The sequence below is a fragment of the Apilactobacillus nanyangensis genome, assembly GCF_016861915.1.
GTDB lineage: Bacteria > Bacillota > Bacilli > Lactobacillales > Lactobacillaceae > Apilactobacillus > Apilactobacillus nanyangensis.
Window position 1 is genome coordinate 1 of record NZ_BOLX01000001.1, and the last position, 57,671, is coordinate 57,671.

A 57,671-nucleotide genomic window follows, 5' to 3' on the forward strand; every position below is an offset into this window, starting at 1 on the left:
ATGTCACCGGTTGAATACCGGATCAATTCCTCCCAGAAAATAGCATAACCATCTTCCAATTTTAGGGGTTCAGGTCAGACTACTTTTTTTATGACATCTGATATTGGTGTTTTAAGATTTAGTAATGGTGGGACCTCAAATGACTTTATTTTGGTTTTTTATGGTACGATTAAATTATAAAATAGTGAGTGAGGAATCATCATGAAAAAGAAGTTATATACAACCACATGGATACTACTAATTGTAGTTGGAATTTTTCTAATTAGTCTACCATTTCTAGAAAATTCCGCCATTCAACATCTAATTAATAGTGAAATGAACGGTAAAATTGTTCAACAAGATAAAAGTAAGAAGGCCAACTTCGACTTTTCCAAGATTGACAGCGTCAGTGCGTCTTCAATTTCAAAGGCCATCTTTAGCCACAAACACACGATGATTGGAAAGATTTCCGTACCAAGTGTGTCAATTAACCTACCAGTCTACTACGGACTAGATAACGAAGAATTATTGTCTGGTGTAGGTACAATGAAACCCAACCAAGAACTGGGTAAGGGAAACTATGCGATTGCCGGACACCACATGAACAACGAAAAGATTTTGTTCGGGCCATTACACAAGGTCGTTGAAGGGGATGCCATCTACATCACCAACGGTAAGAAGGTATACAAGTACGAAGTCAGTTCAATTACAGTGATTGATCAATACGATACCCAGTACATTACCAAGAAGTACAAGCGACCAACATTGACGTTGATTACCTGTGCTAGTGGGACACCGAACGAACCGAACCGTACAATGGTAAGAGCTAAGCTAAGTTCAATTACAACATTGAATGACAAGACAGCTAAATACTTTAAGTAAAAAAAGACCAACTCGATGGGAGTTGGTCTTTTTACATATAATCTTATGATTCATCAATGCTGTCTAGTAGCACGTAGTTAACCTTACGTAGTGACATTAAGTCTTTTCCACCAGCGTATGAGATTGATGATTGTAAGTCTTCTTTCATTTCTAGAAGGGTGTCTTCAATGTTTCCCTTGAATGGGATTAACAATTGACGACCTTCAACGTTGTGGTGTTCACCTTTTTGTTTAGCAGAAGCTGAACCCCAGTATTGTTTGAATTTCTTACCATTCTTTTCGACAATTTCACCAGGTGATTCAACGTGGCCAGCAAAGACTGAACCAATCATCATCATGGTTGCACCGAAACGAATTGACTTAGCAAGATCACCGTTAGTACGGATACCACCATCGGCAATCATTGGCTTAGTAGCAGCCTTTGAGCACCACTTAAGTGCTGAAAGCTGCCAACCACCAGTACCGAAACCAGTCTTGTACTTAGTGATACATGCTTTACCAGGTCCAATCCCAATCTTAGTAGCGTCGGCACCGGAGTTTTCGATTTCACGAACAGCGTCAGGAGTACCTAGGTTACCTACGATTAGGAAAGTTTCTGGAATTTCTTTTTTGATGTATTTAATCATCTTGATAACGAAGTCTGAGTGACCATGAGCCACATCAATAGTAGTGTATTCAGGAACAGCGTCAGCGGCTTTTAATTCATCGATAAAGTCGTATTCAGCATCCTTGATACCAACACTAATTGAAGCAAATAAACCTTTTTTATGCATGTTTTGAACGAATTCTAAACGTTGTTCCGGTTGGAATCTGTGCATTACGTAGAAGTAGTCATGTTTAGCCATCCAAGTAGCTAGATTTTCATCCATAACTGTTTCCATGTTTGCGGGAACAACTGGTAGTTGGAATTTACGTGGGCCGAATTGAACTGAAGTATCAGCTTCACTACGGCTCTTAATGATACATTTTTCAGGTAATAATTGGACATTGTGGTAATCAAAAGTTCTCATTATAAAGACCTCACTTTATTTATGATCTTCCCATACGTTTTTCAAAATGTTAGTAGCTTCACGGTCTGGACCAACGGCGAAAGTACATAGTTCAACGCCGGTTAGTTCAGAAACACGTTTTAGATAATTTTGTGCGTTTGCGGGTAGTTCTTCGACAGTCTTGCACTTAGTAATGTCTTCTTCCCATCCCGGTAGGTCTTCAAAGACAGGTTCGCACTTGTCTAGGAAGTCTAGGTTAGCAGGGTAGTACTTGATTAATTCACCATTGTATTTGTAGCCAGTACAGATACGAACGGTGTCAAAACCAGATAGTACATCTAGACAGTTAAGTGATAAGTGGGTGATACCAGAAGTACGAACGGCATGTTGTAGGACAACGGCATCTAACCAACCAATACGACGAGGACGTTTAGTAACAACCCCATATTCATGAGCGACTTCACGAATGCGATCAGCACGTTCATCGAATAATTCGGTTGGGAAAGGTCCATCACCAACACGTGAAGTGTAGGCCTTACATACACCTACGACTGAGTTGATACGGTTAGGACCGATACCAGTACCAGTTGCGGCATTTCCGGCAGTAGGGTTAGATGAAGTAACGTATGGATAAGTTCCGTGGTCGATATCTAACATTGCGCCTTGGGCACCTTCAAATAGTACTTTTTTGTCGTTATCTAACGCTTCATTAATTAGTAGAGAAGTGTCAGTAACGAATGGTGCAATCTTCTTAGCGTATGCGTTGTACTTGGTAAAGATTTCATCGAAGTCAAAACCAGGTTGGTCGTATAGTTTTTCTAAGATGTTATTTTTAATGTTTAGTGCTTGGTGTAACTTGTCAGCAAAGGTATCTTCGTCAATTAAGTCGGCGATTCGAATACCGATACGTTCTAGTTTATCCATATATGCAGGTCCGATTCCCTTGTGGGTGGTACCTAATTTATGTTCTTTTTGTTCTTCCTGTAATTTATCAAACAAGATGTGGTATGGCATGATTACTTGGGCTCTGTTTGAGATACGTAGTCCAGAATAATCAAAACCATTTTCTTCTAAGTAGTCCATTTCAGAAATTAAAGTTTCTGGATTAACTACAACTCCGTTTCCGATGATACTTAGCTTATCGGAATAAAAGATTCCGGATGGAATTAAACGGCAGTGAAATTCCTTGTTGTCAATAACGATGGTATGGCCGGCGTTGTCTCCGCCAGAATATCTTACGATCATATCAGCATCTTGACTTAGAAAGTCGGTAATTTTACCCTTTCCTTCGTCGCCCCATTGGCTACCTATAATAACGATTGATGACATCAAGTTCACCTCATATATTTCATTAAGTATTGAGGAGTGTATTTCAACACTCCACGAAAGATTTTACCATGCTGGAAAAATTAATCAAGAACTATTTGTATAAATGAGAAAATAATGTTCGGAAAATAAATAAAAAACGAACAATAAGTATAATTAATTTTAAGATAATAGTGAAAAAACGAATTTTGTATGGTAATATTAAAGCAAGATATTCGAAAGGATGGATTGTGATGATTGATCGTTATACCAGACCAGAAATGGGAAATGTATGGTCTAAATATAATCAATACGCCTCATGGCTAGCTGTGGAGGTTGCTGTAGACGAAGCTTGGGCTAAGTTAGGAGAAATTCCTGCTGAAGATTTAGCTAAGATTCAAAAGAACGCTACCTTTGATGAAAAAGAAATTGAAGAAATTGAAAAGACTACCCATCATGATGTCGTAGCATTTACTCGTGATGTTTCAAGATACTTAGGTGATGAAAGTAAGTGGATTCACTTTGGTATGACCAGTACAGATATCGTCGATACTGCACAAGGTTACCGTTTGAAACAAGCTAACAACATTATTCGTAAAGATATCGAAGAAATTATCGAAACAATCGGTAACAAGGCTCTTAAGTACAAGGACACTGTTATCATGGGTCGTACTCACGGTGTGCAAGCCGAACCAACTACATTTGGTTTGAAGTTACTTCGTTGGTATGAAGAAATGAAACGTAACTTGGAACGTTTTAACATCGCCTCAAAGGATGTTGAAGCAGGTAAGATTTCAGGTGCCGTTGGTACTTTCGCCAACGTTGATCCATACGTTGAACAATACGTATGTCAAAAGTTAGGTATCCGTGCCCAATCAGTGGCCAGCCAAGTGCTACCACGTGATTTACACGCCAACTACATAGCATGTTTAGGTGTGATTGCTACTAGTCTAGAAGAATTTGCTACCGAAGTTCGTGGACTACAACGTTCAGAAATTCATGAAGTTGAAGAACACTTTGCTAAGGGTCAAAAGGGTTCATCAGCAATGCCACATAAGAGAAACCCAATCGGTTCAGAAAATATCTGTGGTCTAGCACGTGTAATGAGAGGACATGTTGTTACAGCAATGGAAAACGTTGCTTTATGGCATGAACGAGACATTTCCCACTCATCTGCAGAACGTGTTATCTTGCCAGATTCTACTATCTTAATCGACTATATGTTGCACCGTTTCAACAACATCGTTCGTGACTTAGATGTATTCGAAGAAAGAATGCTAAGTAATCTAAACATTACTAACGGTCTAATCTACTCACAACGTGTTATGTTGAAGCTAGTGGAAGCAGGGATGACTAGAGAAGCTGCTTATGATACTGTTCAACCACTTACTGCGATTGCTTGGGATGAAAACAAACAATTCAAGCCATTGGTTGAAGCAAGCGAAACTATTAACGAAAAACTTTCAAAAGAAGACATTGATGATGCCTTTGATTATCACTATCACATCCGCCACGTTGATGAAATTTTCAAACGCTGTGGTTTAATGTAAAACAAAAAGAGTTGGCAATCTGCCAGCTCTTTTTTTGTGTAATTTTTTAAAATCAGTTAGAATGAGATATAGGTGATATATAATGAATAAAAAATTTGAAATGACAAAAGAAGGTTGGACTTTCTCAGTTCTATTCTTCTTATTCGCAGTTTACTACAGTTTTAGTAAGGCTCACTTTGCTCATTGGGGCAGTGTTAAAGTGACATTCTTCTTAGTACACTGGTCAACACTATTAAGCTCATTGATTTACGCAGTGATCTTGGTATTGTTCTATCTTGTATGTACTTTGCTACCGTCACGTCGCATTGTGGCCTTGCCAACAGTTATTACGTTATTGCTAGCTGGACAAGAATTAGCGCTAGCTTACTACACACTTCCAGTTGGTGATATTTTAGGTGGATTAGTACTATTAATTGGTACTTTGACCATCTTATACATGGCTTACATCAACGCCAAGATTAGTTTTAACATCATCGATTCAATCGTTGATGCAGATGAAGGGCATTACTTCAGACGTTGGTTCAACCGCGTGAAGGTAAGTCTAGCTTACGATTGGAAACCACTAGTGATTTCAATTGTTATTTACATGATTATTAACGCGTCAATGCTAATGACGTTAACATTTAAGTAAGAGTCAGCCAGTTGGGCTGGCTTTTTTATTTGTAATTTATCCTTCTATAATTTAAAAATAATGGTAATATAAAAGTTATAAGGGGGAGTTACAAAATGTTAAAGAAAACGTTATACATAATTGGATTGGCTTCATTAGTGTCAATCATGCTAGTGGGCTGTGGTAAGAGTAAAGCGGCACATCATTCAAGTACTAGCCAAACTTCTACTAGTGTCAGCGCGCAATCAAGTTCATCTACTAGTTCAAGCAGCGCAAGTTCAGCAAGTACTAGTCAAGCTAAAAGTACTGCTAGCAATGTGAAGTTAAGTGATAAGACATTTGGTGTATTAGCATTGGAATATGACCGTGATGTCCAATCTAAGGGATTTGGTCAAAAAGAAAATCATAATCAATTTAGTGATTATAATACAGTTAAAAAGCCCGACATTCATAGCAAGGAACCTATGATGGGAATGTTCTTTATTGACAAGAATAGTAAGTATGGAATTAAAAACCATGTAAAGCTTGATCAATTTACCGCTAATGGGGATGGAACAGCGGACCTTATGTTCAATGTTGAATCTGACAGTGTTCATGTTGAATTCAGAGACATGTCAAAAGCAGGCAACAAAGATATGGCACATGTTCCAGCAGTAAATATGAATGTTAGTAAAGACTACTTAATTAACACATACTACAAGACTGCAGAACAAAGAAAGCACGTTGATAATTATTCAAAATCTATTTTGAGTGAAGAAGTATGGAATAAACAATATGATTCACTATCAAATTCTGATAATGATGATTAATAAAAAAGGCTCAGCTAAATGCTGAGTCTTTTTTATTTAGTCAAAGTATGTGTGCAAGAAGTCTTTGACGCGCTTCTTGTATGCGACTGGGTTGACCCAGAAACTTTCTTCATGACCTGCGCCGGGGACGATCCATAGTTGCTTTGGACCGTTTGATGCGGCGTAGTTTTCATAAGACATGTAGGTTGGCACGTAGATGTCGCTATCCCCGTGAATGAATAGGGTAGGTAGATCGTTTTTCTTCAATGCTTCGGTACATGAAGCGTTATGCAAACGATAGCCGACCTTGTACCAGTTAATCGCGCTAACTAGTGGTTCGATTGGGTAAGGAGGCAAGTGGAACATGTCCTTTAGCAAGTAGTTGAATTCGTCACCAACATTAGTGTATCCACAATCGGCAATGATTGCCTTAACTTGTTTAGGTAAGTCTTCTCCACTTAGCATTGTGACAATTCCAGCTCCCATGCTGATACCAAACATTAGGATTTCGGCATCGTCACCGACCTTTTCAAGGACTAACTTAATCCAACGAAGGTAGTCGATGCGATCCTTCCAGCCGTAGCTGACGTACTTACCATCACTATCACCGTGAGCACGATCATCTGGAGCCAAAATGTTAAAACCTAGTTCGTGGTACATCTTAATGAAGTTAGCCATTGTTTCACGATTACATCCAACCCCGTGGGCCATAATGATTGTTTTCTTTGTTTCTTCCTTGGCAGGAACATATGAAGCAATCATTTTTTCGCCGGTATCAACTTCGTTTAACACCCATTCTTCCTTTGGGATGGCGTGAAACCAATCAACATAACGGTAGTATGCGTATGCGAAACGCAATTGGCTAGTTTGTGGGACAGGTTCGTCGTCCTTTCTGTTCATACCTAACTTAAATAGGTAGTTGCTGAACATAAAAGCTCCTGCCCCAACTGCAGTAGACATTACACCTAAAGCAGCAGCAGCTTTTTTAAATCCCATAAAAATCACTCCAATGTTATTTAGTCTGTAAGATAAATATCCTTTAATTTAGCGATATCTGCGTCGGATAAACCAATAAATTCGTGTAAGAAGTTATTGATGTTGCCATATTTTTCTTTAATGGTTGCCATCGCAGCATCGAAGTATGATTCATCAACAGTGTATAAATCGTTTAGGTTTTGACGAAGTTCATCAGTCATACCGTATTTGCTGTATTGATCAATCTTTTTTTGAATGAATGGTTTCATTGCTTCTTTGGATAATAAGTAATCTTTTTTAATTGTGTCTGCATCAACGCCTAGGGCGAATAAGAAGAACGCAGCAGATAGACCAGTACGGTCCTTTCCTTGTGCGCAATGGAATAATACGGCACCGTCATCGGTATTAGCTAATAGTGTCTTGAAAAGGTTTTGAAAAGCATTTTGTGCGGATGGACTAGTGACCATGGATTGGTATGAATTAATCATGTTTTGTTTTCCACGAGTGGCGTCATCCATGTATTGCTCAGCGTATTGACGTTCAGTTTTATCGTGACCACTGTTGAAGACGGGGTTAGCAACAAACTTAGTCTTGCTTGGTAATTTATCAGCCGCTTTTTGTCTTTCAGTGTCAGATCTCAAGTCAACATCAAAATTAATGCCGTATTCTTCTAAGAAAGCTAAATCAGAATCGGATAATTCAGAAAGTTCACCTGAACGCAGGACTTTATTCCATTTTACAAAACGACCATCTTCTGTTTTGTAACCACCAAGTTCACGGAAGTTATAGCCGTTTTTAATGTCTAATAATCGTTGTTGTGACAAAATTCATACCTCCCATATTTGCGCAAATATTATTTATTATATTGTAAAAGAAAATGACTAATAATGAAAGCTAGAAGAAATAATAATTTCCTATTATGACAAATATTAAATAAATGTTTCTTATTTGTTATTAATTATAGAAATGGTAATTTTTGTATTATAATATTTAAAGTTTAAATGATAAAAATATTATAAAAACGGTCTAAAAAATCACGATTTAAAATTTGCTATAAGCATTGATTTTAAGGTATTTATTAAACAGTGTGTATCGTTTTACCCATAAACATTAAATAATCCTTCAAAACATTTTAAAATTCATTGAGAAGATGAGATAATATAGTAGTTATATAAAATTACCCTAGCTGTGCGCTTTTTAATAAAACCAAGCGCGGAATTATAAAACTCTAAACAATGTCGTAAATAAATGTTTTTTTAAAACCAAGATTGAATTTGAAAGGGACGTTACTTATGCAATACAACAAGAAAAAATTCAATAAAATAAAAGATAAGAAAGTGATGAAGAAGGTCAAAAAGCAATGGGTCGTAATGTCATTGTCGACTTTTGCTACTGTGGGTGGATTAGCCTACACAATGAGCTTCAGTCATGTTGCCCACGCCGATACATCTTCAGATGCTTTGAAGGCGGTTACCCAAACTAGCTCAGCTTCAAGTAGTGGATCTGGATACCAACAAGTAGCATCTAGCGCTACAAGTGTCAATTCTGATGTTAACGCATCATATGCTAACCAAAGTGCAGTAAGTTTGAGTGTCGATTCTAATGTTGCTGCTAACAAAGCGATTGATTCTGATGCACAAGCTGGATTTAACAATGGACTTGGGGTGAACAGTGCCTACAATTCACAAGCTGCATCAAGCATTGCATCAAGTATTGCAGCTAGCCAAGCATCTGCTCAATCATCAGGAAATTCAACGCAAGCATCAAGCTCAGCCCAATCGTCTGGTTCAACTCAATCTTCAGGAAGTAGTTCATCATCAAGTCAACCAATTTCTAGTTATAGCTCTGATTACACTAACGCATCAAGCCAAGCTGCAGCTTACAAGGCGGTAATTGATCGCGCTGGTTCAGATGCGTTTGCTGGAAACGGAAACCAAGTTTCTACTATCTCTGATGTAAACGAACAAAACTACTACAATGCTGCTTATAACGGTGCAATGAGAGCACTAGCGGCTTATAACTTGTTGACACATGATCAAGGAACTGGTACCCAGGATTATACTTCTTACCAACAAAATGTAAGTTCTAGTCAAAAACCTAACGATGCTTACAACTCAGCTATTGCCTATGAACAACAATTGTTAGCTAAGTTCAACGGTAAAAACAATACAACTGTTAAGCTAAATCAAAACGGTCAAATTACAATCCCTAGCCAAAATGATAGTTCAATAACTTCATTTAATACTTACACTCCTAATTCCGCTTTGTACCTTACTTATCAATATGGTGTTAACTACTTCTTAACTCAACAAGGAATTAAGGATGCTAAGGCCGGTAAGTGGACTGGAATTAGTAAGAATCAAGGGCTAGTCTACGATGCTAACCACCAATTAAGTTTCCCTGCCGATAATTACACCCCAAGTGCTGATTCAACCAATGCGTATGATCAGGCTTATTTGGGTGCGCAACAAGCGATGAATGACCAATGGGACCCAGTCTATGACACCATTAATGGTGGTGGAGATGGAACTAACTGGCACTATGTATTAGATCTTGAAAAAAATGCCAATAACCTTAACTATATTGGCGGAACTAGTTACTACCGTGCCGGATACGACAGTGTTGCCCAAGAAATCTATAGTGGTAAGACAGCGTTTGTTCACAACTCATGGCAATTCCAACGTGCATTGGCCGGAAACTACTATCCTAACTGGAAACTAAGTGACATTGTTAACGGTAAATGGTCCGGTTATTCTGCATATAACGATGCCTGGGGGAAGACCGTTAATGCAACCAACGTTAAGTTAGTTAATGATATTGACTTCCAAGGTGCGCCATACACTGAATACTGGCCAACAATGTATCATCTACAAACATTAGTCGTTGATGGACAAAATCACCAAGCTGACTTCCACGGATGTTTGGATCAATTCTATGCTGATGCTGGAGTTACCCCAAAATTGATCATTCAAAACTTCCAAGCAGCATATTCATACAACTACTACGGTTTCTTGAAGATTAACCAACCTGGTACCGTTATTTACAACAACGTTAACTACGTCGGAGCACAAATGCTTTCTGACTTTCCAGCCGGGGGTAACGATATTCGTTTCATCGGAAATATCAACGAAATTAATGTTTCAAGTTACCAAACTTCATTGAATACCGGGGTCCATCCAACAGAAGGTAACGGTAACCAAGAAAACATGGAAATCCAAAACCTTCTATTATATCCAGGTACTCACTACTTCGGAACAGTTGCTCCTGATTATGGTAATAACGTAATCAAACTATCTGGTAGTTTAACCATGAATGATGGCTCACAAATGACATTGGTTCCTCGTGGGAACGGTGGTTATTACGCTCGTAATGGATCTAACTACGGAATCGTGGTTACCAACGGTGCTAACTTAAACATTAATAAGGGAGCAACTCTACAAGTCATTCCTGATAAGTGGAATGGTAGTGGCACTTTTGCCAATGGTATCTATACATACGGAAACGTTAACGTTAACGGTGGGACTTTAGATATCGAAACTAATGCTCCTAGTTACTTTTACAATGCTGCTATGTATGTTGACCAAACAGGTCAAGTTAACATTTCTAATGGTGGTTTGGTAAAGGTTCAATCACAAAACCTTGGTAACACATCTACTGGAAGCTACGGTATTTTGTATAACAACAACGGTCAAATTAACGTTAACAACCTTGGTAACTTGAACGTTAGCGCTGATGGTTCAGGACAAGTTAACTTGATTGCCGGTCCGCTTAGCATCACTAACCCTGGTCAAAACAACATCACTTTGGACTTAACAGGTAACTCTAATGCCCAAAGTACATTGTCCAACAACAAAATTGATGCGTACACCTCATTAGTTACTTACGGTAACCGTTCTGGTGCAGGTAACCTAAGTACAACTCTATACCCAAGCCAAATTCTTTACAGTTTCCATTTAAACAACAACAAGAATAGTTATGTTGATGCATCCGCCAACCCTGGTAGTTTCACACAAGGTACACCTAATTACCTTCAAATTGCTACCGTTCCAGCGGTTTATTTCGTCGGACCTATGACTCCTGTGAAGAACCAAGATGGAACTTATTCACTTACTGGTTATGCCCAAGTCGGTGGTCATAAAGAAAACGACAACGAACCAATCTATATCCAAGCCGGATACGGAACTAATAATTCATACACTGGATTAACATATCTTCCTGGAAACATTAGAAATAAAACTACCAGCAAAGATACGAATGTATATAGTCAAACGATGGACGTTCCAAGTAATTACAACTACGAAATCATGAAGTACACCGTTCAAATGCCAAGGGACTATGATCCAACTAAGAATCCATATGTTGGAATCTTACTTCGTTATGGTGTTGACGGTATTGATACCACTGCTCAAGTGCAAACTGGTCAATATGTATCATCTCAACATCGTTACGATTTGGACAAGAATGGGAACTTGATTGATGTTGGTCAACAAGTAATTACTTCTGGTAACTACAATGACATTAACAATGGGGTTGGTGACGCCTTAACCGACGTTTCTAACGGTAATAATAATCAACAAAACATTAACCAATACAAGATTAATCCTAACTATACTAGTGGTTATAACAGTGTTGTAGCAGGTTACAATGCCTTTAACAACGGTGCGCCGGATCCAACAACTAACCCAGCGTCAATGCCTAAGGACACTGCGTCAAACACTACCAATCAAAGTAGCAATAACGTTGTTAATGATCCAGCTGCATACATTCAAGGTTACAACCAAGCCAGAGCTGATGCTGCCGGAACTCAAAAAGGGATTAATGACTTCATTAACGGGAATGCTCAAACAACTAACCCTAATGCAACCACTCAATATAACAACAACTACAACAATGCATACTACAATGCCCTTCAAGGATACAATGATAAGGGTAACGGAGTTGTGTCTCCACTATCACAAAGTGTGTCATATTTACAAGGATTTAACGCACGTCAAAACTTTACTGACGGTCAAAACGCTGCATACAGTAATACTGTAGATACAAATCGTGAACAAAATGACCCAGCTTACGCGGTAGGTGTAAGTGCTTTTAATGATGCAAAGAACCAAGTATTGACAGGTTCACATACAGCGTCAGGTCAAGGTCAAATCTACACAGATGCATATAACCAAGCGCTACAAAACTTAACTAACAATTATAATGATGGTTCTAATGCATTCTTGAACAATGGTACTAATAACACTAATGAAAACTCACCAGTAGCAACTCAAGTTGCTAGTCAAGGTTACCAAGATGCATTGGATGGATATAATGGCGTAACTAACCATAATAACCAAAATCTACCAGGATATATTTTGGGACAATCCATTAAGTCAGGGGTTACTGACTTATTAAATGGTAATGCAGATAATGCTAACCAAAGTAGTAACCAAGCCGGTTATGAAAAGGGTTATCAAGATGCTTTATCAGCATTTACCAGTGGAGTTACCAGCGGTAATACCACATCGTCAGATAATCAAACTAATGCATACAAAGATGGATTAGCAGCAGCTGCAAATGCAAATCAAGCAATTTCTAAAGCTGAGGCTGATTTAGAAAGTGGTAATTTTGGCCAACTAGGCAATGATGACGTTAACGATTCATCAGCTTACAAGACGGCTTACAATGCATACAAACAAGCATATGACGACATTAAGAATGGTCGCGCTAACAGTTCCGCTAACCAATCTGCGATTTATCAAGTTGTTTACAATAACGCCTTTAACAAGATTCAATCACAATACAATAAAGGTGTGTCTGACTTCTTGAAGAATAGTCAAGATACAAGTAACAAGACCTTTGGATATACACAGGCTTATTCAGATGCGCAAAAAGCCTATAACGATTTTAATGACAGATTTAGTAAAAATGGTAATAAAATAGATGGAATTAACAAAATCAATTCAAATAGTCCATCTAACGCATATCAACAAGCGTTTAACGCTCTATTGGATGCCAAACGTGGTGCCAGTGACGCTAAGAGCCAACTAAGTAATAACTACAATCGTCCAGCGAACTCAACCAATCCTGATTACATGGAAGGGTATAACGGTGTTCGTGCAGCTTATGCCGACGCATCATTGAATACACCTTCTACTGATTTAACCGGTAAGAGTCGTGAATATGTAGATGCATATAATGATGAAAAGAATGAAGCTAGTGCTATTTACAGCACAGCCAGTCAAGAATTTTTGACTGGCAAGACCTCACCAACCAGCCAAGAACCGATTGCTAATCAGGCGTTCCAAGATACTAGTTATGGTTACCAAACTGGTTTATCAACTATTGACGAAAGCCAATTAACTCCTGCTCAAAGAAATAATAAAGGATTTATGGCTGGATTTAATGCTGCCCAATCAATTGCAGCTGGATATAAGAAATCAGCAGACGCGGGTGCGGCAAACAACTACGCTGACAAGAGTTATGAAGATGCTTCAACAAATCTAGATCATCAATCTGAAGAATATCAAGTATATGAAGCGTATAAGGGTGCTAGAGACGGATTTAATAACAAGTCACAGGCAGGGGATTCAAACTTGGCTTACAAGCAATCCTACCAAAAGGCACTAGCGCAAGCACATGCACAATATGAACAAGGCGCGAAGGATTATTTGAAGGGACTTACAAAACAACAAGCTACTGATAGTCAATACAGCGCTGGATATGATAATGCCAAGACCGGATTTGCAAGATTTATTGATGATTATAATAGTATAGGTAATGATCCAAAGAAATTAAACAATCCAACTCCTTTACCCCTTTGGAGTGCTAATCATCCTGGTTACAAAGATGGTTTCGAAGCAGCTAGAAGTGCATATTCATACCTATACGGAAACACACTAAGTGATTTGAATTCTGATGATGCAGCTTCAATTGGTTATAACCAAGCATCTCAAGGTTACAATGCTGCGATTAGTGATCCAAACGCCAATTCTGAGATTTCTTCTGATGATTTTAGTGCCGCATATAAGTTGGGTTACAACAATGTTATTACTCAAGTTATTCAAGGTTACAATGCTGCGATTAGTGATCAAACTAAGGAATCAGATAACAATTCTGTAAGACCCAACGATCCCAATTATGACCAAGCCCAATCTTACTTGGGTGCGGTAGCTGGAATTAGAGCAGCTCAAGATGCCACTCAACCAAGTACAGCTGATTCTTCATACCCACTTTCTTACCAAAAATCTTATGCTAAGGCATATCAATTATGGAAGAACAATTTGACTACGGGGGCTAATTCATTTGTAAATGGAGAAGCTAACGGCAATAGTTCATTTAATGGACAAGGAACAAACGCAGGTAAGCAAGCGGATAGGACGGCCTTGAACGCTGGTTATAGTAGCGCATTGAAAGGTTTTAAAGATGCTGTTAAGGGTGCCGGTAAAAATGAACCAACTAACTCAACACTAAGTTCTGCTTATGATACCGGATATAACGCTTACCAGGATGCATTAGCTGGAATTAATGCCGCTAAGCAATCTAACTCCACAGATAAGATAAATGTTGGTAATCCAACCCCTGATCAAGCATTTGTAGATGGATATAATGCATATATTCAAGCTAAATCTGATGTGCCAAGTAATAAAAACGTAAATGACAGTTCTGCGGATGCTATGTATCAAACTTTATATCCTGTATTAAATCAACAGCTAGCTACTTCTTATCGAAGTGGTAGAGATGCTTATTTAAATGGATATGATGTGAACGCTACTACTAGTAGCAGTGATCCTTTATTCGTCCAAGGATTTAACGACGCTAAACTAGGTGTTTCAGATGCGGTGAATGGTAATAGTAAGACTTCTAACAATGTTGCTTACACCTCCGCATATGGACAATTCAAGTTAACAAGCTCATCTCAAGGTTACGTAAACGGGTATAACTTAGCCAAAACTACAACATCTAATTCAACATTGACCGACCAAATCGGTGTTGATGCCTTTAAAGGTGCAGGTGCGGGTTATACTGCAAGTTGGTCAAATGCACCATATCAAATTGATAGTACCCAATCATTGTCATACAACATTGCATTCCAACAAGCTTATGCTGAAGGACAAAGATTGCATGAACAAGGTGCTAATGAGTATCTTAGTGGTAAATCTGTTGCTTCAAGTAGTTCAAATGGATATCCAATTCAAGCTGAAAATGATGGTTTTACATCTGCAAAGAATGGATACCAATTTGGCCTAACTGGTGCAAAACCAAGTGACGATCAAATGAAAAACCCATCATTTATGATGGGTTATAATGCTGCGGTTGTTTCGATGGGAGCATTAAATGGACTTGATAAAAATACAGCAAAATCTAAAGTCATTAACACTGATGGTGCATATAGTGATGCAAATAGTAATCTTGAAGATTATTACAATAAGACAAAAACAGGATTTACCTATGGAACCAGCAATACACTAACAGATACAAGTAAATCTTATTCACCATCATATTTAACTGGGTACTATGCTGCTCGAGGAACTTCAGATTTTACAAGTAATAAACAAAATACCACTCAAAGTAATTTCTTTAATAACCTAAATGATGCGACATCAGTTCAAATTGCCTACAATACTGGATACAACCAGGCTGTTAATGGTTTCAACGAAGCCGTTAACGGGGGTAGCTTAAATTCACCTACATTATCTGAACAAGCTGGATTTAACTCATACAGTACTAGTAGTCTTAAATCACAAATAGATAGTTTTGCTAATCAAGCTAGAACCGATTTCTCAGGTTCCCCAGCAATGAACTTGGCTAATGCTAATCCAGCTAAAAACAATACTTCGGGGTTGCAATTAATTACTGCATATACAAATGCCTACACTAATGCTGAAACAGCATATGTAAACGGGGTTAATGCATACTTGAATGGAACGAATGTCAATGCAACGGCTACACAGCACCTGGTTAACGGATATGATTTCTATTACCAAGGTTTTATGGATGCTAAGAACGCATACACTCAAACACTAACATCTGGAAGCAATAATTCAGCAAGCAATACCTCTGGAAGCAATAATTCAGCAAGCAATACCTCTGGAAGCAATAATTCTGGAAGTAATAACTCTGGAAATAACAACAATACTTCTAACACATCAGCAGTTAACACTACGTTGGCTTCCCTAATTCAAAGAGTAATCAATACGAGTGCGTCATCATCAACTCAAATTCAATTACCAGCAAGTAATAATGATGGTAATAATTTAGGATATAACCAAGCCAATGGTTTGATTAATGCATTTAAAGATTTGAAGACTAGTGGAACACTGGTTCCTCAAAGTAGTAGTGATGTTAACTACCAAACAGCTGCTACAGCAATGTTACAAGCTCAATCTGACTTGTTGACTAAGTCTAATACAGACTTAACAAACAAGGGATTGCTATACAACAATGCTTACAGATTGGTATACCAATACTCACAAGATGAATACACTAACGGTCAAAATAGTGTATTGCTATCCACTCCGCTAGATAACGATGGATTTGCTATTCAAGGGGCAAGTAATACCAGATCTGGTTTCGTCGATGCATTAAGTGGCTTGAATAAAATTAATGGTGATAATCCTCAATACTCAGCTGGTTATGATGCTGCTCAAACAATTAAGCAGGCATACGCTGATACAATGAATGATCCAACTCAAACTAAAAATTACAAGAATAGCGATGGATCAAATGACGATAATTCTAATAACGTTGAAGCAGCAGTTAAGCTTGCTTTAGCAGACTTTAAGAATAATTCCACTAGATCTAATCAAGATCCCGCTATTTCAGCTAAATACGCAGCAGCAGCATATAATGCAGCGATGTCATCCATTCAAGATGCTGCGTTAAATGGTATGAGTAATTACCTATTCAATCAACGTAAACTAGATAAGACATTCACTACTGTTGAACAAGAAGGTTTCGACGGTGGATATCAAGATGCTCAAACTGGATTTGCGCTAGGATTAGATTCAAAAGCAACACTGGATACAACTAAGAGCCAATACTACCAAAATGGTTTCAATGAAGCTCGTCACGTTCTACAAGCCGTACAAGATGCGACTGTTGATGGTCCTCAAGGAATTAATAGTCCTAAGGTGATTGAAACTGCTTACCAAGAAGCTTACCAAGCTACTTTGGATGCTCAAAATGCCATCAAGAATGGTAGCAATACTGATACTGTGACTGATTCGGACTCTAACAATCCACATGATAATGTTTATAAAGAAGCTTACAAGTTGGCTTTCGACGGTAACCAATCATCATACATGAGTGGGGCTAAGCTATTTGCTCAAAGCAAGAATTCTCCTAACAAACTTGATATGCAAACTAGTGGTTATAACAAAGCTAATGATGGTTACCACCTAGCTCAACAATATTTCGCTTCATTGGATAGTTCCTTATCAATTAATCAAAAGATTGATGAATTAAATAATCAATTTAATGGTTTACCTGATATTGTGAAGACTAACAAAGCATATGCTGTTGGTTACCAATCATACATTGGTTCACTTAAGGGATATCAAGCAGCAATTGATAATGCCAATAATAGTGACGAAAAGAATAAATATGCAGCCACAGATAATGGTGATGAAGTCAGCTATGCAGAGACTCTAAGAGAAGGTGCTGCCTATAACGGTGCCGTTGATGCATTTAATGACTACATGGCACATGATGTAGCCAATAGTCCAAAACACAATGAGGACCCAACATACGCTGCCGCATACACCAAAGCAGCAACAGATGTTGCTAATAAGGTCCAAAGTGGGGCAGATTCATTCTTATCAAACGCTAATTACATTATTAACGCAAACCCACAAGGTATCTTTGACCAAGCACAAGCTAAGGGAGCAACCGATGCTTCAAACGGATTTAAAGCTGCTCAAACCCTTAGTCAAACAGATTTATCTGCTAAGTCTAAGGCATTCCAAGCTGGATATAACGCTAAGACCCAAGCATTGAATGGATTGGCCGCTTCTAGCGGTAACAATAGACCAACTGATCCAACTGCCCAAGTGGCATATGATGCTGCAAGAGATGCTAGAGCGGCATTGACTAACAATTCCGTTATTACTGATTTCTCAAACAAGAGTGAAGTCTACAAATTCATCTATGAAAGTGTAGTATCGGATTATCAAAAGGGTATGAACAAGTTCAAGGCCGCTGATAATTCTGCCAATGATTCAGACGCAGCGACTGGATACAGTGATGAAAGTGATGGTTACGCTGCTGGACTTGCTGCTAATGGTGACGTCGATCTAAGAAACAAGAGCGTTGGTTACATCGACGGTTTCAACCTTGGAAAGGCTTCTGCAACTGCTTATCAAGCATCTCAAGGTACCCAAACTGACGCTAACTCAAACAACCAATACACAGCAGATACTAATGGTGTATCCGCGTTTGACGGTGCACAAGACGGTTACAAGGATGCAATTAGTGATAAACCATCTCGCACAACATCAAGAGCTGCTAATGAAGCTAGTCAAAAGGCATATAGCGATGCCTATGACAAGGCTTACCAAACAGCTAGAAATAAGATGCAATCAGGAATTAATGCATTTACTAACTATGATGGTAGTGATGATTTAGACGGCAATGGTGATGCTAACAACACCAACAAACCAACATCAGCAGTTCTTCTAGAACAAGCAGCTATTGATAAGGGTTACTTGGATGCTAAAGCTGGTTACAAAGATGCTTTGAACTATGTAAAGGATCATCCAAATGATTCATCTAACGATAACACTGGTAAGATTAGTCAATCTAGTCAAGCTTATGATAATGGTTATCAATTAGGATTGGATGTAGCTCGTTCACTTGAATACACTAGAAGTCATGCAAATGTATTGCAAGATACTTCTGCAACCGATCCAAATGCATCAACAGACCAAGCTAGATCAGCTTTCAATGGTGCTGTTAAGGGATTTGCTGATGGACAAGATACTGCCACTCAACATATCCTAGATTCAAATCAATCCGGTGCTTACAAGAAGGCATACACAATTGCTAGTGTTGAAGCTAGTCAACAATATGAACAAGGTAAGCAAAAATTCCTAACTGGTGTCTTGAATGACCATTCTAAAGATGACACTAATGTCGACGATGTAGCTTATAACCGTGGTTACAACGAAACTTCAGATGGTTACACTGATGGAATGAAGATTCCACAAGTTCAAAGAGGTAATTCAACTGGTTATGTAGCTGGTTACAACAAGGGAACTGCAATTGCTAATAGTTTCCAAAGCGCTCAAGAAGGTAACAGTGAATACACTGGTGAAGACAAGAGTACTGGGGCATTTAGTCCACAAGAAACTTTTGATGCCGCTAAGGCTGGTTTTGAAGATGCTCAAGCACTAAACGAACCAAACGCAAATAGTGATAAGACTATTTCTTATCAAAATGCATACAACCTTGCTTACAACGAATACAAGGATGCGATTGCTAAGGGTTCTCAACAATACCTTGATGGAAATGGTAGTGGAACTACTGATTCTAACAACTTTGTAGACAAAGCAACTGCTCGTGGTTTTGCAATTACTAACGCTGGATTCAACGATGGCTACACTAGTGCCAACAACAATTCACCACATACACCAACTAACTACACGGATGCAACATACACTCGTGGATACAATGCTGGTACAGGTGCAAGTGCGTTTGTATATGCAAAACAATACGATAGTACTAATGCAAATCAAAGTACTGGATATCAAGAAGCTAGTGATGGATTTAACTTCGCCGCTTCCGGTAACGATGAAAGTCAAATTCCTGCTGATAAACGCGGACAAGCTGCGTTCATGAAGGGATTCGATGTATATACTCAATACAAGCGTGGGATTGAAGATGGTTCTATCAAGGATGGAACCAAACAATCAAATGACGAGGATTACGGGGATGCTTACCGAGCAACTCAATCTGCTCGTCAAAACTTCTTCCATTATTCAACGGTGGATAATAGTGGTAAAACACCAATCTATCAATCTATCTACTCCGTTAAAGCTAAGGACTTCTTGAAACAATACGAAGCCGGTAAGAATGCTTACCTATCAGGAAGCACTAATGAAGGAACAGACATCCATGCTCAAGGTTACCAAGATGCTGTCAACGGATTCAGCGATGGATTTGGTAGTAAAGGTAATCCACAAACCCAAGATAAAGATAATATAGGCTATACAGAATCCTATAAAGCTGGTCAATCAGCATACAAGGGATACCTTGCTGCTTTAGCTGATAAGACCAACAACACCAGCGGTGATTCATCATCTTATGCAACCGATGGATTTAACGGTGCTGTTCAAGCATTAACCGATGGATTTAACATCAATAATCCAGGACTTCCAAGCGGAATGTCAGTTTCAATGCAAAATGGTTACAATGCCATGATTCAACAAGCTCAACAAGCGGTTGAAGATGGATTGAACTCATTTGCCCAATCACTTCCAAATGCTCATTCAATAACTACTGGTAGTGGTAATAGTCTAGATAAATTACAAAAGGCTGCTTATGACACTACTAAGGATGGCTATGAAGCAGGATTGGCTGGTAACTTTGATCAAACAATGAGCAATAATAAAGCTTATGTACAAGGTTATAACTTGGGTAAGGGTGCTAATGAATTCTTGAATGGCAAACCTAAGAGTGATAGTGACCTTGATGACAGTGTTGAAAGTCAAGGATACAAGGATGCTAAATCTGGTTACGATGCTGCCATTAATAGTAATGGTGATGTGGTTCCAGTAACATCATTGACTCCACAACAACAAGCCGATAAGGTCTTCATGGCTGGATACACTGCCCACGTTAATGCTCATAATGCTGCTATTGGCACATATAATGAACAAACTAACGTCGAAACTGACCAATATTCACAATACGGTGCAAATGCCGTTAGGGATGCATTAACAGATGCTACAACTACTGGTAGACGTGATGTAACAGGTCAACCAAAGGCTTATCAAGATGCATACAATGAATACTTCGCTAAGATTTACGGTAACTTTGACGACATCAAGGACAGCGTTAACAACGCCAACTCTGGTAATAGTAACGTTGACATGAGTCACGAAAGCAATGTTTCTGGTGACTACTTCAATGCTATTAAGCAATATCTAAACAAGAACACTTCATCATTGCCAAAGAACGTTGCAACTGATAAAGGAATTGAAGATGCAACCCAAGGATTCATGAATGGTATTTCTAACTCACCAGAAAACCTTCCATATGCCGGATACACACCTGCATACAATGTTGGTTTGAAGTTGAGTGCTGGATTCTTGGCAGCCAAGAGGGATGTCACAAAGAACACTGCGGATACTTCTAACTCTGACGAAACTACCAAAGATGATATTAATCAATCTTACGATGGTGCAGTTGCTGGTTACAAAGCAGCATTAAATGGTGGTAAATCTTCTGATGATAATCCAAATGATTCACTTCCATACAGTGCTTCATACAACGTTGCTTACGGTATCGCTCGTCAAAAACTATTAGAAGGTCAAAACGACTTCTTAACATCCGCTGGAACTAACCAACCAAGTGATTCTAATAAGATGGAAGAATCAAGTTATAACTTTGGTTATAACCAAACTCGTGATGGTTATAAAGATGCGATCGATGGTAAGTCACAAGCTTCAAACCCATCAGCATCTTACTTAGCTGGATATAATGCTGCCACTAACGCTAAGAGTGGTCGTGATGACGCTAATGCTGGTAGATCACCACAACAAACCAACAACGCTCAATACATGGCTGGATACAATGCTACTATTGCCGCAAGACACGATGCGGTTATGACTAATAACCAACCAACTGATGTAACAAATCAACCATTGGTATATCAAGATGTATACAACGATGAATATGCTAAGGATAACAAGGCATACATCGATGGTTACAACAACTACGTTGCAAATGGTAACAAGGTATCTGATGGTAGTTTCCAACAAATGGGTTACGAGGATACTCAAAATGGTTACGCTGATGGTTTGAAAGACAATGACGAAGCTAGTTCTAACTATGGATACAAGCAAGGATATGAAATGGGTAAAGCATTTAAGGATGCATACAAGACTGCCTACAACGATCCAACTCAAATCCATACTAACCAATATTCTGGTTCTGACGATGCAGTGAATACCTATGATGCTGCGGTCCAAGCATTTAAACAGGTTAGCTCTGAAAAGGCTCCTGCCGATGTTAGTCAACAATCTGAAGCTTACCAACGTGCATACAAGACTGCATATGATCAATCAATTGCAGAAATGAATGCCGGAAGTCAACGTTTCATCAATGGATTGTCAAACGAACATTCAGATGGTACCAATGCTGATGACCGTGCTTACAACCAAGGTTATGTAAATACTCAATCTGGTTATCAAGATGGATTCGCAGCTAAGTCGGTTAACGATTTAACTGATGCCAACAAGGCTAGCGCAACCTACATGATTGGATACAACATCGGTAAGGGTGCTCAAGACTTTGTCGAAGGTGTTGGTAAGGGTACAGCAACTGTGACTGCTACCAACATTCCAATTGATAACCCACAAGGTAATTACGATGCTGGTTATCAACAAGCACAAACAGGTTACGAACAACGCAAGAACGGTGTTACTCGTGATCAATTGACACAAGCCCAATTGAACAATCCATCATTTATGAGTGGTTTCAATATGGCTGATGAAATCCAACAAGGAATTCAAGATGCAATCACTAATCCAACAAGTAGTTTCAATTCAAATAGTCCACATGACCGTGCATACAAAGCGGTATTGGATGCATTGAATGACTTCAAGCAAGGAAAATGTAGTGATGTATCACAACAACCAGCTGCATATGCAGATGCTTACAATGATGTTTATGCACAAATCGTGGCCCAAGCTAATAATGGTAGTCAAAAATACCTAAATGGTGGACAAAACGATAAGAAACAAAGTCAAAACATCCTAGATCAAGCATATACATTTGGTTACAATAATTCTCAATCCGGTTCTGAAGCTGTATACAATGCTGCTAATAATGGTAAGTTACCAAGTGCTAATGATTTATCTGATGCACAAAGAAACAATGCTTCATTCATGACTGGTTTCAACAACGCTAATGGTGCGGTTGCATTCGATAACAATAGCTATGCAACTGATAACAACACCGATTATCAAGCTGGTTACGCTGATGCTGCCAAGGGTTACGATGTTGGTATGTCAGGTGTTACTGAAAGTCAATTGACTCCAGAACAACAAAACGACAAGTCATTTATGCTTGGTTTCAATAAATCAAACGAAGCATTAAAGGGATATCAATTAGCACAACAAGAATTTGGTACCCAAGACAATACTCATTTGACTAACTCGGATAAGGACACTGCATTTAGTGGAGCCCAAGCTGGATTCATTGATGCCCAATTAGGTCGTCCAATGAGTCAAAATAAAGTATCTGTCGTATATGACAATGCATATCAACGTGCATACGCTGAATGGCAAAGTCATGTTCAATCAGGTGCACTTGATGGTGTTAACAATAAGGCTAATCAAGATGCTGGCATGAACCCAGTAGACAAGACAGCCTACGACTTGGGATACAACAGTGCAGCGACTGCATTGAAGGATGCCAAGGCTAATGCTATCAAGTTTGGTACTGTTCAAGGTTTCGATAAACTAGATAAGGATGTCTATGACAATGTATACAATGCCTACAGCAATGGATACATTCGCGGATACAACAAGCTATCCAAGGACAACAGTTCTAGTGATGCGGTATATTCATCTGCTTACGACCAAGGATATGCTTTAGGTTCACAAAATGCTCCGGCAGGTGGTAGACCAACAAGCATTGATACCAACGTTGCTCAATCTGATAAGGTCGTAAAGGACTTTACCGATGGAGTGAAGAAGGCACCTTCTGGAAAATCACAAAAGGCTAAGTATGATGGCAATTACAATGACATCATTCTTGGTTTCAGAAGTGGTATTGCTAACAAGAAGGTTAGTCAAAAGAATCAAGGTAACTTCTACTTTAACCAAGGAATCGAATTAGCAAGAATTGTTAAGATTGCAATTAAAGATGCTAAGAAGATTAAGAAGCTTACTGATACTGATAGAAGACAACAACCAACTGCTTACGTTAAGGCATTCGATGCTTACAAGGCAGGGGTATTGGCTGAAAAGAATAATGTTAAGAACAGAAAAGCTAAACGCATCAACTACAACAAGATGGGTACAATGGCAGAATATGCTTTCAGACAAGGTTATGCCGTTGAAAGAAAACAACAAATGTCAGATGGTACTCGTGCTGGTAAAGCGCGTGGTAACAAGCATTACTACATTCCTAAGTTGAAGAACCAAAACGTTGATTACGTGAAGTCTTATGAAAAGGCTTATAAGAATGAAATCAAACGTCGTTTACCTAAGTATGTATATAACATTAAGGCCGTATACGCCCACAGGGCAGTAAGATTTACTACTGGTAACAGAATTATCTTCTACGCAAAACGTCCAAGATACGCCGCACACGTATTTAAGGTATTAGGCGTGGCATTCTACAAGAACGGTATTCCTCGTTACAGAGTATCGGGTGGCGGTATTCTTACTGCGACTCCTTCAGCAATGAGAAATGCTTACTATTCAAGAAAGAACAATGCTCGTCATTACAGGGTAATTCGTCCTACTGGAGTATGGTTACACGATAGTAAGAAGTTCAGTGTTGGTAATAGAATTAAGCACTTTAGACGTAATAGTGTCATTAAGATCCGTAAGGTAATTAAGTACCATGGAATCACTCGTCTATACATTAATTCGCACCAATACATTACAAGTAACAAAACTTTTGTTAAAAAGACTAACTAAATAAAAGGAGACTCGTCGAAAGATGAGTCTCCTTTTATTTTTATCTAATGTTTTTTTATAAAAACAAATAAAATATAAGAAAGATTAAAAAGTTTTAAAAAAGCTTTAAGAGTGTTATCATCAGGAAGACTAAAAGTACAAACGGAATCGTAGATTGCATTTTTTAGGGGATGATATTTTTGCAATACAACAAAAATCAATTTAATAAAATAAATGACAAGAAAGTCATGAAGAAAGTTAAGAAACAATGGGTCGTAGTATCTGTTGCTACATTAGCTTTTTTAGGTGCGTCAGCTTATGGCATGATGACCACTTCAGTATCAGCTTCAGCTAATACAAATAATACAACAGATAATCAACAATCTGTTAATAATACAAATAGTAACCATTCAGGTGCTACTCAATCAAACACTCAGTCGGTACAACCAACTCAACCAGCAATTAATACAACATACGCTGGCAGTGTAACCTCATATAATAACAATGATGATTCGGTGACTTACACAAACCAAATTAAGCAAGGTTATACTGATGCTTACAATAATAAGAGCAACCAATCAAGCAACATCAGTGGTAATGGTGCTAATTATTATAATGCAGCTTATGATGGTGCGAAGGCTGCAATGAGTGCATACAACTCAGCTACTCAAAACCTTGGTGCTGGAACTCAAGATTATAATTACTATGGTAATACTGTCACTAAAAAAGATAGTTCAAATAATTCCAATAACTCTAATAATTCAAGTTCAGTATCACAATCTCAGACCAGTGGAAAATCAGCATCTGCTGGTCAAAATTCTTCAAATAACCAATCACAAAACACAGTAGCCCCAACTACGGACGGAACTCCACAAGGAGTTACTACAGCAGATAACACAAATCAAGGTGGTGCGGATAATCCACAAGATGCATCTACATCAGTCGCAAAATATGAAACAACAATGACTAATAAACTTGATAGTGCTACTAATCAATCTGTTAAGGCTAATAATGCTAATCAACAAATAATAATTCCTACAGCCGATAATTCAAGCATCGTTAGTGAAAAAAGCAAATTTAACAATGCTCAAGGACTATTGAACGCATACTCACAAGCGGTCACATACGTATTAACCCAACAAGGTATGGCGGATGCTGAAAGCGGTAAATGGCAAGGAATTTACGCAGGATCTAATGGAAGCACACAAGACTACTATTTGAAATCAAATAGTAGTAATAGTGGTAATCCATATGATCAAGCATACCGTGGTGCCAGGGACGCGATGAATGCATACTTTACTTCTAATAGTTACAACGGTAATACATCAGTTGCTCAGAGCACAAACGGAACAACAGCATATAATCAAGGATTTAATGATGTTGTAAACCAAGCTGCACAAGGAATTGTGTATGTACAAAATGGACAACAATATTCATCTATTATGACGGGTAATACAACACCAAGCACAGTTGGTGGTAATGTGGCTTCCGGCATTAATGTTGTTCGTATTGCAAATGATATTGATATGACTAATGCCACTAACGGTGAAAACGATGGGACTGTAAACACTAATTACTCAACTCTTACTGTGGACGGTCAAAACCACATGGTTGATTTTCATGGTAATAACTATACAGTCAATAAAAATGGAAGTGGCTCTTTAGACGTATACTTACAAAATTTCCAAACCGTGTACGGGGCTAACTATTTTGGTACATTCCGTGCTGAAAGTGGTGCTGCGTTACACTTTAGTAACATTAACTACGTTGGTCCTCAGTTGTTAAGTTCATATAATAATGATACTTATTTCAGTGGAAATGTTAACGTGTTAGTTCCCACTAATTCAAATGCTACTTATACTTCTCCTTTCCAAAGTAACGTTCCCATCGAAGGTGGCGGAAACCAAGAAAATCTAGAAGTTAATAACTTTATTTTGCAAGATAATTCTCATTATTTTGGAAATACTTCACCAGTTTTAGGTGGAACCAACGTTGTTGCCACTGGTAATTTTACAATTGGCCAAAACGCTAAAATGACATTGATTCCTCGTGGTGGTAATGGTGGGGCTGCAACAATTGCTGATAGTTCTACTTGGGGAGTCTGGCTAAAAAATTCAGGCGCTTCTCTAAATATCGGTAAAAATGCGACATTAAATATTATTCCTCAATTGTATAATAACCAACTTAATTTATTTGGTGGAGCAGTTTATTCTAATGCCCAAGTAAATATTAACATTGATGGTGGAACTCTTAACTATGAGGGATATAATGGTATTTCTGGATACTATAACCAACCAATTGACCTACAAGGGTCAAACCAAACGCAAATTAATGTTATTAATGGTGGTGTTTTACAGGTTTTAATGGATTCAGTACCTGATGTAACATCATGGTATTCATATAATAGCCATCAATCTGTATACAACGGTCTTATCAATAATGTTGGATTGGGTAACTTTAACGTTGGATCTAATGGTAACTTAAAAGTAGGGGTTACAAATTCTGATTCTACTTATAATGTTCCATATTATGGACCAATCAACATTAACTCTGTTGGTGATAATCATGTTATTTTCTTAAAGAGTAATGCCGTTCCAATGTTCCAAACAACATCTGGTCAGTCTGGCCTAGTTAAATCTGGAGAAATTGCTGCTTATACTGTTGCGATTAAACAAAGCGATGGGACTAAGCAATATCTATATAAATTTGAATTAGGATCAGGTGGTACCACGTATTCTGGTGTTGATTTAAATGGTAATAACGTTACTGGGAATATTAATGGGAATTCATTGGAAATCTTAAACGTTCCAGCTGTTAGTTTTGTTGGAACACTAACTAAGACGACAAATAATGGATACACGACCGTTACAGGATATGCTAAATTGTCAAATTATGAAGAACTAGTTTCAGGAACTCCTATTTATGTTGGAGTAGCTTCTTCAAGTTCTCCTCAAACAACTTACAATCAATTAACCCAAGTAGCCAATTCTAATATTTCTGATAGCTACTCTAAAGCAGACCCAAATACTTATGTGCAAACCGCGGATACCAAAGGATATAGTGGGGGTGTTATTCCAATTAGCTATACATTTGCTAGTGGAGTTGATACTACTTATGTTGGAATGAGACTTCATTATGGTATCAATACGGTTGACACTATTTTAGGACCAAATAATTACTCAACAACTGTGGAAGGTTATAAATCTAGTGGGAGTCAACAAGTTACAGAAGATTCAAATGGTGACATGCAGGTTGCTGGTGGTAACCTATCTAATCTTCAATCAGGTCAAAATGATGCACTGGCGGATATGGTTAATGGTAATACCGCAAGTAAAGATGGTGAACCATTTAGTACTAAAACTAATAGTGACTACTTAGCTGCTTATAGTAGTGTGCAAGCTGGATATCAAGCATTTATGAGTAATCCTAGTATCACAGATTACTCTAAGTTATCAAGTTATATTGGTTCTTCAAACCCAGCTGCATTTATTCAAGGATTTGAAAAAGCAGCATATCAATCTGGTTTGAGAGATGCTCAATTTAACAAGAACAATAGTAGTAATTTGACTGATCCGGCTAAGTCACAATACATTCAAGCTCAAAACGAATATAACAGTGCATACCAATCTGCTTTATCAAGTACTGGTGATTTAAGTACACCAATTGCAGTACAAAACTTCATCAGTCAAAATAATTTACCAAATACAAACGCAACCACTCAAGCTATATCAGATGCTCAAGGTGTTTCTGCATTTGTTAAGGATGAACAAGCAGGTTCAATTTCGACTTCAACTGCATCCTCAACCGGAAACAGATTTTCAAAACTAACAAGTGGTCAACAATCTGCTTATAGTGATGCTTATACCGGTTATCAAAATGCTTTAACTGTTGATAAACAAGCTGATAATCCTGATGCAAACTCAGATAAAGCTGAATCTGCAGGGTTTGACTATGCACAATCAATTATTAATGGTGGACTTTCAACAACAAATCCATCATCAACTGCAGCCCACATGAATAACGTGACATTTGCTCAGAATGGGTATAATGCTGCGCAACAAGCAATTAGTAACGCTAAAACTAATGGTGCAACAAGTAATGATGCTAATAATCTAGATATTCATAATCCAGGCTCAGTCTCATCAGATAGCTCTTCAGATGTAACAGCATATCAATACATTAAAATTGGTGCATATACAGCATTGAAGAACCAATCAGATACCGGCCTTAACACGATGGAAAAAGTAGGATACTCATTAGTTGCATCATCCCAAGCTTACGCTAATGGTATGAATGCATTTGATTCAGATACTGATAAGAATAGCGACACTATTCCAACAGCAAATGATCCTATTTCAACTTCTACAGTTGGTCAACCTCAATATAATCAAGGTTATAATGATGCAAAGACAGCTTATAACCAAGGAATTGCAGACGCCGTGGCTAATGCTAGAAATGTAAGTTCAAATGGTGGCGTTAATAGTCTATCAGAAACTCCTGCATCTATTCCTTCTAACGTTGCTGCTGGTGCAAAACAAGAATATTTAAATGCATATAAAGCTGCTATTGATGGTTATCAAGATGGTAATTCTGGAGCTAAAGCTAATGAAAAGGGAACACATTATAATAATAGTAATTCGGACCCTAACTATGATAAGTCATATAATAGTGCATACATCACAGCACGTGCTGATGCTGGTGCTAACGATTATTTGACAAAACATAGTTCTCTTGCTACTGACCAACCATATACGACAGGTTATGATGATGCTGCTGCTGGACACTCTAGTGGATACTCAGCTGCTTCATCAGCAGCAAGTGCTTCTACTTCTGTCCCCTCTGCGAACCAAGTAAACTCATCTGCGACTGCACAATACACTGCAGGATTTAACGGTGGTGTAAATGATGAACAAAATGCTGCAAATGCATTGGCTGGAGCAAATGATTATCTAGCTAACCAAACTATGCCAAGTGGATCAGCCTTCCAAGCTGGCTTCTCGGCTGCAGAATCAGGATTTAAAGCTGCACAAGCTAAATCATCATCTGCTTCATCTGACACAAACTATAGTCTAGGATACGCTGCATACAGTAGCGTCGCTTCAGCGTGGAGTCAAGACGAAACACAGTCTGGATCTGCAAGTGCTTCTGGAAGTGCTAACCCAACAACGGTTACTAACGATGTATTTAACGCAACCGTGTCTTCGTTAGGTGGAAAGAACTACACTAATAGTCAAAGCTCTCAAGGCAATTTATATCAAGATATTAGTCAAACACTTGGTTCACAAGCTGCTACTAACTATTCTAACGGTGTAAGTTCTGCAGTTAGTTCATCAGGTGCATCAAGTAATGATTACTTTACTTCATTGGGAATTAAGGATGTAAATGATGGATATAACAATGCATCAAATGCTGATACTCAATCAACCGGTTTCCAAAAAGGTCAATTGTTGAAACAAAACGAATCTACTGGTGCTCAAATGGCACTGAATGATGTAACACAAAATGAACCATCTGACCCACAACAAAAAGCTGCATTTGAAGCAACTAAGGCTGCATATCAATCTGTTGCAGATTCCGGTTCACAAACTGCTGTCAAAGATACTAATTTGTCCAGTCAATCAAGAGCTTACCAAGACGCATACAATAAAGCATTTGATGATGCCAATGCTCAAAAAGATACAAGTCAACAAACGGCAATTAATGCTGCTAAAACAGGATCAGGTAATCCATTCTCTGGAAATGGTGCAAGTGATAAAGCATGGTCTGCAGTATATGATTCCATTAATAATGGTTATAAAGATGGACAATCAGGAACTCAAAATAATTCTAATAATGATCCTAACTATGACTTAGGTTATGCAAAAGCAAACCAATTCAATAATGATGTATCAACAGCAGAAAACAATGATAATCCAGATGTTATAGCTAACACTAATAATGATGATGCATTTAAGGGTGCTGCTCAAGCTCTAAAGGACGTTTATGACAATGGACCACAAAGCCATATTAACCAAGATTCAACTCATTCAGCTGATTATGTAAAAGCATATAACCTAGAAGTTGACAAGGCTAACGCTGCAAATAAACAAGCAAGAGATGACATGACAAATGGTGTTTCTAAAGATGCTTCCCGCGTTGCCAATAATGATTCAAATGTATCAAATGCATCGAATACAGCCACAAAGGCAATATATGATCATGCTTATGACCAAGTTGCAACTGGATTTGACGCAGGATTAAATAGCTCAAACGGTTCCGGTTATCCTTCCAACTCAGACCAACAGGTTGGTTACAATAATGCAACCGGAGTTGATGCAACTAATGGATACCAAGCTGGTAGAGATTTATCTAAGGGTTATCAAGAAGCAGTAGCTGATTTCTTAGCTGGAAACAATAATCCTACAAGCAAGTCCGACAATGGATACGCTGATACTATGAATGCATTATTAGCAGCTAAGAGCGGTCAATCAATGCCAACTTCTTCAAGCTCATCGTCTGCTTTGACTAAATATGCATACAGTCAAGAAAAGGCAACTATGGATGCTATTGCAGCTGCTAAAGTAAATTCAAACGCATCTGCGCAACCTTCAACTATACCTAACGGAGTAGATTCAGCAATATACAGCAAAGCATACAGCGCTGCTATTGATGGATTTAAGGATGGACATCAAACACCAGCATCTTCAACTAATAAAAAATCAAATGATACTTCATCTATCTATACTGCTAGTTATGCTCAAGGATTAAAGGCGGGTAGAATTCAACAAGGTGCAGAAGATTATGTAAATGGTCAAATTGACCAAACCATCCAGGCAAAGGATCCTGACTATGCACAAGGTATTAATGATGCAACAAATGGTTATAATCAAGGAATTACAGGTGCTTCCAATGGGAATACTTCTGATAGTGCTTATACACTAGGTTATAATCAAGGAAAGAGCTTGCATGATGGATTGCAGGCAGCTGCATCTGGTGATACTTCGGCTCTTTCAGGTGATACCAAAAATGCATATTATGGTGCTAAAGATGCATATCAACAAATAGTTAATCCATCACAAAGTACTCCATCTAACAATCAAGGTGTAGATACAAATTCTAAATCTTATAAAGATGCATTTAATAAAGTTAAACAAGATGCTTTATCTGGCCAAAACAACGGTGTATCAGCATTTGCTAGTGAAAATAATCAACCAACAGATACATCTACTACCGCTGGACAAGCAGCTAAAGATGGATGGAAACAAGCTTCTGATGGATATAATGCAGAACAACTAGCGCTAAAACAAAACCCACAATCTGATGTATCTGTAGATAACCAAAGCCCTGCGTATAAAGCAGGGGTACAAATGGCTAAAGATCAATTAGCTGGAGAACAAGATGCATATAATGGTTCAACAACTACTAACGCTACTCAAGAAGCATCTAAGCAAGCTGTTCTTGCTGCTTTCAATAACGTTAAGAATGGAACCCCAGGTGCACCATTCCAAGCAACTGATAGTACTCAGAAAAAGGTATACGATAATGAGTATCCTAGTGCCTTACAAACTGCCGAAGATATTGCCAATAATGGTGCTCAAAACTACTTAAATGGGGGTTCAAAGAACGGTGGCTCAGACTTACAGAATAGTCTTTCTGATAGTGAATTTGATCAAGCAAGTAAAGGATTCCAAGATGGATTAGTTTCTCAAAGTCAAAGCACTCAGTCAACAGATATTGGATATCAAAAAGGTTTTAATGCGGCAGTAGCTGCTAAACAAGCTATAAGTGATCAAGAAAATAATTCTTCTTCAAATCCATCTGATACCACTGACTACAACAATGCTAAAACTGGTTATGTAGAAGCTATGAATCAGTTAAAAAACAGTCCTAACAGTATGCCTGTTTCAAGCTCAACGAATCCTGTTTATAATGCAGGATTCCAACAAGCAATCGTTGATGGTCAAAATGCATATCAAAATGGTGTTTCTCAAGCTATTAATAATCCAACTGGTACAGTATCAACAAGCGATTATAAGGATTCAAGTAGACAAACATTAGTATCTGATGGATTTAATGATGTCCAAAATGCATTTAAGGCAGAAATTAACAATAATTTGGACGTTAAGGATAATACTATTCAGTCTATTACAAGTCCTAATAATGCTAATAATCAGGGAACTCAATTAGCGGATCAGGTTATCCAAGCTATTAACGCTACGGTAACGACTGATCCAACAAATGAAGTTACATCAGTGAACCAACCTGCTGGAAGCTCATTATCACAATCAATTCAAGGTAAAATTACGGATGCAATTAAACAAGCTCAAAATGATTATAAGAATAACAATAGTGCTTCTACTAATTTAAGTGGTACAAATGATGTACTTACTAAACTTGCTTATCAACAAGAAATGAAGCAATTACAATTGCAATCTCAAACAGATTTACAGAGTGCAAAGACTGCTATTCAAAATAACCAAGGCGAAAGTAATTTGGATGATGGAGCTAAAAAAGATTACGATGTGATGAACAACGCATTTAGAGATGCCAATAGTGGTCAAAACAATTCAACTGATAATGATGCTAACCATGCAAATAACTTACCCGATGCATATAATGCTGGATGGCAAATGGCTAGTGATGCATTAACAAAAGGTGCAAAATCATTTATCAATGGATCAGGAAGAAACAATGATAGTACTAGCCGAATTTGTACATCTGAAGGTAAGGGATATGATAATGCTAGTGCTGGATTTAATGATGGAATGAATAGTGAATCCAACTCTCAAACTAGCAATTCATCATATACCGCCGGATTTAACGCAGCAAGGGCAGTTAAGGATGTTGAAAATAACATTCAAAATAACGATAATAAACAATCATTAGATCCTGATAGTGCTAATCAAGCACTAGCTGGATATCAAGATGCTGCTGCTGCCGTTAAAGCAAATCCAACTTCACCTGCTTCAGCCGATTCCACTAAGGCAAAGAATGTAGCTTACAATCGAGCATATACTGATGCTGTTGACAGATTGAAAAATCAATACCAGACTGGAGTTTCTCAGTTCACAAGTGGACAGAGTGTGCCAACACTATCCGGTAGTAAGTATGATAAAGATGAAATTAATCAAGGATTCAATGATGCTAGTGCTGGATTTAATGCTGCAATGAATAATAACTCCAACTACAGTCATCCAGCTGGAACTGCGCAAGATACAGGATATCAACTTGGACAAAAAGTCATTGATTCAATTAATTCAGCCAAGAACTTGAATAACTCAATAGCTACTACGGGTCAAGACGATTTAGATACTGCTATTAGCAAAGCAAGGGATACAGTTAAGTCAAATCCAATTATTTCACCAGATACTAGTTATCCAGAAGGTGTAATAACACCACTTGCTCAACAAGTTTACAAAGCGGCTGTTGATGCCTTTAAGGCTGATTATAACCAAGGGGTAAAAAATGTTACCCAGGGAACAACTAAACCAGCTGATGATGCACCTGATGATACCTTTATGGATAAAGGGCAAAACGATGCAAGTAAAACAATTAAGGCTGGATTTAATGGTAGTCAAATACCTACAGAACTATCTGATGTTTACCAAATGGGTATAGATGCTAAAAACGGTGTTAACGAAGCCAATAATGGACAATCAAAGAACACTGCAGAAAGTATCTCTACACAAAATGGTAATGATGCTGCACAACAAGCTATAAGCGATGCATCTAAGAATAAAACTACTTCTATGGATGGACAAAGTTTACTTTACGAACTTTCATACAATCAAGGAAAGAACATTAGTACAACTTTAACTACTAATGGTCAAAATGCATTCATTCAAGGTGATTCGAGACCTACTGGTAGTGATAGTGCTTCTCAATTGTCTCAATCTTCTTATGACGACGCTTTAGCTGGATATAATGCTTCTAAAAATAATAGCAAGGATCAAAAGAAAGCTAATGACTCTTCATATCAAGCTGGTGTTACCGCATATAACGACGCTCAAAAGGGTATCGAACTTGCAAACCAGCATCTTCAAACGGATTCAGTTCCAACCACTGATCCTAACAATAACAACAATCCACTTTCTACTTCAGAACAATTAGCTTATCAAGCTGTTATGGACGCGTACAAAGGAAATAACGAAAGTAATCCTGGTAACCCAATCTATGATGATGCATATAAGCAAGCGTTAAGTGATAAATCTAATGCAGCTAAACAAGGAGCGTTGAATGCACTAAACGCAAGTGATTCGCAATACACTCCTAATAAACTTCAAAATTCTGCTTATACTCAAGGGAAAACTGATGCTAATTCCGGTTACAGCGCTGCCAAGTCAGATGTTACTGGAACAGTTGATCCAAATAATGTGAACACTGGCATTAATCAAATTGATGCCCAAAACGGTGCTAAACTGGCTTTCCAAGATGCTTTAAATGGTAAGACTGATTCTAACGGTGCTCCATCAAATGCGAGTGATGTCTTTAAGGCAGCGTATAGTAAAGCTATGAGCGAAGCTAAAGGTTATATTAGTACCGGTATCGCTGATGCTAAGAAGAATTCAAACCCTAACCTTACTGGCAATGATGCTGAAAGTAAACTTACTCAAGCGGCATATGAAAACTTTATGAATGGTTATAATACCGAAAATAGTAATAAAGAAAGTAATTCAAGTTTAGACACGCAAAGCACAGTTCCTGGTTTCAAAGATGGTGTTTCTGCAGCAAATACAATGGAAACTGCAGTTTCAAATTATGAATTAACCGGTAAGACTAATGGTTCGGACCAAAATGGAAATTATCAACAAATCGCTGATGATGCTTATAACGATGGCGTTAATGGTAATACTAGTCACGAAGGTACAGATGTTCCTAGTGGGGATGAAGATGCACTTGCTAAGGCTGACGTTTACAGTAAGATTCAACAACAAGCTGCAAACAATGCTGCAATAGGTGCTAACACATTCTTGGCTGGAGGTAATAAAGATACTAATACCCCAGCAATTGCTGATACAGCTCAAGGTAGTGGATTTGACAATGCAAGCAGCGGATTTGCTGATGGAAACAAAGCTTCTGCGACTCCATCACAACCAAATAATCCAAGCTATATGACCGGATATAATGCTGGCCAAGCTGCATATCAAGTGGAACAAAACTTTGAAAGTGGTGCCAATAATTCACCATCTGATACTACAAGTTCTCAACAAGCTAACAGTGCATACAACCAAGCTATTTCGGACTTTAACACTAACCATGCTGCTAGTGATACTACTGCAAATGGCAATAAGGTTTACCAAACTGTTTACAAACACGCCATGGACCAATTGCAAACACAGTACTCTAACGGAATTAATGATTTTAATGCTGGTAAATCAAGTCCAGATGTGACTTCAATTAACCAATCTCCATCATCACAAGCTGCGAGAGCTACTGGTTTCAATGATGCTAATACTGAATTTACCAAAGTATTAACTCAGGGAGATGGCGTTAAGACCCAAAATCCAAATTCAGCTCAAAGTGTAGGTGCACAGTTAGCTGATAAGGTCTTGGGTAGAATTAACGACATCAATACCAATAATCAATCACCACAAACTACTGGTGATGGCAACTTAGATAACGCAATCAATGCTGCTAAGAATTCTGTGTTAAATAATCCAAATTCCACAGATACAAGTTATCCAGATGGTGTAGCCGGAAATAACATATATCAACAAGCATACAAACAAGCTGTTGATTCGTTTGAAGCACAATATGCAAAAGGGGTTAAATCAACTGTTGATCCTACAGATAATAGCGTAGACGTAAATCCATTTACTCAAAAGGGCCAAACTGATGCTGAAAATGCAATTACTGCAGGGTTTAACAATTCTGATAATACAAATTATCAAGCTCCTCAAGTTTTAGCTGATGCATATACATCAGGCCAACAAGCTAAGATGGGTATGACAAATGGTGAAAATGGCCAAAACGATCGATCAAGTTCAAACGCTTCATACTCTGATAAACAAGGTAATCAAGCAGCAATGGATGCAATTCAAAGTCGTCAAAATGGGCAAACTGATGATAATCCATCAAGCATTAGTAGTAAGCCAAAATCTTATCAACTTGCTTACAAGCAAGCAATGGATGACGCCAATGCAAGTGCTATTCAAGGTGCACAATCCTTATTTGCAAATAATAACCAAGACCCAACTAAGGGTGCTCAAGGCGGTTCATATCAAATTGCTAACCCAACTAATTCAACTGACAAGGCTAAAAACCGTGGATTGATTGAAGCGAGTCAAGCATTGTCTGATGCACAATTAAACTCAGCTGATAAGGATAGCCAATATGACCCAAGTACAGTTGCCGGAAAGGTTTACTTTGCAACTAAGATGGCATACAACAATGTTGACCCATCTGGAGTTACTGCATACAACCACAAGGTTGACGTAATCAATGATCCTGTTGCTAAGGCGGCTTATGCTGCTGCGCTAGCTAATGCACAAGCAATTGCAAAGAAAGCTGCTCAAGACTACGTCGGTGGGCAAGATAATAGTGCTGATTACAATGGCAATTCAATTGCTAAAACACTTTATCAAGATGCTCATGATGTTAATAAGACAGCATTTGACAATGGATTAAAAGACAATAATCCATCTGGTAAATACTCTAATAATTTTGATGATCCATCATTAACTTATTTAGCTGTACAAAATGCAATTAGTGATTATGTGAATAACAATAATCAAGCAAGTTCAACTGCTGCAAAGATTGGTGTTAATGATACTCATGGCGTTTACGATAAGGCTTATCAAAACGCATTAGCTAAGATTCAAGCTGCCGTAAATGCTGGTGTATCTGATTACGAAGCTGGAAAGACGATGGCTGATATTTCAGATTACGGTTCACCTGATGAATCTGCATTGGGACGAGTAGCTGAAACTGCTGCTCAACGTGCTAAGGCAGGACATGATGATGCATTAGCGGGAACTACTGCTCCTGAAAATGCTTCAATCACAAATGACCCATCATATTTAGCAGGTAGGCAATACGGACAACAAGCAGATGCTGGTTATAACACTGCTGTTAGTCAAGGAGCAGGTGCTCCTAAGACCAATGTGGGTCCAACTGACGATGCATATGATGGCGCAATTGCTGGATACAAACAAGCTTCTACTTCTGATGCTAAGAACATGATTAGTAATGATGATTTAGATAACTACATCAATACTAATATGGCGGATAAGTCGGTTGCTTACCGTGATGCATTTAAGAAGGCATACCAAGATGGTGTTGCTAAGGCCAAATCTGGATCAGATGCTGCATTAGTAGTTGATCCAACTTCTGACCCAGATAGTGGTAAATCAGGTGCAGCTCAAAAGGCTGAATCACAAGGTTATTCAGATGCTACCGATGCTTTCCTAGATAAACTACATGGTGTAAACGATACTGATTCAACTGCTAACACTCCTGCATCCGTTGCAGGTCGTGATAAGGCAACACAAATTTTGCAAGCAATTCAAGATACTGTAGATAACAGACCAAATACATCAAACACTGATCGTAGTTACCAACTTGGTTTGACAACTGCACAAGCAGCGATTAACAATGCTGTGACAGATGCCAAGGCTAAAAAATCAGTTCCTGCTAATCTGTATGATATTCCTGTTCCTGCTGGCTGTGACCCAACATCATATCGTGATGTATATGCGGCTGTCCTTGATGGATATAACAACGGTTATAACCAAAGAAGTGATCAACCAACTACACCAAATACTGACTATGATATTGCTTACAGCTATGCATTTAATAAAGGAAAAGCAAGTATTCCAACGGATACTTCAGCGCCAACTGATTTCTTGAATAGTCAACCAATGCCAAATATTACTGACCCTGTAGTTGTAAAAGCATACAAGCAACAATATGATGAAGCTCAAGATGGTTTCTATGATGCCTTATACAATAAGAATGAACAATCAACCAATCAATATTACCAAGCAAGTTACAAACTTGCTCAAGATGGTATTGCCGGTATGAGACTTGCATCTCAAGGAAATACTTATGAGCATCGTGATATTCTTAAGAATCAAAGTGCAGCTTTTGTAAATGGATACAATGGTTATCTAAAGGGAATTGAAGCTGCTAAGAGAACCCTTAAGAAAAACAAAAAGCTTTCTGCTAAAGATCTTTTGGGCAAAGATAAGCTTTATAGCTATACCTTTACAGAAGGATTAAAGCATGAAGTTAAGATTCAAAGAACATTTGGTATTAAGTATGGAACGAAGATGGCACTAAAACGCCATGCCATTCCAAAGGATATATATAGTCATCACTCCGAAAGTTATGCGCGCGCATATATTGCAACGTATAAGAAGGAAATGAGAAGACATATGCCAAGATATATCTACAATGTAGGTACTATCTTCACTCATACCCATGTTAAGTTCACACGTCATACAAGAATTAAGAAGTATGCTTATTCTGAAAGATATAATTCAACTGTCTTTAGAGTTGTGGGTGTTCAATATTACTTAAACCGTATTCCTAGATACCGTTTGAGCAATGGTGCAGTAGTAACGGCTAGTCAATCTGTACAAGGAGCATACTACAAGAAACACTTTAATAAGTATCGTATAATCAAGCCTACCGGGGCATTAGTCCATACAAGTAAGACTTTCCGTAAACATAACTATGTAAGAAAATTATATAGAGGAGAAGTCTTTAAGGTTAGAAAAGTTGTTAAATTCCACGGAATTACTCGTCTATATGTAGGTAAGAATGAATATGTAACTTCTAATAAGACGTTTGTTAAAGCTATTTTTAAATAGTTAAATAAAAAACACTGGAAATCTTCCAGTGCTTTTTTGTACATACTATAGAAATAATTATAAAAGTTAAGAAATTTTTAAGAAATTAAATAATGAGCCATTTATCTGAACAATAGAGTAGAATAGTGTTAAATTAAGATTAGAACAATTAGACACGCTGTATATTTATATTAAAAATCGTGACATTAAAGGGGCGATGTTTTATGCAATATAATAAAAATAAATTCACAAAATCTAATGATAAAAAACTTATGAAAAAGGTAAAGAAACAATGGGTAGTAGTGTCCATTGCAACTTTATCCGTTTTAGGTGTTTCAGCATATGGCATGAATAGTATTTCTGCCAAAGCTGCTGACAATCCTCAACAAGTGGCGCAATCATCTAATAATACTTCTAATAATTCAGGAGATCAGTCTGCCCAAAATCAGGCTAATTCTAATAATGATCAACAATCTGATGATAATCAATTGAGTTACCGCGATGGAGATAGTTCGTCATCAAGTACTGTTGATAATACAGATAACTCAGCGCAATTTAGCCAACAGATTAATCAAGGTGCTAATGATGCATATAATAAAAAAGGCGATAATTCAATTAATTATAGTGGCCAAGCAAAAGATTATTATCAAGCTGGATATGCTGGGGCTATTAGTGCAATAAATGCATACAATAATAATACTAATGGCCAAGGTACTGGTACGCAAGATTATACTTTTTACGGGAACACACCGGCTAAAGTGACAGGATATACTGGTGATAAGTCTAACGGTGCCAGTGGTAGCACAGGAGGCGTTGGCGGATCAAGTGTTGTTTCCACTGGCGGTGGCTCAGTTCCCACAACTGGTTCAACTGGATCCGATTTATCAGGGACGCCACAAGGGTATGGTACTTTGAGCAGTTCTGGACAAGGTGGAGCAGATGATCCACAATCAGCAAGTACTTCTTCCCAGAATTATCAAAACACTAAGATTAATAAACTTAACAGTGCTAATAACCATAGTGTTCAATTTACTAACGGAACGCAAATTAACGTTCCTACTGCAAATGATCCTGCAATCTTAAATGATCGAAAAAAATACGATCCATACGCAGGACTTCAATCTGCCTTTAATCAAGGGGTGGGTTATGCACTATCACAACAAGGAATGGCGGATGCTGAATCAGGAAAATGGCGAGGTGTTGGTACTGATGGATCCGGCATAACTTCCGATTTCTTTGCCCAAGGAGACTTACATCAATCAAAGAATCCATATGATTTGGCATATGTTGGAGCAACAGATGCGATTAGTAAGCAGTTCGACTATTTAAATAATTATAAAGGGCCAGTTGCACAATTATCTAGTTCTAGCTTAGGTTCAATCTATCTTAATGCATATAATGATGTTGCTAACCAAACTCAAAATGGAACTGCGTTTATTGCAAATAGTAATCAGTTCTATGCAGTAGGGATGGGTAGCACTAATTTCACCAATAAAGGAACACTCCCTGCAAGCATTACAACCATCAAATTTGTCAATGATGTTAATTTGGATGGAATTTATGGTGTGGGAGTATCTGGTACTTATAATGGAAATGGTAGTTTAACCATTGATGGGCAAAACCATATGGTGGATATGCATGGACTAAGTTACAGCATTACCAATGTTAATCAGTTAAAAGTACAAAACTTCCAAACAATTTATGGTAGTGATTATTATGGACCATTTATTAATGCACAATCCAATGCATCTATTCGTTATCGCAACATTAATTATGTTGGTTCTCAACTATTATCAGCATACGATAATGACGCATACTTCTCAGGTAATGTAAATGTGATTATTCCACAATCTAGTGATTACTATTTCTCTCCGTTTAATAATGGAACGGGGATATTTATTCAAGGTGGCGGTAATCAAGAAAATCTAGAAGTGAGGAATTTTATCTTAGAGCCATACAGTAATTATTTTGGTTCCACTGGTAACTCAGGTGGTACTAATATTGTTTCCACTGGTAATGTCACAATTGGACAAGGATCTAATATGACTTTATTACCTGCTGACGGTGGAGTTAGTTCTATTGACAGCGCTAATTTTGGAATTTACTTTAATGCTGTTGGTTCCAAATTAAACGTCAACAAGGATGCTACATTAAATATTATTCCAAGTAATCTATCATCTACTAAGTCGTTTTATGGAAGTGGTATTTATACCGCTGGACCAACGGCTATTAACGTTAATGGTGGGACGATTAATGTTGAAGTTAATGGGGTTCCAGGATATTATGCAGAAGCTTTAGATTTTAAGGGTAACACTAGTCTAAATATTTTGAACGGTGGATTAGTTCAGGTGAAGTTATCTAACTTAACATCATCATCTTACTATGGATTATTAACACAAGTTGGTGGCGGGAACCTTAACGTAGGAAATCGTGGTAACTTAGTTATCCAAATCACCGACAACTCAGGTATTAAGAACATACCAATCTATGGACAAGGTTTAATCGTTAATAATGTTGGGAATAGTCGTATTGTTTTAACTAAAAATGATAAAACATCTCAATTTAATAACAAGGACATTAAGGCATATACGGTTGCTGTTAATGGAACACCATACTATTACTTCAATCTTTCTAACGGATCTAATAAATTTACTTTTACCGATGCTAGTGGTAATAAAAATAGTGGAACGATAACGGGAAACACATTAGAAATTGATCCAATTCCATCAATAACATTTGCAGGGCCTATTTCTCGTACACAGAACTCTGATGGAACTTCCACCATCAATGCTTATGCAAGGATAACAAAGTATTCACCATCAGTTGGTCCAGTCCATGTGGGCGTCTACAGTGGTAATGGCACTAGCATTTCTGATATGCAATTACTAAATAATCAAAGTACCAATACAACGACTACCAATCAAAATCAAACGGTTGACCCTAACAGTTATACTACTACCCAATCAATTAATTCTAATTACCAAGATGGACAAATTATTCCCATCTCATTTAACTTACCCGCAAATGCTTCCAATGGATATGGATTACGTCTAACCTATGGATTAAGTACTGTCAATATGGTTAGTGATGGTAATAGTTATGTAGGTAGTGTTGAAGGATATTCCGGTAGCAATGGTGTAATTAAAGCTGATAAAAATGGAACTTTCGTCACTGATAATGGTAGTGTAGGTACAGCTAATCAAGGAATCGTTGATGGTATTACGGATGCCTTAAACGGTAATAATGCTGCGAAAGCACTGCAAACATTCAATGTTCAAACCAGTTCTGATTATTTAAGTGGGTATCAAGGTGCTCAAGCTGGTTATGCTGCTTATGATAAAACACAACCAGACCAAGATTATACGCAATTAGCAGCTTATAATAATTCTGATAACCCTGGAGCATTTATTAGAGGATATCAAGAAGCTTCCTATCAAGCTGGATTATATGATGCTAAGTATAATCGTAATAATAATGCGCAAAATGCTAGCTATCAAGAGGCGCAAACGGAATATACTAATGCATATAATGCATCCTTTAATTCTCTAGGCCAAAGTGCGCAAAATATTATTGCTAATAATAGTCTAGTTACAAGTAACTATGACGGAATGACTGCTGCAGCAACTTATGCTGGAATCTCAGATGGTCAAGGGGTAGCAGCTTTCTTTGCTGACGAAAAACAAGGTAGTAATATTTCATCCGGCAACTTTAATGGAACTAACTGGAATAATATTCAAAACGATCCTAATCAAGTTGCTGCATATAATGCTGCGGCGGTCGGATTTAACAATGCGATTAATTTATTGGATCCATTAGGAAATAATCCAGATAGCAGTGCTAATCGAACTGAACAAGAAGCCTTCTTATACGGAAAGTCATTAGTAAATGGAGCACTTTCACAAACTCTTCCAACCCAAACTAGTTCTGCAATCCCTAACCTAGCTGCGGGACAATTAGGCTGGAAAGCAGAACAGGCCGGATATCAAGCAGTGCAACAAGCAGTTGCACAAGCATTTAAACAACAACAAAATATTAGCAATATTACGGAAGCTAATTACAATGATCCTAGCCAACTTAATAGTGACAATTTTCAAGGCGATGTTACTATCTATAAGCAAGCTAAATATGGTGCATATCAAGCACTAAAGAAAAACTCTCAAGCAGGATTAAATCAAGTCCAACTAGCGGGATATATGAGTACCATTATTCCTTTAGCTACCCAACAAGGAATTTATGATTTTCAACATGGGACTAGTACCGCAAGTTTAGGTTCATTATGGGATCAGTACTATGGACAATCATATAATAATGCCCAAGTAGCTTTTAATAAAGGTCAACAAGATGGATTATCAGCGGTGCAAGCTAATAACCAAACTAGTAACCAAGGTAGTTCAACAATAGCTAATGCAAGTGGTGAATCGTCATCATACTTGATTGGATATCAAGGAGCAGTAGATGGATATCAAGCTGGATTAGTTGGTAACAACCAACCTGCTGCCGGGACCACTTCTGCTTACCAAAATGCATATCAATACGGAATGAGTCCAGCCCGTAGAGTAACTGGGGCTAATGACTATGTGAAAGTAGGTAAAGCTAAAGCTTCTGATGATAGCTACACCAGCGGGTATAATGCTGCTAATCAAGGTTACAATGATGGTTATACTGCATACAATAGTATTACTAATCCTAATCCTAGCACCAATAGTACTGATTCTGCTTACGTAATCGGATACAACTATGGGGTGCAAAATGCTAAAGATGCCCAAGGATTCTTGGATGGGGCTAATGCCTATGTTAACAATGCGGTTAACGGGGTTACAACCAATGGTACTGCTAAATATCAATCTAACTATGCCGCCGGATTTAATGCTGCAGCTAATGGAGTATCGAATGGTTTTAGAGGTTCCAAACCACAAAGCCTTGATACAACCGTAAGAAATACTAATGGAGCTGCTGCCATTGGATATTTAGCATTTTTTGGTAGTCAAAATAGTGTTTTAGCAGCTATGAATGCACAAGATTTAAGTGCACAAAATATTAGTGTTAGTTCCAATTATGCAACACCGTTTAATGTTGCAATTGATGTCTTCAATAGTCAAAAAGCAGCTTTGCAAAAAACTAGTTATACCTCAACTTATAATACTAGTGCACCATTATATACAATAGTTAATTTCTTTGTGAAAAATCAGATTGTGCCATTGTACAATAAAGGAATTAATGCATTCTTAAAAGGCGAAGAAAGATCAAATAGACCATTTGCAGCAGCTGGTTATGATGATGCTCAAGCTGGATTTAATCAAACTGCGGGAGTTCCAACAACTTCTGCTGGATATCAAGCTGGATTAAAACAATATCAAGACATGCAGAATGGTATTACAGCTGCGATGAGTGATGCTACAGCGGCCACTCAACAAACAGTATCTGCCAACACTACTGGTAAATCAACTGACTATATTGATGCCTACCAAGCTACAATTGCAGGTTACAATGATGGTACTTTAGGTAGTAAAACAGATTTGACTACAAAAACTAAGGTGTACAAATTAGCTTATCAATCAGCATTAACTAAAGGACAATCACAATCATCTCAAGTCCAAAAAGATTTTGTATATGGAAATATTCAAGATGTGTCTGAATCGGATAAAGGAGCTGACAAGTTAAGCTATCAATCAGCAATTAAATCCATATATGCAGGTTTAACCAATGGATTACAGTCAACGAATACAAATACCGATAATCAATATGCATTTGGTGAATCTTTAGCATTACAAATTAATAATAAATCCTCCCAAGTGGACGTCACTAAGGATCAACATACTAACAATAGTACTAGCAATGATTTAACTACCTATGTCAATAATGATATTCAAAATGCACTAGTGGACTCGCATAATGATGTCTTTACTGGTGATGGTAAATCTAAGGATAGATCAGATGCACAAGGTACCATTTATCAAATTCTATATACGCAATTGTATACTTCTTTGCAATCATCATATGAGAAAGGAATTGAAGATTTTAAGAAACAAGCTACCTATACTGGAAACTTCTCATACAATCAATCTCCAGAATATAGTTTGGGATATTTAAATGCTGCTAAAGGATTTGAAATTGCCTTAACTGGCGATGATAGTCAAACCAAAGCTGCTGACTTTAGTACCTATTACAATGTTCAAGGACCTGCATATCAAGCAGGTTACAAATCAGGACAAAAATATGCAGCTGAATATAGCAACGCTATTAATAAACAATCATCTACTTCAGATGATGTGATTAAAGCAGTTAATGATGTGTTAAGTAGTATTAAGAATTCTGGAACAGCTGTAGATCCAGCTAATTCGCAAACCCCATTATACAAAAAGGTTTACTATGTTGCGGCTCAAAACATGATGAAAGCATACATTAGTGGCTCCAATCAATTTGTTAATGGTGGAACTAAAGTAGATGCTAATAACGCTAATAATGTTTATGGGGACGCTTTTTCAACAGGTTGGCAAGATGCTAAGGACGGTTTATTACATGCTTTTATTAAATCTAATACTGCACCTAATGGTGCTGCTCAAGCTAAAGGATACACTTATGGACAAAGCATCTATGCTGGTGCAATGGCAACCAGTCAACCTGCTGATGTTAATTCCATAGCATATAAAGGTTATGTTGCAGTTCAAGCAGCTCTGGCTCAAGCTAAAAGTGATTATGAACACCAAAATAAAGTTGATATTAATAACATATCCATCCCATCTGGATTGGATAATGGTCAACAAGAAGCTTTCAAAGCTTTCTATATTGGTGCTTATTACGCATACACTAAAAATGATGGTGATGCGCTACCTAGTGACATGAATAATGACTTGAGTCAACGTGCTCGTCAAATTGCTAAGACTTCTGATCAAGCTTTCAATGGGTCACAAGCCTTTATTTATAATCGAGCTGATCCACAAAACAATGCCCAATTTACGACCGGATATAATTTAGCCAAAGATGGCTATGAAGACGGTCTTATTAATGGTGCCAATAATAAAGATCAGTTAACTAATGGAAAATCAACGTATTATATCAGTGGATTTAATGCTGGAATGAATTATCATGATAGCTATGTAAAGGCTGCTAATAGTCAGCCCACAGATAGTACACAAACGTATGCGGGAGCTAGCGATGCGTTTTCAGCATACATGAATGCAACTACGGATACTCAAAGAAATTCTTTAACTGATAAAGTTTTAGGTGGTAATGATAATGGTGAATATGTAAATGCTTATAATACTGCCTTAAGACAATCTCGCGATTCAACTACTCAAGGTGCCAATGATTTTATTAGCGGGCAAGGACATGCTAAATTAGCGTTTAGTAATCCACAAGTTATTTATGATCGTGCATATGCTGCAGCCCAAAAAGGTTTCCAAGCAGGGTTAGCTAATAGTTCGGATACAAGTAGTGATGCAAGTGAATCTGCTGGAATTAATACCGCTAAAGTATATTCAGCGGGGTACAACCAAGCTTTATCAGATGCCAATAGTGGTACCACTAATCCTAATGCTCATCCAGAGTTAGTAGGATATAAAGATACGATTCAAGCTTTACAAGACGTACAAAGCGGTCAAGTAAGTACAACTAATAATTCACCAATTTATGCGATTGTAACTGCGCAAAAACTAGGGATGAATGATGCGTTAGCTAAATTGAATAAGTCAACTAGCAACGCTACTACGCTTGGAGATAACGATCAAGTTAATAACGCACAATCACTTAGTGACGTCTCATATAAGACTGGTTACAATGCGGTGATTGAAGGATATCTTGATGGAGTTTCCAGCACTGCCGGTAGTTCGGAACGTTATAATGCATCTCCTAATAACAATAATCCAGCATATCAATATGGTTACGTTTTAGGTAATGTCATTGGTAGAAAGGAAATTGGAGCTACTGATTTCTTATCTGGTAAAAATAATGGAGTGCCAACGGATGCTAACTACACTACTGGATATACTGATGCCAATACAGGATACGATGATGGTATTGCTAACAATACCAAGTCATTAACATCTAAAGAATATAATCGTGGATATGACGCAGGACAAGCTGCTCGTAGTGATTACCAGGCAGCAGAAAGTAAACCTGTTCCTAGTGCCAATGATTCTAATTCTGATACGTATAAAGGGGTTGCTGATGCCATTGCAGCTGCTAAGCAGGCTGGTAAGGTTACCCCCATCGTAGTGGATGCTTCTCATAGTGCTGCTTATGTTATGGCTTATAACAAAGCTGGAGCAGATGCAACTACTGCTAGTCAAGCAGGGCTAGCTGCTTTTAATAGTGGTCAAATTGCTAATCCAGCCAGTCAAACAACTACCGCAAATCAAGCGGTTTACAACCAAGCTTATAACGACGCAACTAATGGATTTAAACAAGGTCTTAACCCTAACAACACTAAAGAACCTATAGCCATCAATGAAAAGGTTGGCTTTGATCAGGCTAAATCGGTTGCTAAGGGATACCAAGATGCCATGAATGACTTTTTGGCAGGACAAAATGATCCGAATGCACATTCCGATGAACCTGGATACAGTGATACAATGCAGGCATTGTTAAACGCCCAATCAAATACTAAGAATGCAACGAACAATTCACCTTTATATGCTGTGGTTTACTCACAAGCAGTTGGTGCCAATGATGGGTTAACTGCTGTAAAGAGCGACCCAAGTACGTCGAATACTACGACTGTACCTGATAGTCGTCAATCCACAGTTAATGCCAACGTTTATCAATCTGGTTATCAAGGTGCTGTTGGTGGTTACAAAGATGGTTCTGCAAGTACGCATGGAATTTCGACTAATAAAGATACAAACCAATCAGGTAATCAAATTTATCAAAATGCATATACACAAGGTAATTATGCTGGACGGCAACAAGCAGGTGCCAATGATTACACCAAGGGAACCGTTGATGATGGTGTAAAGAAATCCGATAACAATTATGCGACGGGGGTATCCAATGCTGCGGATGGTTTTGCAGATGGTAAACAAATTGGTCAAACTACCGCAACCCCAACGCCAACTAATAATGATAAAACTTATATCACTGGTTTTGATCAAGGGGTGGCTACTGCTACTGGTTCCAAACAAGCCGTTCAATCAGAATCTAGTGATGCAAATAACTTGAGTGGGGATGCCCAAAATGCCTACTACGGAACTAAGGATGGATACTTAGCTGGAGCTAATTCCGGCGCCACAATCACCTCATTGCCATCAGATAACCAAAAAGTAGACAAAGTTTCTAATGCTTACACCAGTGCATATCAAGATGCCTATAACGATGCCCAATCAAAGGCTAACTTAGGTGCACAGAATGCTTATGTTAATACTAAAGTATCTGATTATGCTAACTGGAATCCACAACAACAAATTGCCTATGACCAAGGGGTTCATAATGCTAATAGTGGATATAATGAGGCTGCTGGCAATATTAATGCTAATAGTGCCACTTCTGCAACTAACAATGCACAAGATGCATTTAATGGTGCTAAGTTAGGTTTTAGTGATGGGACTACTGGTCAAACTACCAATGTTTCCAATTCATCACTAGATTATCAAGTTGCGTATGTGAAAGCCAAACAAGCAGCGGCTAATGCTGCAGCTCAAGGAGTAACTAACTTCGAAGCTAACGCTGGAGATACTACGCATGGGGCAACCGATGCACTGGGTAACGCGCAAAGTCATGGTTTTCAAACTGCTAATGCTGGGTACACAGCGGCTAAAAATAATCAGATTGATAAAAATAATACAGACCCATCATATTTGGCCGGTGTTACTTTAGCTAATAATGTTCAAAATGGAGCTATAGATGCTACCAATAATCCATCAATCAGCAATTATCAAAATGGTGATTTAGCGCAACAAGTAGCATATGCGGCTACGGTTGCCGGATACATTGATGGAGCTAACGGGACAGCTGATAGAGCTACTCCTACGGGTACTAACGCAAGCCAGTCTAGAGCATACTTAGATGCTTATGCAGCCGCTAAACAAAACGGTATTAATCAAGCGTCTCAAGGGGCTCAAGCATATATTAATAATACGACGATTAATGAAGGTATTGATGCCAACAGCGTTGCTGAAAAAACTGGTTTTAATAATGCCAAAGCTGGATTTGCTGAAGGTTTATCTGGTAATGACAATAGTCAAAATCAAAGTTATCAGATTGGATACAAATCAGCTCAATCAGCTAAAGCTGGTTTAATCGACATTGAGAGTGGTAATAATACTCAACAAGCAACCGTTAGTGATTCCAACGCTTACAGTGTAGCTCGTAAGGCATATCAAGACGCTTTTGCTGCACTTCAAAAGAACCCTGACGATATTAGTCAAACGGCTACCAATAATACCCTTGCATACCAATATGCTTTTAATCAAGCTAAACAAGATCTTAATGACCAATATGAAGCTGGTAAGCAACAATTTATTAATCAATATGTAAATGGACAAGCTAGTGCTAATACCGACAATGCTAAGAGCATTCAATCACAAGCACTATTGAACCAAGGGTTTCAAGATGCATTAGTAGCATTCAATGAGGCAATGCGAGGGTCTAATAAATCTTCTAAGAGTACCACTGCAGCCCAAGCTGGATTTACGGAGGGACAATTAGCATACAAAGCAGTCCAACAAGTTACTGGCGGTCAAACTACTGCCGATAGTAACTCGGATGGATACTATCAAAAAGCGTTCTCAGCTGCTCAAGATGCGCTTAGTGCCTTCACTAAGAATCCGGATACTAATAATTCGGTTGACACAAGTAATCCAAATGCAGGCAATCCTGCTTATACCGCTGCCTATACTGCTGCTATCTACCAATTAAGAGCTAATTACAATCGCGGAGTCCAACAATACTTATCTGGTAAGAATTTACCGGGTGATGCGACTTCATCATTTGTGGCTGGATATAACGACGCGTTAAATGGATTCCAAAGCGTGATAAACGGGTCTGGAACTCCAGATACGAATGCGTATGGTTATATTACTTCTGGTGCCAATCAAGGTAAGATAGCTGGACAAAGTGCTTTATCTGGATACAATGCTGGAATGATTGGCAATACAGCCACCACTAATGATTCGGTCCAAAACGATGCTAACTTAGGGACTACAGCTGGTTACAAAGATGCTTTGTCAAGTAGCAAACAATCTGATAATCAATTGGCAGGGATGTCACTAGCTTATCGTGAAGCTTATAAAAAAGCTTATAATGATGTGAAAACAGCAGCGGATACAGGTGCTACCAACTTTGTTAATGGTAAACAAGTTGATAAGACTAATCCTGAATATAACAGAATTATACAAGGATATAATTTTGCTCAAAATGGATTTAACTATGCACAAAGTAATCCAAATACGACTGCTGATCAATTAAGTGCAGATCAACAAAACAATCCTTCATTTATGCGTGGGTTCTACGCATATGTAAATGCAATGCAAGGATTCCATGATGCTCAAACTGCTACTAGCACTTCAGCTGCTTATAACCCCACATATCGTGAACAACAACGAGGTTATAATGGTGCGATGGCTGGTTATGCAGATGGAGAAAATGGTAATGGAGTAAGTAATAATTCAGGAGCTACTCCAGCATATGATGCAGCATACGCATTGGCTTACCAAGATGGAAAAGCCAAGGCTTCTTTAGGTGCGGCAGATGCTAATGGTAATACACCGGCTCAAAACATTGCTAACTACAATGCTCGTCAGTTAGATGCATATCACGCAGGTCAAACTAATGCGAATAATGCATATGCTCAAGCTAAAAGTAACGTCACCATCAGTAATCCTTATGCTTCCGGAACTGATGCTTATGATACCTTCAACGGAGCCCAAGCTGGATTTATTACAGGATTTACAGGTAATGGATCAATTCCTTCTGGTAGTAATTTGGTATATACATCTGCATACAATAAAGCGTTAGCAGAGGCGAAGCAAAACGTTACAATTGGTATTAACGATTTCGCCCAAAATAATGATGACTCTGGTAAATCAAACGCTGTAGATGCCACTAATCAAGCAATCTATAATGGATATAACCAAGCTAGTGACGGATACACTTCCCAGTTAAATGGAACCGTGGACACAAATAATAATAATTCTGCATACAAAACTGGAATTCAAATGGCTATAGATGAACAAAATGGTTTAAATGCAGCTATTACTAATGCCAATCAAACACCTACTGGTAGTGCATCATTTATCTCAGCATTTCATGCCACTGTAGCTGGATATAGTGATGGAAAGAATGGAAGCAATAATCAACAAAATCCGACTGGTAATGATCAAAGTCAATCACGTGTTTACCGTGATGCATATGCAGAAGCTCTATCAAATGCCCAATTCAATGCTAATGCAGGTGCAATTGCCTTTACTGGCAATACAGGTCAACCGGCAAGTGGATCAGATCAAAATTCTCAAGCACAACAGTTTGGATACAATCAAGCTAAACTCGGTCATGATGATTTTGTGAGTGGAAAAACACAAACTCAATCTACAGTCCCAGCGTATGTTATTGGCTACAATGCTGCTAAGTCCGCTAAAGCTGGTTTAACTGATGCCCAAAATGGGAATAATAATGGTCAAGCCACGGCATCAGATGCAGTAGCTTATGGAAATGCCCAAGTGGCATATAACGATGCCTTTTTAGCATTGCAGAACAATCCAGATGATACCAATACAACTCCATCAACTTCTAAATCAGTTGCTTATAATGATTCATATGCAGCAGCTAAGACATACTTGAGAGGTCAATACCAATCAGGTTATCAACAATTTATCACTGATTATGCTAATGGTGCTACTCAAGCGGATGTAACTAACGTTACTTCTAGTCAAGCACAAACATTGTTTGCTAATGGATTTAGTGATGCTGTTGCTGGATATAATGAAGCAATTGCTGCCAACAATGTTAATGCAACCGCAAATTCGTCTGATAATTCTGGTAAACAAGCGGGATTTGCTGAGGGACGCCAAGTAGTTAAAGGAGCTAACCAAATAGCGACAGGACAATCAGTCGATGCTAATAATAATGATCCTATCTATCAAAAAGCGGTTGAAGCTGCTCAAACTGCTAAGACTGATTTCAAATCGAATCCAGATATTTCAGATAATGTTACTTCCACGGACAATAACTTCTCCAGTGCACCATATGTAAATGCATTTAAATTAACCATTGACCAAATGAGGGTTAATTACCAAAGTGGGTATCAACAATATCTATCTAATACGGCATCTATCGCTAATGCGACTGATGAATATAAAGCAGGGGTTGCTGATGCCACTAATGGATACCAAGCTGCCATGAGTGGACAACCATCATCAGGACAAACTTCAGGATACCTGGCTGGATTTAATCAAGGTAAACAAGCTTATGTTGGGTATACACATGCATTGAATAATGAATCCAACACCAATAGTGCGGGTGTACATCAAGATAATGCTTATACAGGTGCTAAAGCTGGAATCGCAGATGCAACAAATGCCGGTGGTCAAATTAAGAATGACAGTCAATTAAATGGTCAATCTTTTGATTACATTCAAGCATATAAACAAGCAGTATATGCAACACAAAATTCACGTTCTACAGGTGCGAATGATTACCTAACTGGTAAAGATAAACCAGAGGGAAACACAGCGATTATAACCTCACAACAAAGTGGATATGCTGATGCAGAAGCTGGATATGCAGCTGCTACGCAAAACAATGAGCCTTCAAATGATCAAAAAGCTAATAAAGAATTTATGGCTGGATTTAATTCATATAAAGATAGTATGACAGGCTTTGATGTCTACCAGGCTGGGAAACAATTGGATTCAAATATTAGTGTCAGTCAACAGGATGCCTTTGCTGGAGCACAAGCGGGTTATCAAGCGGGTGCAAACTATCAAAAGGTCGATTTAAGCGGCAAATCACCAGCATATGTAACGGCATTTAACAAGGCAGTTGAAGATGCGAAAAAGTATGCATCATACGGTGCTGCTGAACAATTAGGTGCGACTGCTGTTAACCAGGATGGTTGGACTGAACCACAAAAGGCAGCTTATGCTGCTGGTAAGCAAAATGCCCAAAGTGGTTATGATCAAATCAAATCTAATGTCAGTGCAACTAACAATAATACCAACCCATCAGATGCTTATGATGCCTTCGCGGGTGCTCAAGCTGGTTTCAAAGATGGAACTACTGGTGGTAAACCAATTGATTTAACTGATAAATCAGCTGTCTTTGTTGCGGCTTATCATAAAGCACAATCAGAAGCTCAAGCAGCGGTTAAACAAGGACAGGCATTATTCCAAAGCTCCGGAGTTAACACCACCGTTTCAGGTAAAGATGCATTGAGTGTGGCAACTAATAATGCCTTTACTCAAATGAAGGCAGGATTTGATTACTACAATACTCATAAGCAAGATGATAATAGTAATCAAGATCAGTCATACCAAGCTGGAATTCAGATGGCTAAAGATGTCGCACAAGGAATTGCGGATGCACAGACTAACGCTAATAACCCTGATTATACTGGGTCAGCAGCTCAAGTAGCTGCTTATAAAGCAGCGGTTGCTGGATATTCTGCATCTGTTAACGGGTACAGTGATGGATCACACAATGTGAATACCAACAGTACACCACCTGATAAGACGCAGGCAACGGCTTATAATTATGTCTATGCATTATCATGGACTAGTGGTCAAAGCGATGCCTTATTAGGTGCTAAAGATTATGAAGATGGTAAAAACAATGATTATGACCAAGGGGTATCTGGACGCGCTAAAGCAGTCGGTTATGGAGATGCTAAACGCGGACATGATGATGTTGTTAATAAAAAGCCAGCTACTGGTAATTTAACAGATTCTTACAAATTAGGTCGTGACACTACTCAAACCGCGCAAAATGCTTTAGCAGATGCAGTTAAGGGAGTTAATAATACTCCTAATAATGAATTCTCTGGAGCATATCAAGATGTGCAAAATACCTACCATGCGGCTGCTCAAGCTATTTTATCTAATCCGGATCATCCAGCTACAGTAGCCAACGGGCAATCAGTACCATATCAAGATGCTTATCAATCAGCAATTAATTTATTGACCACGCAATATCAAAATGGTCGAGATCAATTTGCTAGTCAATACGCAACTGGTAATGGGGTTGATACGAGTTCAGTACCTTCTAATGATGCAATCAGTGTTCTTAAATTAGGTTATCAAGATGCTTTGACTGGTTACCAAGAGGCAATCAACGCCAATAGTCTTAGTGCACAAGCTAATAGTAGTGATAATCAAGCTAAAAAAGCAGGATTCGCTCAAGGATTGATTGTTCTTCAAGCTGCCCAAAATGTTGCCAACGGTGAAGTTCAGCAATCACAAACTGGTCCAATGTATACAGAAGCTTTTGCTGCTGCAATCCAAGCGGTACAGGATATGCACAATAATCCACAAACTTCTGATGAAGTGAATAATAGTAATCAGGTATACAAAGACGCATATAAGTTTGCTATTCATGCGATTCAAATACATTATGACCAAGGGGCTCAAGATTTCTTGAATAACGTAGGTCACCCAAGTGGCAATACGCAGGCAGATATTGATGGATATGGTAATGCCTTGACTGCCTATACCCAAGCTGTAAGTGGTCAATCTACATCTAGCTTAACCGATTCGCAAAGTCAAAAAGCCTTTAAGATTGGTCAAGATGTAGTTAATGGAGTTCAATTGGCAATTGCCAAAGAGAATTTTCCTCAAAACGTAAGTTCAGCTGAACAAGATGCTTATAATGCTACACAAAAAGCATACAGTGATGCTAATCAGAACCAAACTACTTCCAACGCTCAAGGTAGTTTGGCTTATACGACGGCATATAACTATGCATTGACAAGAGCTAACAATGATCGTAATGATGGTGCACAGAGTTATGTTAATAATAATGCGTACACAGATTCTGCTAAAACTTTAGATGCGGATGCTCACAATGACGGTGCTCAAAAGGCAAAAAAAGGAATTGAAGACCAACAAGGTAATAAATCTACTAATGGAAATACTGATACGGCATACCTAATTGGTTATAACTCTGTTTCCGGAGCGACTGATGGTTCTAACGATGCCAAAAAAGGAAATTCACAAAGAACTGACTTTACTGATAAAAGCCAAGAGTACGTTGATGGGTACAATGGTGGATTTAAAGGAACTCAAGCGGGTTATGCTGATGGGAAAAATGACACTGCGTTTGCTATGCTAGATGGTCAGACTCAAGCATACAAAGATGCATATAAGAATGCTTACAATGATGGAAAGAAATATGCTAATGCAGGGGCTGTCGATTCAATGAACGGCTCACAAACACCTTCTATTACGATTCCTAATGATAATCAATTAGCGAAAACTGCTTATGATAAAGGAAAATCTAATGCAAATGATGCTTATCAATATGCTCATGATAATGTTGATAATTCTAATAAATATACTGATGGAACAGATGCTTATGATACCTTTAATGGTGCACGAGCAGGATTCGCTGCTGGTAAAAGTGGACAATCCAGTGTTACCACATCAGGAACGGCATTGTATCAAGCCGCTTATAATAAAGCTCGACAAGTAGCCGCTCGAGCAACTATTAATGGAATCATTTCCTTCCAATCATCAAGCTTGAACCAAGATGCTACTAGCTATACGCAAGCAAATGGCAAAAAGGATGTTGAAAATGATGCTTTTGCTAATGCATATAGGCAAACTAAAAAAGGTTTTACCGATCAGATGGCTAGTTCATCAGATTTATCGTTGTCAAACACTTCGGATTCTTCATACAACGCTGGAATTAGAATGGCGAAGAATCTACAATTAGGAACTTTAGATGCTTCTAATAATCCATCTCGTGATAATTATCCAGGTACATCTACTCAAGTAGCGGCATACTATGGAACTCGTGATGGATACTATGATGGTAGTCATTTCAATTCCAACAGAACTATGGATACCGCTTTGGCTAGTCAAACGTATGCATATCAATATGCATATCAAAAAGCTAAATCATTAGGACCTACTAGTGCCTTAAATGGAGCAAATGCTTATATTCAGGCTGACGCTATTAATACGGGGGTATCTGCCGATGCATTAGCACAACAACAAGGTTATAGTGATGCCCAAGCTGGTCATGATGCATTTAATTCTGGTAATTCGACCATACCTAATTCAAATAGTCAATCTGCAGCATACATCGCTGGATACAATGCAGCTAAAGATGCGCAAACAGGGGCAACTACTTTTAATCAATTAACTAGTGATAAAGTTTCCAATTCCGTATCAGATACGACCCCAAGGGCCTCATCCAATCAAATAGATGGATTTAATGGTGCAAGGGATGGTTATTTAGCCGGAATCGCAAGACAAACTCCACTGATTTTTGATACTAGTTCTAGTCAATCTAGAGCATATCAAGAACAATACAATGCTGGATATAATGCTGCTAGAACAGCTGCGCAAAGTGGTGCCATTGCTTGGTTAAATTCATCATCAGTTACGCAAACTGATTGGAACCAAGCACAAAAGAATGCATTTGCTTATGGACAACAAATTGCCCAAAGTGCTTATAATGATGCCCAAAGTAATGGTTCCGTGGTTAATGGTACTATCACTAATAATGATAGTAACTACACAACTATCAATGACGCTCAGGATGCATATCAAGGTGCAGCAGCTGGATTTATTGATGGAAAACTAGGCAATAATAATTCGCCAAGTAATACTTCTACCCGCCCAGTATATTGGGCTGCATATCAAAAAGCCCAAGAGGCTGCATCTAATGCTGCTCAAGTAGGAGTAGCTAATTTTGCCAAAGGTGATGCAGCTAGTGAAACTGCTAATCAAACTGATCAATTATCAGTAGCACAAAATTATGGTTTTGCCCAAGCTCGAGCTGGTTATAATGATCGTATCGGTGGAACTACAACTGAGAATTCTAATAATAATTCTTACGTGAC

General features: G+C 38.2%; 11 protein-coding genes (1 of these 11 running past the window's edge). 7 read left to right on the plus strand and 4 right to left on the minus strand.

The annotated features are described in order from the left end of the window. Positions 1–201 precede the first annotated feature (201 nt). Positions 202–861 carry a class A sortase gene (locus JUD45_RS00005; RefSeq protein ID WP_203619404.1) on the plus strand — a complete coding sequence of 220 codons (660 nt, stop codon included), beginning with the start codon at positions 202–204 and terminating at the stop codon, positions 859–861. A gap of 43 nt (positions 862–904) precedes the next feature. Here the strand turns inward: JUD45_RS00005 and JUD45_RS00010 are convergent, their stop codons facing one another. Together JUD45_RS00010 and JUD45_RS00015 are read right to left on the minus strand one after the other, a co-directional pair. After that, a complete protein-coding gene (locus JUD45_RS00010) occupies positions 905–1,870 on the minus strand; it encodes a GMP reductase (RefSeq protein WP_203619405.1) in 966 nt (321 codons plus the stop codon). Positions 1,871–1,885: 15 nt separating this feature from the next. Beyond that, positions 1,886–3,178 carry an adenylosuccinate synthase gene (locus JUD45_RS00015; RefSeq protein WP_203619406.1) on the minus strand — a complete coding sequence of 431 codons (1,293 nt, stop codon included), beginning with the start codon at positions 3,176–3,178 and terminating at the stop codon, positions 1,886–1,888. 230 nt (positions 3,179–3,408) lie between these two features. Here JUD45_RS00015 and purB point away from each other — a divergent pair, with 230 nt between their 5' ends. The 3 genes from purB to JUD45_RS00030 all read left to right on the plus strand — a co-directional run bounded on the left by purB (position 3,409) and on the right by JUD45_RS00030 (position 6,123). After that, the gene (purB, locus tag JUD45_RS00020; RefSeq protein ID WP_138726790.1) at positions 3,409–4,704 is read left to right on the plus strand and encodes an adenylosuccinate lyase; all 1,296 of its coding nucleotides are present in this window, start codon (positions 3,409–3,411) and stop codon (positions 4,702–4,704) included. Between the two features lie 82 nt (positions 4,705–4,786). Continuing rightward, positions 4,787–5,335 (plus strand): hypothetical protein, encoded by a 549-nt coding sequence (locus JUD45_RS00025; RefSeq protein ID WP_203619407.1) that lies wholly within the window; start codon positions 4,787–4,789, stop codon positions 5,333–5,335. Between the two features lie 95 nt (positions 5,336–5,430). Then, positions 5,431–6,123 (plus strand): Lreu_0056 family protein, encoded by a 693-nt coding sequence (locus JUD45_RS00030; RefSeq protein WP_203619408.1) that lies wholly within the window; start codon positions 5,431–5,433, stop codon positions 6,121–6,123. A 36-nt stretch (positions 6,124–6,159) separates the two neighbouring features. Here the strand turns inward: JUD45_RS00030 and JUD45_RS00035 are convergent, their stop codons facing one another. Then, entirely contained in the window at positions 6,160–7,098 is a 939-nt protein-coding gene (locus JUD45_RS00035) for an alpha/beta hydrolase (RefSeq protein ID WP_203619409.1), read from the minus strand. Positions 7,099–7,118: 20 nt separating this feature from the next. Continuing rightward, positions 7,119–7,901, minus strand: coding sequence for a tyrosine-protein phosphatase (locus tag JUD45_RS00040; protein ID WP_190238373.1), 783 nt, complete (start codon positions 7,899–7,901; stop codon positions 7,119–7,121). A gap of 468 nt (positions 7,902–8,369) precedes the next feature. Here JUD45_RS00040 and JUD45_RS00045 point away from each other — a divergent pair, with 468 nt between their 5' ends. The 3 genes from JUD45_RS00045 to JUD45_RS00055 form a co-directional block, all read left to right on the plus strand. Next, complete coding sequence (locus tag JUD45_RS00045; protein WP_203619410.1) at positions 8,370–24,929, plus strand: DUF5776 domain-containing protein; 16,560 nt, start codon at positions 8,370–8,372, stop codon at positions 24,927–24,929. A 179-nt stretch (positions 24,930–25,108) separates the two neighbouring features. Then, entirely contained in the window at positions 25,109–39,700 is a 14,592-nt protein-coding gene (locus tag JUD45_RS00050) for a DUF5776 domain-containing protein (protein WP_203619411.1), read from the plus strand. 203 nt (positions 39,701–39,903) lie between these two features. After that, a protein-coding gene (locus tag JUD45_RS00055) for a DUF5776 domain-containing protein (RefSeq protein WP_203619412.1) crosses the window boundary here: on the plus strand, positions 39,904–57,671 show its 5' portion. It continues 7,093 nt past the right edge of the window; 17,768 of the gene's 24,861 nt are visible here — the first part of the coding sequence; its start codon is at positions 39,904–39,906; its stop codon lies beyond the right edge, outside the window.

Bases quoted from the DNA above. Each gene is read 5' to 3' on its own strand.
- JUD45_RS00035 (WP_203619409.1), bottom strand. From the start codon at position 7,098: ATGGGATTTAAAAAAGCTGCTGCTGCTTTAGGTGTAATGTCTACTGCA.
- JUD45_RS00030 (WP_203619408.1), top strand. From the start codon at position 5,431: ATGTTAAAGAAAACGTTATACATAATTGGATTGGCTTCATTAGTGTCA.
- JUD45_RS00005 (WP_203619404.1), top strand. From the start codon at position 202: ATGAAAAAGAAGTTATATACAACCACATGGATACTACTAATTGTAGTT.
- JUD45_RS00010 (WP_203619405.1), bottom strand. From the start codon at position 1,870: ATGAGAACTTTTGATTACCACAATGTCCAATTATTACCTGAAAAATGT.
- JUD45_RS00025 (WP_203619407.1), top strand. From the start codon at position 4,787: ATGAATAAAAAATTTGAAATGACAAAAGAAGGTTGGACTTTCTCAGTT.
- JUD45_RS00015 (WP_203619406.1), bottom strand. From the start codon at position 3,178: ATGTCATCAATCGTTATTATAGGTAGCCAATGGGGCGACGAAGGAAAG.
- JUD45_RS00045 (WP_203619410.1), top strand. From the start codon at position 8,370: ATGCAATACAACAAGAAAAAATTCAATAAAATAAAAGATAAGAAAGTG.
- purB (WP_138726790.1), top strand. From the start codon at position 3,409: ATGATTGATCGTTATACCAGACCAGAAATGGGAAATGTATGGTCTAAA.